At 70.7% G+C, this 57,553-nt stretch carries 48 protein-coding genes and 2 pseudogenes (1 of these 50 cut by a window edge); 19 read left to right on the top strand and 31 right to left on the bottom strand.

What is annotated here, in order from left to right; all coding sequences use genetic code 11:
- On the bottom strand, positions 1-377 hold a 377-nt coding region (locus AOK09_RS03425), incomplete at its 3' end, for an SDR family NAD(P)-dependent oxidoreductase (RefSeq protein WP_157875784.1).
- A gap of 136 nt (positions 378-513) precedes the next feature.
- Between AOK09_RS03425 and AOK09_RS43545 the strand changes: the two genes are divergently transcribed.
- Complete coding sequence (locus tag AOK09_RS43545) at positions 514-783, top strand: helix-turn-helix domain-containing protein (RefSeq protein ID WP_407675339.1); 270 nt, start codon at positions 514-516, stop codon at positions 781-783.
- Between the two features lie 464 nt (positions 784-1,247).
- Here AOK09_RS43545 and AOK09_RS03430 read toward each other — a convergent pair whose 3' ends face one another.
- Entirely contained in the window at positions 1,248-2,042 is a 795-nt protein-coding gene (locus tag AOK09_RS03430) for an SDR family oxidoreductase (protein ID WP_055585594.1), read from the bottom strand.
- Positions 2,043-2,145: 103 nt separating this feature from the next.
- Between AOK09_RS03430 and AOK09_RS03435 the strand changes: the two genes are divergently transcribed.
- The gene (locus AOK09_RS03435) at positions 2,146-2,754 is read left to right on the top strand and encodes a TetR/AcrR family transcriptional regulator (RefSeq protein WP_055585595.1); all 609 of its coding nucleotides are present in this window, start codon (positions 2,146-2,148) and stop codon (positions 2,752-2,754) included.
- 132 nt (positions 2,755-2,886) lie between these two features.
- Here AOK09_RS03435 and AOK09_RS03440 read toward each other — a convergent pair whose 3' ends face one another.
- From AOK09_RS03440 to AOK09_RS03475, 8 genes are all read right to left on the bottom strand, one after another.
- Positions 2,887-4,065 (bottom strand): MFS transporter, encoded by a 1,179-nt coding sequence (locus AOK09_RS03440; RefSeq protein ID WP_217698374.1) that lies wholly within the window; start codon positions 4,063-4,065, stop codon positions 2,887-2,889.
- 454 nt (positions 4,066-4,519) lie between these two features.
- A complete protein-coding gene (locus tag AOK09_RS03445) occupies positions 4,520-5,836 on the bottom strand; it encodes an SGNH/GDSL hydrolase family protein (protein WP_245687097.1) in 1,317 nt (438 codons plus the stop codon).
- Positions 5,833-8,247: a glycosyl hydrolase family 95 catalytic domain-containing protein gene (locus tag AOK09_RS03450; protein WP_055585597.1), complete on the bottom strand. Its 2,415-nt coding sequence runs from the start codon at positions 8,245-8,247 to the stop codon at positions 5,833-5,835. Before AOK09_RS03450 ends, AOK09_RS03445 begins: the two co-directional genes overlap by 4 nt.
- 160 nt (positions 8,248-8,407) lie before the next feature.
- Positions 8,408-10,273: an alpha-galactosidase D gene (locus tag AOK09_RS03455; protein ID WP_055585598.1), complete on the bottom strand. Its 1,866-nt coding sequence runs from the start codon at positions 10,271-10,273 to the stop codon at positions 8,408-8,410.
- A gap of 115 nt (positions 10,274-10,388) precedes the next feature.
- Complete coding sequence (locus AOK09_RS03460; protein WP_055585599.1) at positions 10,389-11,312, bottom strand: carbohydrate ABC transporter permease; 924 nt, start codon at positions 11,310-11,312, stop codon at positions 10,389-10,391.
- Positions 11,309-12,238: a carbohydrate ABC transporter permease gene (locus AOK09_RS03465; RefSeq protein ID WP_055585600.1), complete on the bottom strand. Its 930-nt coding sequence runs from the start codon at positions 12,236-12,238 to the stop codon at positions 11,309-11,311. Before AOK09_RS03465 ends, AOK09_RS03460 begins: the two co-directional genes overlap by 4 nt.
- A gap of 20 nt (positions 12,239-12,258) precedes the next feature.
- Positions 12,259-13,572, bottom strand: coding sequence for an ABC transporter substrate-binding protein (locus AOK09_RS03470; RefSeq protein WP_055585601.1), 1,314 nt, complete (start codon positions 13,570-13,572; stop codon positions 12,259-12,261).
- 8 nt (positions 13,573-13,580) lie between these two features.
- Positions 13,581-14,756 carry an ROK family transcriptional regulator gene (locus tag AOK09_RS03475; RefSeq protein WP_055585602.1) on the bottom strand — a complete coding sequence of 392 codons (1,176 nt, stop codon included), beginning with the start codon at positions 14,754-14,756 and terminating at the stop codon, positions 13,581-13,583.
- Positions 14,757-14,937: 181 nt separating this feature from the next.
- Between AOK09_RS03475 and AOK09_RS03480 the strand changes: the two genes are divergently transcribed.
- Entirely contained in the window at positions 14,938-17,109 is a 2,172-nt protein-coding gene (locus tag AOK09_RS03480) for an alpha-galactosidase (protein ID WP_055585603.1), read from the top strand.
- 297 nt (positions 17,110-17,406) lie between these two features.
- On the opposite strand, the gene AOK09_RS43050 is transcribed toward AOK09_RS03480, so the two are convergent.
- A complete protein-coding gene (locus AOK09_RS43050) occupies positions 17,407-17,541 on the bottom strand; it encodes a hypothetical protein (RefSeq protein WP_265736699.1) in 135 nt (44 codons plus the stop codon).
- Positions 17,542-18,503: 962 nt separating this feature from the next.
- Between AOK09_RS43050 and AOK09_RS03490 the strand changes: the two genes are divergently transcribed.
- A complete protein-coding gene (locus AOK09_RS03490; protein WP_055585605.1) occupies positions 18,504-21,269 on the top strand; it encodes a right-handed parallel beta-helix repeat-containing protein in 2,766 nt (921 codons plus the stop codon).
- A gap of 196 nt (positions 21,270-21,465) precedes the next feature.
- On the opposite strand, the gene AOK09_RS39900 is transcribed toward AOK09_RS03490, so the two are convergent.
- The gene (locus AOK09_RS39900; RefSeq protein ID WP_157875785.1) at positions 21,466-21,813 is read right to left on the bottom strand and encodes a hypothetical protein; all 348 of its coding nucleotides are present in this window, start codon (positions 21,811-21,813) and stop codon (positions 21,466-21,468) included.
- A gap of 581 nt (positions 21,814-22,394) precedes the next feature.
- On the opposite strand from AOK09_RS39900, the gene AOK09_RS03500 reads away from it, so the two are divergent.
- Positions 22,395-25,925 carry a S8 family serine peptidase gene (locus tag AOK09_RS03500; RefSeq protein ID WP_245687098.1) on the top strand — a complete coding sequence of 1,177 codons (3,531 nt, stop codon included), beginning with the start codon at positions 22,395-22,397 and terminating at the stop codon, positions 25,923-25,925.
- A gap of 444 nt (positions 25,926-26,369) precedes the next feature.
- On the opposite strand, the gene AOK09_RS03505 is transcribed toward AOK09_RS03500, so the two are convergent.
- The gene (locus AOK09_RS03505) at positions 26,370-26,696 is read right to left on the bottom strand and encodes a YrdB family protein (protein WP_055585607.1); all 327 of its coding nucleotides are present in this window, start codon (positions 26,694-26,696) and stop codon (positions 26,370-26,372) included.
- Between the two features lie 5 nt (positions 26,697-26,701).
- Positions 26,702-27,052 carry a hypothetical protein gene (locus AOK09_RS03510; protein ID WP_055585608.1) on the bottom strand — a complete coding sequence of 117 codons (351 nt, stop codon included), beginning with the start codon at positions 27,050-27,052 and terminating at the stop codon, positions 26,702-26,704.
- Positions 27,053-27,111: 59 nt separating this feature from the next.
- Between AOK09_RS03510 and AOK09_RS03515 the strand changes: the two genes are divergently transcribed.
- Positions 27,112-27,558, top strand: a complete 447-nt coding sequence (locus AOK09_RS03515) for a MarR family winged helix-turn-helix transcriptional regulator (protein WP_055585609.1) — start codon at positions 27,112-27,114, stop codon at positions 27,556-27,558.
- A 340-nt stretch (positions 27,559-27,898) separates the two neighbouring features.
- Here the strand turns inward: AOK09_RS03515 and AOK09_RS43380 are convergent.
- Together AOK09_RS43380 and AOK09_RS03520 are read right to left on the bottom strand one after the other, a co-directional pair.
- A pseudogene (locus tag AOK09_RS43380) lies at positions 27,899-28,138 on the bottom strand (helix-turn-helix domain-containing protein); the annotation flags it as partial.
- 192 nt (positions 28,139-28,330) lie between these two features.
- Complete coding sequence (locus tag AOK09_RS03520) at positions 28,331-30,586, bottom strand: ATP-binding protein (RefSeq protein WP_055585610.1); 2,256 nt, start codon at positions 30,584-30,586, stop codon at positions 28,331-28,333.
- Positions 30,587-31,050: 464 nt separating this feature from the next.
- On the opposite strand from AOK09_RS03520, the gene AOK09_RS03525 reads away from it, so the two are divergent.
- Positions 31,051-31,806, top strand: coding sequence for a hypothetical protein (locus tag AOK09_RS03525; protein ID WP_055585611.1), 756 nt, complete (start codon positions 31,051-31,053; stop codon positions 31,804-31,806).
- Positions 31,807-31,848: 42 nt separating this feature from the next.
- On the opposite strand, the gene AOK09_RS03530 is transcribed toward AOK09_RS03525, so the two are convergent.
- From AOK09_RS03530 to AOK09_RS03555, 6 genes are all read right to left on the bottom strand, one after another.
- Complete coding sequence (locus AOK09_RS03530) at positions 31,849-32,286, bottom strand: nucleotide triphosphate diphosphatase NUDT15 (RefSeq protein WP_055585612.1); 438 nt, start codon at positions 32,284-32,286, stop codon at positions 31,849-31,851.
- Positions 32,287-32,446: 160 nt separating this feature from the next.
- On the bottom strand, positions 32,447-33,025 hold the full coding sequence (locus tag AOK09_RS03535; protein ID WP_055585613.1) for a TetR/AcrR family transcriptional regulator: 579 nt from the start codon (positions 33,023-33,025) through the stop codon (positions 32,447-32,449).
- A gap of 119 nt (positions 33,026-33,144) precedes the next feature.
- Entirely contained in the window at positions 33,145-33,939 is a 795-nt protein-coding gene (locus AOK09_RS03540) for an alpha/beta fold hydrolase (RefSeq protein ID WP_055585614.1), read from the bottom strand.
- A 169-nt stretch (positions 33,940-34,108) separates the two neighbouring features.
- Complete coding sequence (locus tag AOK09_RS03545) at positions 34,109-34,987, bottom strand: SDR family NAD(P)-dependent oxidoreductase (RefSeq protein WP_055585615.1); 879 nt, start codon at positions 34,985-34,987, stop codon at positions 34,109-34,111.
- Positions 34,988-35,985: 998 nt separating this feature from the next.
- Positions 35,986-36,750 (bottom strand): SDR family NAD(P)-dependent oxidoreductase, encoded by a 765-nt coding sequence (locus AOK09_RS03550; protein WP_055585616.1) that lies wholly within the window; start codon positions 36,748-36,750, stop codon positions 35,986-35,988.
- Positions 36,747-37,169 carry a VOC family protein gene (locus tag AOK09_RS03555; protein WP_055585617.1) on the bottom strand — a complete coding sequence of 141 codons (423 nt, stop codon included), beginning with the start codon at positions 37,167-37,169 and terminating at the stop codon, positions 36,747-36,749. Before AOK09_RS03555 ends, AOK09_RS03550 begins: the two co-directional genes overlap by 4 nt.
- A 69-nt stretch (positions 37,170-37,238) precedes the next feature.
- On the opposite strand from AOK09_RS03555, the gene AOK09_RS03560 reads away from it, so the two are divergent.
- Entirely contained in the window at positions 37,239-37,928 is a 690-nt protein-coding gene (locus AOK09_RS03560; RefSeq protein ID WP_055585618.1) for a GntR family transcriptional regulator, read from the top strand.
- A gap of 524 nt (positions 37,929-38,452) precedes the next feature.
- Here the strand turns inward: AOK09_RS03560 and AOK09_RS03565 are convergent.
- Complete coding sequence (locus tag AOK09_RS03565; protein WP_055585619.1) at positions 38,453-38,863, bottom strand: hypothetical protein; 411 nt, start codon at positions 38,861-38,863, stop codon at positions 38,453-38,455.
- Between the two features lie 20 nt (positions 38,864-38,883).
- Between AOK09_RS03565 and AOK09_RS37235 the strand changes: the two genes are divergently transcribed.
- On the top strand, positions 38,884-39,027 hold the full coding sequence (locus AOK09_RS37235; protein ID WP_245687099.1) for a hypothetical protein: 144 nt from the start codon (positions 38,884-38,886) through the stop codon (positions 39,025-39,027).
- A gap of 308 nt (positions 39,028-39,335) precedes the next feature.
- Here AOK09_RS37235 and AOK09_RS03570 read toward each other — a convergent pair whose 3' ends face one another.
- Complete coding sequence (locus AOK09_RS03570) at positions 39,336-40,037, bottom strand: response regulator (RefSeq protein ID WP_055585620.1); 702 nt, start codon at positions 40,035-40,037, stop codon at positions 39,336-39,338.
- Between the two features lie 273 nt (positions 40,038-40,310).
- Between AOK09_RS03570 and AOK09_RS03575 the strand changes: the two genes are divergently transcribed.
- The 3 genes from AOK09_RS03575 to AOK09_RS03585 are packed head-to-tail and all read left to right on the top strand — an operon-like array spanning position 40,311 to position 42,984.
- Positions 40,311-41,159 carry a universal stress protein gene (locus AOK09_RS03575; RefSeq protein WP_063795821.1) on the top strand — a complete coding sequence of 283 codons (849 nt, stop codon included), beginning with the start codon at positions 40,311-40,313 and terminating at the stop codon, positions 41,157-41,159.
- A 41-nt stretch (positions 41,160-41,200) separates the two neighbouring features.
- Complete coding sequence (locus tag AOK09_RS03580) at positions 41,201-42,166, top strand: ABC transporter ATP-binding protein (protein WP_055585621.1); 966 nt, start codon at positions 41,201-41,203, stop codon at positions 42,164-42,166.
- The gene (locus AOK09_RS03585; protein ID WP_157875786.1) at positions 42,163-42,984 is read left to right on the top strand and encodes an ABC transporter permease subunit; all 822 of its coding nucleotides are present in this window, start codon (positions 42,163-42,165) and stop codon (positions 42,982-42,984) included. The genes AOK09_RS03580 and AOK09_RS03585 overlap by 4 nt, the downstream gene beginning before the upstream one ends.
- Positions 42,985-44,347: 1,363 nt before the next feature.
- Here AOK09_RS03585 and AOK09_RS39905 read toward each other — a convergent pair.
- Positions 44,348-45,343, bottom strand: a complete 996-nt coding sequence (locus AOK09_RS39905) for an MIP/aquaporin family protein (protein ID WP_055585623.1) — start codon at positions 45,341-45,343, stop codon at positions 44,348-44,350.
- A gap of 481 nt (positions 45,344-45,824) precedes the next feature.
- Here AOK09_RS39905 and AOK09_RS03595 point away from each other — a divergent pair, with 481 nt between their 5' ends.
- A complete protein-coding gene (locus AOK09_RS03595; protein WP_055585624.1) occupies positions 45,825-47,558 on the top strand; it encodes a sensor histidine kinase in 1,734 nt (577 codons plus the stop codon).
- 335 nt (positions 47,559-47,893) lie between these two features.
- Here AOK09_RS03595 and AOK09_RS03600 read toward each other — a convergent pair whose 3' ends face one another.
- Entirely contained in the window at positions 47,894-48,298 is a 405-nt protein-coding gene (locus AOK09_RS03600; RefSeq protein ID WP_079062703.1) for a pyridoxamine 5'-phosphate oxidase family protein, read from the bottom strand.
- 413 nt (positions 48,299-48,711) lie between these two features.
- On the opposite strand from AOK09_RS03600, the gene AOK09_RS03605 reads away from it, so the two are divergent.
- Positions 48,712-49,914, top strand: a complete 1,203-nt coding sequence (locus tag AOK09_RS03605) for a globin domain-containing protein (RefSeq protein WP_055585626.1) — start codon at positions 48,712-48,714, stop codon at positions 49,912-49,914.
- Here AOK09_RS03605 and AOK09_RS43550 read toward each other — a convergent pair.
- Positions 49,863-50,366 (bottom strand): CoA transferase, encoded by a 504-nt coding sequence (locus AOK09_RS43550; RefSeq protein ID WP_079062704.1) that lies wholly within the window; start codon positions 50,364-50,366, stop codon positions 49,863-49,865. The two genes, AOK09_RS03605 and AOK09_RS43550, sit on opposite strands and share 52 nt — an antisense overlap.
- Before the next feature lie 111 nt (positions 50,367-50,477).
- The gene (locus AOK09_RS03610) at positions 50,478-51,416 is read right to left on the bottom strand and encodes an RNA polymerase sigma-70 factor (protein WP_055585627.1); all 939 of its coding nucleotides are present in this window, start codon (positions 51,414-51,416) and stop codon (positions 50,478-50,480) included.
- A gap of 177 nt (positions 51,417-51,593) precedes the next feature.
- On the opposite strand from AOK09_RS03610, the gene AOK09_RS03615 reads away from it, so the two are divergent.
- Positions 51,594-52,076 carry a carboxymuconolactone decarboxylase family protein gene (locus AOK09_RS03615; protein WP_055585628.1) on the top strand — a complete coding sequence of 161 codons (483 nt, stop codon included), beginning with the start codon at positions 51,594-51,596 and terminating at the stop codon, positions 52,074-52,076.
- Positions 52,077-52,279: 203 nt separating this feature from the next.
- Entirely contained in the window at positions 52,280-53,167 is an 888-nt protein-coding gene (locus AOK09_RS03620; RefSeq protein ID WP_107101224.1) for a TIGR03619 family F420-dependent LLM class oxidoreductase, read from the top strand.
- Between the two features lie 545 nt (positions 53,168-53,712).
- Here the strand turns inward: AOK09_RS03620 and AOK09_RS03625 are convergent.
- Entirely contained in the window at positions 53,713-54,927 is a 1,215-nt protein-coding gene (locus AOK09_RS03625) for a hypothetical protein (RefSeq protein WP_157875788.1), read from the bottom strand.
- A 233-nt stretch (positions 54,928-55,160) separates the two neighbouring features.
- On the opposite strand from AOK09_RS03625, the gene AOK09_RS43055 reads away from it, so the two are divergent.
- Positions 55,161-55,286 carry a hypothetical protein gene (locus AOK09_RS43055; RefSeq protein WP_265736701.1) on the top strand — a complete coding sequence of 42 codons (126 nt, stop codon included), beginning with the start codon at positions 55,161-55,163 and terminating at the stop codon, positions 55,284-55,286.
- Positions 55,287-55,445: 159 nt separating this feature from the next.
- Here AOK09_RS43055 and AOK09_RS03630 read toward each other — a convergent pair whose 3' ends face one another.
- Together AOK09_RS03630 and AOK09_RS03635 are read right to left on the bottom strand one after the other, a co-directional pair.
- Positions 55,446-56,183 carry a hypothetical protein gene (locus AOK09_RS03630; RefSeq protein ID WP_157875789.1) on the bottom strand — a complete coding sequence of 246 codons (738 nt, stop codon included), beginning with the start codon at positions 56,181-56,183 and terminating at the stop codon, positions 55,446-55,448.
- A gap of 88 nt (positions 56,184-56,271) precedes the next feature.
- On the bottom strand, positions 56,272-56,658 hold the full coding sequence (locus AOK09_RS03635) for a hypothetical protein (RefSeq protein ID WP_055585631.1): 387 nt from the start codon (positions 56,656-56,658) through the stop codon (positions 56,272-56,274).
- Between the two features lie 36 nt (positions 56,659-56,694).
- Between AOK09_RS03635 and AOK09_RS37255 the strand changes: the two are divergent.
- A pseudogene (locus AOK09_RS37255) lies at positions 56,695-56,859 on the top strand (IS630 family transposase); the annotation flags it as partial.
- A gap of 162 nt (positions 56,860-57,021) precedes the next feature.
- Positions 57,022-57,553 carry the 5' portion of a serine hydrolase domain-containing protein gene (locus AOK09_RS03640; protein ID WP_055585632.1) on the top strand. The gene runs 575 nt beyond the window's last position, so only the first 532 of its 1,107 coding nucleotides appear in the window; its start codon is at positions 57,022-57,024; its stop codon lies off the right edge, out of view.

Below are 57,553 nucleotides of genomic sequence, written 5' to 3' on the forward strand. Positions count from 1 at the left end.
GGGTGCGGGGAGCGGCGCAGGGCGGGCAGGAAGGCGTTGGTCACGGCCACCACCGCGAACACGTTGGTTTCGTACGTGCGGCGGAACTCCTCGACGTCCGTGTGGGCCGGCGGGGCCGGGGACAGGGAGATTCCGGCGTTGTTGACCAGGACGTCCAGGCGCTCGACCTGGGCGGCGGCCTCGGCGACGCTGTCCGGATCCGTCACGTCGAGGGTCAGCGGACGGGCGCCGGCGCCGATCTCCTCAACGGTCCGCCGCCCGCGACCGGCGTCCCGGGCGCCCACGTACACGGTGAGGCCCTCGGCCGCGAGCAGCCGGGCGATGTGCTTGCCGATGCCCTTGTTGGCACCGGTGACCAGAGCTGTGGGTGCGTTCATGACGACCACGGTCGCCCGGCGGCAGGTGCCTCGCCAGGGTCAACCTGTACCAGGCAGCGGAGGCGGGGGCGGGATGCCACGGCAGGAGCCGGCCCACCACCTTCGGGAGCGCCGGGCATGCCTGCGTCCGCACGAGATGGGCCTGAAGGAGACGGGCACCGCTCGCCGCACACAGGGCCTCCGCCGCGACGAGGTGGCGGAACTCGCCCACATGCCGGTCGACTACCGCACGCAACTGGATCCGGGCCGAGGGCCGCGGCCCTCGGCCCGGATCCTGGACGCGCTGGCGCGGGTGCTGCGGCGCACACCGGCGGAGCGCAGCCATCTGTTCCGGCTGGCGGGATCGAGCCCTCGCCCGGCACCGGCGCCATGCGGTAGGTCCGCCCCCACGTGGCCCGGATGCTGAAACGGCTGCCGGAGACCGGCGACCTCGGGAGCGGCACGGCGAACCTGGCCCGGCGCCGCTTCCTGAGCCAGGGCGAGTGCATGCCACCTCCGCCGCCGAGGAGTCCGGGGGCACGGTGGTGGCACAGGCTGGGTCACCACCGTCACAGGGCTCGGGCGCCCGGCCCAGCTCACCGCGCTCGGCAATGGTCTCGTCTCCCCCACCAAGCCGAACCTCGCACCGCCGCGACGGACGCGAACTGTACGGCGAGCCGGACGACGTCAAGCCGCCGCTTCCCGGTGAGATGCATCCCGCCCCGCGGGGCACCGCCGTATCCCTGACGACTTCGCCCGGCTCGTGTTCGGCGACGGCCGCCCCTTCGCTGCGGGTCCCCGCTGACGGGCCCGGCCCGTCGCGGAGCCGCGCTGCCCGGTCCGGCGGCGGGGACGGAGCCGGTACCGGGCGGGTCCGGGCGCCGCAGAGGGTCAGACCAGGCTCTCACCGCCGTCGACGGTGAGGAGCTGGCCGGTGACGTAGTTGTTGGCCATGAGGAACAGGGCTGCGGCGGCGGCTTCCTCGGCGGTGCCGACGCGGCCCAGCGGAGCGGTCGATCCCGCCGCAGCGACCGCGCTGTCCGAGTCCAGCCCCGGCACCGAGCGCAGGAGCGGGGTGTCGATCCGGCCGAAACGGACGGCGTTGACGCGCAACCGCGCGGGTGCCAGCTCCACGGCGAGGGCCTTGGTGAGCGTCTCCACCGCGCCCACCGCCGATATCAGGGCGGACAAGCCCGGGACGGGACGGCTCGTGAGGATGCCCGAGGTGAGCGTGAGCGAGCCGCCGGCGGGAAGCCGGTTCGCCACCACGCGCGCGGCGCTGAACGCCCCCTGGACGCGGGCGTCGATGGCCGCCCTGACCTCGTCGGCCGTCAGGTCGGTCACCAGGCCGGCCCCGCCCATGCCGCCCGCGGTGACGAGCACGTGGTCGACGTGGCCCGCCCTGTCGAACGCCTCGATGAGGGTCCGTTCGTCACCGCCGTCGCCCGCGACACCCAGCACGGCGTTGTCGGGGTCCTCGGCCCTTCCCGCCTCGCTCACCCGCGCGACGGCGGTCTTCAGCCGGCCGGGGTCGCGCCCGACCAGCACCACGCGGGCGCCGACCGAACGCAGCAGCGCGCCCGCCGCCAGCCCGATGCCCGAGGTGCCGCCGACGAGGACGGCGGTCGTGCCGGACAGGGCACTCGTCAGCGGCGAACGGACGGGAATGGACGTCGCAGTGCTCATGGGAGAGCCTCTCAGTCGACTAAACCATCTGGTTGTTTTACTGACGGAAGCGATACTGCGCCGGCGGAGGGCGCGGAGTCAACCGGATGGTTTAATTGACGCCATGGCCTATGACGCGGAGGACACCAGACGGCGGATCTTCGCCGCCGCCAGCGCCGAGTTCGCCGACCACGGCCTCGCCGGGGCGAGGGTGGACCGGATCGCGACGGCCGCGCGGGCCAACAAACAGGCCATCTACCTGTACTTCGGCTGCAAGGAACGCCTCTTCGCCGCCGTCCTGCGGGCGAAGCTGGAGGAGCTCTGCGGCACCGTCAGCATCGATCCGGACGCGGTGGCCGAGTCGGTGGGCCGGATCTTCGACTGGTACCAGGACCACCCCGAGCTGATCAGGCTTCTGCTCTGGGACTCGCTGGAGGTCTGCGACGATCCCGACAACGAGAGGGAGCGCCGCGATGCCTTCCGCGGGAACGTCAGGCAGTTGGCGGGCACGGACCCGGCCGCCCCGCCGGACACCGGGCGCGTCCGCGCCGCCCAGGACCTGCTCTTCACCCTCATGGGACTCATCGCCTGGAACTTCGCGGTGCCCAGGATGTGCCGCATGGTCCTGGACGAGGAGAGCGAGGAGGCCGCCCTCGCCCGCCGCCGCAGGACGGTGATCGAAACCGCCCGCACCCTCGCCGCGCAGCATCTGCACAGCGGGCTCACGCGGTAGCGCCCGGGCGCGGCCCCCGCGACCGAGGGGGCGGACCCGGCCGAGCGGAAGATCCTCGGCCACGGGACCTTCCAGATCGTCGAGGCCCACAACGCCACCTGCGCGGTGCGCGCCGCGGCCGGGACCCTCGCGCTATCGGCCTCCTGTGCCTGGCTCGCCCTGGCGGTGTCGAAGTTCCGAGGTCCAGTAGGCGAGCGCGACCACCGGGAGTGCGGCGCCCAGGAGGGTGAGGCCGGTCCAGCCGGCAGCGTGGAAGACGATGGATCCGAGCTGCGATCCTGCCGCGCCGCCGACGAAGAACATGGCGATGAAGGCGCTGTTCAGACGGGCGCGGGCGGTGGCGTCGAGCTGGTAGACGGTGTGCTGGCCGAGGATGAGCGTGGTCTGTACGGCCATGTCGATCAGGATGGCGGCCAGAGCGATCAGCACGACGCTGTGCCCGCCCAGACCCGCGATCGCGAAGGCCAGGGCAGCGACCACGAAGGCGGCCGCGGTCATGGGACGTACCAGTCCCCGGTCGGCCCAGTGGCCCGCGAACGGCGCGACGGCCGCCCCCGCCGCACCGACGAGGGCGAAGAGACCGACCCCGACCTGGGAGTAGTGGAAGCCGGGGCCGGTCAGAACGAACGAGACCGTGGTCCAGAAGGCGCTGAACGCACCGAACATCGCCGCCTGGTACAGGCTGCGGCGCAGCAGCGCGGGGTGCGTGCGCACCAGCGCGGCGGTGGAGCGCAGGACGTGGTGGTACGGCATGGACGTGGTGGGAGCGTGCTTCGGCAGGGCGGCGCGCAGTGCCACTGCGAGTACGGCCATCAGCGCGGCCGAGCCGAGGAAGACGGTGCGCCAGCCGGCGAGGTCGGAGACCAGGCTGCTCAGGGTGCGGGACAGCAGGATTCCGGTGAGCAGACCGCTCATCACCCGGCCGACGATGCGGCCGCGGGCGTGGTCGGGGGCGAGGCTCGCGGCGAAGGGCACCAGGACCTGCGCGACGACCGAGGTGGCGCCGCTGATCAGGGAGGCGATCAGCAGCATGGGGAAACTGGTGGCGAGCCCGGCCGCGACGAGGGCGAGCGTCGTGACCGTGAGCAGGGCGCTGATCAGATTGCGCTTCTCCAGCCGGTCGCCGAGGGGGACCAGGAAGAGCATGCCGATCACATAGCCGGTCTGGGTCAGTGTGATCAGGGTTCCGGCGGTGGCGGTGCCGGTGTGGAACACGTCGCTCAGCGAGGACAGCAGGGGTTGTGCGTAGTAGAGGTTGGCGACGGTCATGCCGGACGCGACGGCCATGAGCGCGACCAGCCAGCCGGGCACTCCCGGAGCGGCCTTGGAGGGAGCGCGCAGGGACAGCGGAAGTTCGGGTGTGGCGGACACAGGCACCTTTCTTCGTCGGGGACCAGAGCACTGATCCGTTGCGGGCACCTTCTTGTTCGCGGCGACGGATCGGAGTGTCGGTCGTCCCCATCAAAGCGGGGCAGGTCCGCCCGGCGTGCACCGGGAGTGCGCCGGCCTTGTCCTGACAGCGCACCACCGCCTTCCGCCTCCGAAGCGGCCCGGGCTTCGGCGGATCGGTGGCGGCAGGCCTCCCCGGAGCGCAGGCGAATCAATGGCCCGCAGGCGGCGACCGCAGGTCGCCGGGCGCGGCGGCCTGCCGGCCGGCCGGCTCGGCCTGTGCACTCGGGTGGTACCCCGCGCCTTCACCTGGACCGTCGGCTCCGCCGCACGGCGGCGTCCGTCCTCGGGGGTGAGGGCGCGGGGTCGGCCCGGCTCAGCGGTGGCACTCCAGAGCGGACAGGTCGACGGCGTCGGCCATGGCCTGCATGCCCTTGTCGTTGGGGTGGAGGTGGTCGCCGCCGTCGAAGAACGGCAGTATCTCCTGGTGGTCGTACGGATTGCGGGTGAGCGCGTCGAAGTCCGTCACGGCGTCGAACTCGCCGCTGTTCCTGATCCAGTCGTTGACGCCCTGGCGTACGGCTTCGCCGGCGGTGTCGTACTCCGACCAGCCCTTGTACGGCATGACGGTCGCGCCGACGACGCACTTGCCCGCCGCGTGCGCCCGGTCGATGATCTGCCGGTAGCCGGCGACCAGGTCGTCCACCGTGACGCCGGTGTGGGCCTTGAGGTCGTTGATGCCCTCGAGCAGGAACACCGTGCCGACCCCGGGCTGGGAGAGCACATCGCGCTGGAGTCTGTTCAGGGCGGCCTGCCCGTTGCCGTCCGCGAGGACCTTGTTGCCCGAGATCCCCTCGTTCGCCACACCCTTCACCGTGACACCGGATGCGGCCTGGAGCCGCCGGGAGAGATAGTCGGGCCAGCGGCGGTTCTGGTCCGTGGTCGATGCCCATCCGTCGGTGATGGAGTCGCCGAGTGCCACCACCGAGCCCACCGCCGTGGAGGTGTCCACGCTCACGGCGTCCAGCCAGTACCAGGAGCCCATCGGATCCGTCCAGTTGACCGCGCCCTCCTCGGCGGCGTGGTCGCCCGCGGCAGCGTAGGAGGTCTGCATGGCCATGCCGTGGCCGGTCGTCGGTCCCTGGGCTCCCGTCACATACAGGCTGACGACGAGATTGCTCTGGGCGGCGAGCGTCCCGGGCAGGGGGTCGCTGAGCACGGTCGCACCGGCCGGAACGGTGACCGACGGCTGCCCGCCGAACGACAGCCGGCGGTTGGTGCCGTGGACCAGCTCCGCGCCTTGCTGCTGCAGCCCGGCGTAGGCGCTGGCGAAGGTCACCGGGTGGTCCCCGAAGGCATTGGTCAGGCGGATGCGCATGTCGGTGCCGCCGACGCTGGTGCGGACGATCAGCCGGTAGCTGCGGTCGGCGGGTCCGGCGCCCTGCCTGTCGGCGCTGGCCCCCCAGGTGACCACGGAGTGCCGTCCCCGACCTGCCGCGTCCGCCGCCGCCTCTGTCCCGATCTGCTGCTGCGCCTGCGCTGTCGGTGCGGCGGACTGCCGTGCCTGCGCCGCCGACGGGGCGGTCAGCGGGAGGCAGAGGGCCGTGACCAGCGCGGAGACGGCACCCAGCACGCGGCGCCGGGACATGGGCCGTACGCGCCGTTCGCGGGGGTACACCGTGCGGGCGCTCATCCGAAGCTCCTCAACGTGACGGACTCACCGGGCTGGAGGCTGATCTGCTGCGAGGCTCCGCCGGCGACGACGGTCGTGGTGCGGCCGCCCACGCTCGTCAGCGTCGCCCGGGTGACCTTGCCGTTCTTCCAGCTGAGGGCGGCGACGAAGCCGCCGCGGACGCCCACCCCGGAGACCGAGCCGGAGGCCGCCCAGGCGGTGGGCAGCGCGGGCAGCAGCTCGACGTGGCCCGGCCGCGAGTAGACCAGCATCTCGATGACCGCGGACGGGGTGCCAAAGTTCGCGTCGATCTGGAAGATGCCACGGCCCTGCTCGACCTGGTAGATGTCGAAAAGGTTCATCGCACTGCCGTTGCTGCCGTCCACCGAGGGCTTCAAGTTGTGCACGACGAGCTGGTAGGCCTTCTCCGCGTCCTTCAGTCGTGCCCAGCACAGGCTGCGCCAGGCGTTGGCCCAGCCGAAGCTGTCCATGCCGCGCGCGGTGAGGAGGGCCGTCGCGCCGTCGAGGATGTCCTTGGGGGTGGAGGCGTCAGGACGGATCCGGTCGCCGGGGAAGAGGCCGAACAGCGGGGAGAGGTGCCGGTGAGTGGTCTCACCGAGGTTGTCCGGGGACATCCACTCCTCCAGCCAGCCGGTCGTGGGGCTGACCACGGGCAGGTACAGACGTTCACGCAGACCGTCGACGGTCCTGCTGTGGTCGGCGTCCCTGCCGAGCACCCGGGTCGCGGTCCGGTAGTTGCCGAAGAGGCTCCACACCAGTTCCTGGGCGTAGGTGATGCCCTTGGCGTCGAGCGGTCCCTGCTCGGGTGACCAGTCGCTGTCGGCGATCAGCACCTCGCGCGGGGCGCCGGAGGCGTCGGTGACGGTGGTCGTGATGAGGCGGGCCTCCCAGAACTGCACGGCGCCCTTGATGAGGGGGTAGACCTTCTCGAGGTAGGCGCGGTCCTGGGTGTACTCGTAGTGCTCGAACAGGTTGTGGCAGAGCCAGGCGTTGCCGGCCGGATGCCACCACCAGCCGCCTCCGCCGTAGGGGTTGGTGGAGATGGCCACGGTCCAGCCGGCGATTCTGCCGCTGGAGTTGCGGTATCTGTTGGTGGGGCTGTTGAACAGCCGCCGGGTGGCGTCCGTCCAGGACGGGAGCTGCGCGAGGCAGTAGTCCGCGAAGGCGTCGAAGCACTCGGACAGGCCCGCCCGGTCGGCCATCCAGTAGTTCATCTGGATGTTGATGTCGGTGTGGTAGTCGCCCATCCAGTCCGGGTCGTTGCCGTCCAGCCAGGGGCCCTGGAGGCCCATCGGCAGGCTGCCCCGCGATCCGGAGATCATCAGGTAGCGGCCGAACTGCAGGTAGGCGGCCTCGAGCTCCGGGTCGGGGACGTCGTCCCGGTAGCGTGCCTGCACCCTTTCCCAGGTGTCCAGTTCGCGCTGTGCGGCGGAGGACGTGCCGAGGTCGAGTTCCAGCTGTGCGAACAGCGGGCGGAAGTCGGCCACATGGGTGTGCAGCAGGGTGCTCGCGGAGTGGCCGGCGGCGTTGCGGACCTTGGTGACGGCGAGGTGCTGCGGATCCACGGACGGGCTGCGGAAGCCGGTGGCCGGGTCGGGCGCGTAGTCGGTGCCGCCGCTGACGACGACGGTGAGGTCTCTGCAGCCGCTGAAGGAGATCGACCCGCCGTCGACGGTGACCTTTCCGGTGCTGCTGGAGGCGGTGACGGCGGCGCCGTACTTCAGACCGTTGGCGAAGGAGCCGCCGAACGACGCACAGCGCCCCGCGCTGACGGTGGTGGACTCGCCGTGGGTACCGGCGAGGGAGACGGTGCCGGTGTAGGCGCCACCGCCCTGCTGGGTGAAGTGGAGGACGATGACGTCATCGGGCCGGCTGGCGAAGATCTGCCGCCGGTAGGTGACGCCGGAGATGTCGTACGAGGCGCTGACCAGGCCCTGGGCCAGGTCGAGGGAGCGCCGGTAGTTGTTGACGGAGCCCAGGTCGTGGTCGGGGATGTCGACGGTGAGCTCGGCAAGCAGGGTCAGGGAGCCGAAGTCGTCGCGCCCGTAGGGGAACTGGCCGTCGCTCTGCAGCGTGTCGTTGGGACCTCCGGTCCACAGGGTGGCGTCGGTGATGGTCAGGAGTTCACTGGCGGGGTCGTTGCCCGTGAGTGCCCCGAGGCGTCCGTTGCCGACCGGAAGCCCCTGCTCGATCATCGAGCCGGAGGAGCCGGGAGCCTGCCACCACAGCAGGTTCTTCGCAGCGTCGGCCGCGGTGAGCATGGGCGACTCGGTGGGGCGCAGCGGCGCCGCCGAGGCGGTGAAGGCGGGCAGACCACCGAGGGCGGTGGCCGCGCCGACCGCGGCGGCGAGCGTGAGGAAGCCTCTGCGGCCTGGTCGGTTGTCGCGCGATTCGGTGTCCTGGATGTCCACGGGGTGCACTCCCTGTCCGGGGGAACGGCTCATGCGGGACCGGCGGGTGAGGACCGCCGGGCTTTTCGTGGGGTACTGGGCGATGGTGGGGCGGGGGACGCCGGGAGGTGGGTCCCCCGCCTGCGGGGCCCTGTCGTGGGACCGGGCCCCGCAGGGTCCGTCAGTTGGTCTGCGGGACGCTGATCCGGTCGATGTCGGGTGCGTATCCGCTGCCGCTGTCGAAGGTGATGGTGTTGGAGCCGGCCTTCAGGGCGAGCTGGACGCTGACGGTGTCGACCGTGCCCCAGTCACCGGTGGAGGGGAACGGCAGGCTGGTGCCGTTGCCGGTGTTGGAGAACACGGTCACCGAACGGGGGTCGCCGCTGACGTAGGCGACCTTGACGGTGTAGATCCCGTCCTTCTGCACCGTGATGTGGTTGAACTGGAGCTTGCCGCCGAGGTAGAGGTTGCCGACCTTGTTGCCACCGGAGCAGGCGTCGCATCCGGCGACGGAGGCGTTGCCGCTGAGCGTGTTGGCCGCGGACTCCGCCTCGTAGCTCGTGGTCGCCAGGGTCGTGCCGCCGGGCCTGACGGTGAACAGCCGGGAGCCGTGGGCGGGCAGCGCCTCGGTGATCCTGTTCTTGTACGTCCCGAGGTTCTGCTTGTTCCACAGGTCGCGTACGGAGGCGTTGCCGGCGAATCCGAAGGACGCCCAGTCGGCGCTGACGGAGGCCGGCGAGTCGCCGAGGTTGAACAGCGCGACGGTGTAGCTGCCGTCGGCGTTCCTGGTGCCCCAGACCTGCTGGTCGCCCATCGGGGTGACCGGCCGGGCCACGGGCGAGTCGCTCTGGTCGACTGCGATGACTTCCTGGTTGGTCAGCAGGGAGACGCCGTAGCCGTCGAGCCGGGTGAGGTCGTCACCGGTGTACAGGGGCGACTTGTTGATCGCCCACAGGGTCATGTAGCTCTGCCGCTCGGCCTTGGTGAGGCCGTCCATCGCCCCGTTGCCGACGTCGAGGGAGTCAAGGTCGTTCCAGCCGCCGGGGCCTGCCTTGTGGCTCCATGCCGGGGCGTCGTTCCATCGGTCGTTGACCGAGTTCTCCCAGGTGACGAGGGTGTTGCAGTAGCACTCCACGTCGGTCTCGATGCGCCAGCCGTTGGAGTACTGCTTCCAGTCGGCGGCGTGGCCGATGTCGAGGGACCAGGAGATCTCCAGGTGGATGGGGCGCCCGGTGGCGGCGATGGCCTGGTGCCAGGCGGCGACGTCGGCCACGTTGTCGTAGTTGTCCCCCGACTTGAACGAGCCGGGGCCGACACCGTCCAGCTTGAGGAAGTCGTAGCCCCAGTCGGCGAACATCTGCGCCTGTGAGTCGACGTACTTCTGTGCGCAGGGGTTGTCGAAGTCCAGCTTGTAGGAGCTGTCCCAGCCGTTGGTGGTGCGCAGGTCCGGGTAGACGATGTCGGCGGTGGTGCAGCCGGGGGCGTTCCAGACCGGCACCTTGCCGTCGCCGTAGGCCTCCTTCTCCAGGCCCACGGGCAGGTAGATGCCGGCCTTGAGGCCCTTGGCGTGGATGTGGTCGGCGACCGGCTTCATGCCGTCGGGGAAGCGCAGCGGGTCGGGCGCCTGGCGGCCGTACTGGTCGTACTCGGGCTTCCAGGTGTTGTCGCGCCACCAGCCGGCGTCGATGTTGACGTAGTCGTAGCCGTATTTCTTGAGCTTGGTGGCGAGGGCGTCCGTCTGCTTCAGGACGTTCGCCTGCGTGAGGTAGCTGTAGTCGCCGTCGGGGTTCAGGCCCGGGTACTTGGAGGACTGCATGCTCCAGCTGGACCAGCCCATGTAGGGCTTGGCTGCTGTGCCGGAGGTGGCGTCCGCGGTGGGTGCGGCGGCGGTCGCAGCCGTCTTTCCGGCGGCTTCCGCCTGGGTGGCGGCGGCAGGGACGGCCGTTGCCAGAGCGGCCGTCACGGCCAGGACCAGCGTGGCTCGTGCTGTCCGGGACAGGGACCCGGCGGGGACTGCGGGCAGGGCTGGGTACGAGGATGACCGCATGGGGTCGGACCTCCTGTTGTGGGGTCACGGGGATCGTGCGGTGGAACCGTGCAGGGGGACGGGCCTTCAGGACGCCGGAGGCCCGTCGGTCGCAGTGACGGGCGGGACGGTCGGCTCAGCCCTTGCCCGAGCCGATGGTGAGCCCGCTGATGAACTGGCGCTGCAGCGCGAAGTACACCAGCAGCGTGGGGATCGCGGTCATGAGGGCACCGGCCGCGATGAGGTTGGGGTTGGTGAAGTACTGGCCCTGGAGGTTGGCCAGCGCGGAGGTGACCGGACGTTTGTCACCCGTCTCGATCAGCGCGAGGGACCAGAAGAAGTCGTTGTAGATCCAGATGGACTCCAGCGTCGCGAGCGCTGCGAACGCCGGGCGGCACAGCGGCAGCACGATCTGGAGGAACTGGCGCCACGCCGGGGCACCGTCGACAACGGCGGCTTCGAAGATCTCTTTCGGGATCGTCCTCATGTAGTTGCTGAGCACGAACGTGCAGAAGCCGCACTGGTAGGCGATGTGGATGAAGATGATGCCCCAGAGCGAGTTGTAGACGAGCAGGGAGTCGCTCATCCACGACGGCAGCGGGATCAGCAGGTACAGCCGGAACAGCGGCGTGATCAGCACCTGCGCGGGGAGCAGGTTCCCCGCGGTGAAGAGCATCAGCAGCACGACGTTCCAGCGGAAGTCGAACCGCGAGACGAAGAAGGCCACGGCCGCCGCGAACAGCAGGGTGCCGAGCACCGCCGGAATGGTGATGAGCACCGAGTTCCAGAAGAAGTGCGGCATCCCGGACTGACTCCAGGCGTCCGAGAAGTTCTGCAGACCGATGCTGTGCGGCCAGGAGAGATACCCGTGCTGTGTGGTGTCCGCGTAGGGCCGCAGGGAGGTGTAGACGGCCCACAGCAGCGGGACGAGCCACAGCAGCGCGATCCCGCCCAGCATGATGTGCCGTCCGGTCTGCCGCCTGGGCCCGCGGGGGGCGCTTGCGGTACGTGTCAGCGCGGGCCGTGACCGGTGGGCCGGCGGCGTGGCGGTCACGGTCACTGGTCCTCCTTGCGGAAGGTCTGGACGAGGAAGGCCCCGATCGCGGCCAGCGAGACGAGGAGCAGGAGGACTGCGAGCGCGGACCCGTACCCGATGTGGCTGGACTCACCGATGATGTTGTCGGTGATGAGCAGGGACAGGAGTTCCATGCCGGGCTTGCTGCCGGTGCCGCCGCCCAGCACATAGACGATGTCGAAGGCGCGGAGGGACTCCATGACGGTGACGACCAGGACGATGATGTTGACCGGCTTCAGCGCCGGCAGCACCACTCTCATGAAGGTCTGGCGCCCGTTGGCGCCGTCGAGTGCGGCCGCCTCCTTCAGGGCGGGGTCGACGCCCTTGAGCCCCGCCAGGTAGAGGATCATGATGTAGCCGGTGTGCCGCCAGCCGGAGGCGACCAGTACGGCCCACAGGTTGAGGTGGGGATCGCCGAGCCAGTCGATGTGACGGCCGAGCGCGCCGTCCAGAAGTCCGGTGTCGGGGTTGTAGATGATCTCCCAGATGAATCCGACGACCGCCAGGGAGAGCACCATCGGCATGAAGATCGCGGTCTGGTAGACCCGGCTGAAACGGATCTTGCGGTCCAGCTGGTAGGCGAGAAAGACGCCGAACGGGGTGGGCAGGAGCGCCGTGAACAGCAGCCAGACGACGTTGTGCCGGACAGCCGGCCAGAACGGCGGGTAGTTGGTGAGGATCTGGTGGTAGTTGTCCAGCCCGGCCCAGTGGATGTCGGACAGAGTGAGGCCGTCCCAGCCGGTGAAGGACAGGCCGATGGAGGACAGCGCCGGCAGCCACACGAAGACCAGCAGGGCCAGCAGCGGGATTCCGACGGCAACCGTCAGGAAGAGGCGGTCACCAGGACCGAGCCGGCGAGGACGGGGGTGTGCGCGGGACGACGACCGGCGCGAGGGTCGCACGGAGGACATGGTGAGCCTCTCCGGTGGGGTCAGGCCGTGAAGAAGCGCGAGCGCTGCGACTCGATCTTCCTCAGCAGGGCCGAGCCGTCGTCGGGGTGGTTGAGCCACTCGGTGAAGCCCGGCTCGACCACGGTGGAGATGAATCCCGGGTCGCTGTCGCGGTCACCGAACTGGGTGATGTGCTTGGCACCGGCGATGAGTTCGGCGGACTTCTTCTGCAGGGCGTTGTACGCGCTCGTGTCGGCACCTGAGTTGACGGCGACGTTGCTGGGGTCGACGCCCATGTACAGGCCCTCGGCCTTCGCGCCGCCGAGGAACTCCAGGAGCTTGGTGGCGCCGTCGTGGTTCTTCGGTCTGCGGCTGAGCATGAAGCCGTCGGTGGGCGCCTCGACCGTGTCCTGGCCGTACGTCGGGTCGATCTCCGGGAAGGGGAAGAAGTCGATGTCGGCGCGCAGGGACTCGTCGGTGACCTGCTGGCCGAGGAAGAGGCCGATGACCGCCATGCCGGACTTCTTGTCGAGCAGGGACTGCGCCGCGTCCTGCCAGGAGCGGCCGCCGCCGCCCGTCTGGTAGTAGGGGGCGAGTTCCCGCCACAGGTCGATGGTCCGGACGACGCGCTTGTCCGTCCAGGCGGCCTGGCCCCGCATCAGGGACATGTGGAAGTCGTAACCGTTGGCGCGGAGGTTGAGGTAGTCGAAGGCGCCGAGGATGCTCCAGCTGTCGCCCCCGCCGTAGCCGGAGGCAATCGGGGAGAGTCCGTCCTTCTGCATCTGCCTGGCGAGCGCGGTGAACTGGCTCCAGTTCGCGGGGATCTGGTAGCCGTGCTGCTGGAAGACGCTCTTGCGGTAGAAGACGGCCCACGGGTAGTTGTAGAGCGGGACGAAGTAGTACTTCCCGTCCTCGCCTCTGGACAGCTGCCTGGTCGCGTCGCTGAAGCCGGCGCCTATCGTGTCCCAGACCTCGTCCAGGGGACTGGCCAGGCCCTTCTTGGCGAAGTACTGCATGCGGTAGCCGGCGAACCAGGTGAAGACGTCGTCCGGGGTGCCCTGCAGATAGGTCGAGATGCTCTTCTGGAAGGTGTCGTGGTCGACGGTGTTCGTCCTGACCGTGAGCTTGCTGTCCTTCTGGAAGGCGTCCGTCACCGCGGCGTAGGCCTTCTTGGGTGTGGCGTCCGCACCGTTCGAACCGAAGGTCACCGTCTTGGGGTCGGATCCGGCTCCGCCGCCGCAGGCGGTGAGGGCCGGCACCGCCAGGGCTGCCGCCCCGGCGCCGAGCAGTCCCTGGAGCACCGTTCTGCGGTTGGGCCCCACAGGGGTCCGGAAGCTGCGGCTCTGCAGCGTCATTGCGTCTCCTAGTGCGTGTCTGATCCGATGAAGGACTGGATCGCGGTGGCTGCGGCCCCACGCGCCCACTCCTCGAAGGGCAGCGGACGTGTCGTCACGTCGCACTGCACGGCGGTGCCGAAGGCGGAGGCAGCGAACGCGTCCCGGATGCCCTCGGCGAAAAGGTCGTAGGCGGCCAGGCCCTCGCCGGAAATGACCACTCGTTCGGGACCGAGCAGGTTGACCACCGAGCCGATGGCCCTCCCGATGGCCTCGCCCGCCCGTGCGTAGACCTCCCGGACCCTCGGGTCCCCGGTGCGGGCCAGTTCCAGCGCCTCGGCCACGGTGGCCACGGGCAGGCCCGTGGCGCTGCGGACCTCGCGCAGGATCGCGGGGTCGGCCGCGATGGCCTCGACGCAGCCGTTGTTGCCGCAGTGGCAGGGCGGCCCGAGCGGGTCGATGGACAGATGCCCGATCTCTCCGGCCACGCCGTGCGCACCCGACACCACCCGTCCGTGCACCACGAGGCCGCAGCCGATGCCGGCGCCCACGGTCACCAGGGCGAAGTCGGACAGGCCGACTCCGGCCCCGAACCACTGCTCGGCGACGGTGAGCGCCCGCACGTCGTTGTCGACGGTGACCGGCAGACCGGTCGCCGTCTCGACGATCCCGGCGAGCGGCACGTCCCGCCACTCCAGGAAGGGCGAGTAGCGGACCACTCCGGCTGCCCGGTCGACATCACCCGAGACTGCGATGCCGAGCCCCCGCACCTGCACACCGAAGCCGTCGGCCTCGGTGAGGAGCTCGTGCACCAGCGCGGTGACGGAGGGGAGCACCGCCCCCGGCTCACGGCCTGCGAGCCGTACGTGCCGGGCCACCCGGATACGGCAGCACAGGTCGGCCAGCACGGCGATGATCTCGTCCCCGGTCACCTTGATCCCGATGAACAGCGCCCGGCCGGCGTCCACCCGCACCAGGTTCGCCGGACGCCCCACAGCGGGTCGCGCCCCTTCGTCCGCGCCCTCGACCAGGTAGCCGAGCTGCATCAGCGGCCGCACCGCCTTGGTGACGGCGGCAGAGGACAGCCCGGTGCGTCGCGCTATCTCGATCCGGGTGAGCGGACCGTGGGAGAGCACGGTGGTGAAGACCAGGGAAGCGGCCGGCGTGGTTGCCGGGACCACCTCGTGGGGGGAGGTCGAGCGCATGGCCGGAAACCTAGGGTGATTCTTTTCCTCTGTCAATGAAAGAATCAGATCCCCTTGGAAGAGCCACTCCGGCAAGAGTCAGACCTGCAAAAGATGGCTGTGTGCAGGGAGTTGACACATGATCTAAGGCGAGGTTGGCTGCTCGCTGCTCCTGTGCGGCGCTATCCGAACGTGAGGATCCATGGCTGCGATCTCCTTCGACCCCGCCTCCGGGGTCTGGCTGCTCTCCACCGCGCACACGTCGTACGCGCTGCGGATCGACGACACGGGAGCGCCCTGCCACCTCGCATGGGGACCCCGGCTGAGCCTCGCGGCGGCCGCGGAGCTGATACCTCCCCCGGCCGCTCCCATCAGCAGCTTCGAGGGCCGGCCCCCGGCCGGCGAGGAGCTGCCCGTCGACGGAGGTGCCCGGTACGGAGCCCCCTCCCTGCGCGTGCGCTTCGCCGACGGCACCCGAGCCTTCGAATGGGAGCCCGTCGGCCACCACATCGGCGAACCCGCCCCCGGAGCGGCCGAACTGGCCCTGGAGTTCCGCGACCGCCACTACCCGCTGACGGTCACCCTGCACTACCGGGTCCATGACGACACCGACGTCATCGAACGCTGGACCGTCCTGCGCAACACCGGGCAGCAGCCGCTCTCCCTGCTGCGTGCGGACTCGGCCGCCTGGACGCTGCCGCCGCGCGACGGCTACCGGATCAGTCATGTGACAGGCCAGTGGTCGTCGGAGAGCCGGCTGCACCGGGAGCCGGTACCGCACGGCGAGACGGTGCTCACCAGCCGGCGCGGCATCACCAGCCACCATGCGAACCCATGGGTGATGCTGGACGCCGGAGACGCCACCGAGGACCGCGGCGAGGTGTGGAGCGCGGCCCTGGCCTGGAGCGGCAGCTGGCACATCACCGTGCAGCGCACGCCCGACGGACGTACGGCCTTCACCAGCGGCGCCGGGCACGACGGTGCGTCACTGCCGCTCGGTCCCAGCGAGGAGCATGTGACCCCGCGCTGCGCGGCCCTGTTCACCGACGGCGGTTTCGGCGCGGCGAGCCGCGCATGGCACGCCTACATCACGGCCCATGTGCTACCGCACCCCGACGAGTTGCGCCCCGTGCTGTTCAACTCCTGGGAGGCCACCGGCTTCGATGTCAACGAGGCCGGGCAGAGGGCTCTCGCGGCCAGGGCCGCGGAGCTCGGGGCCGAGCTCTATGTCGTCGACGACGGCTGGTTCGGCGCCCGCGGAGACGACACGGCCGGGCTCGGCGACTGGTCACCCTCTCCTGACCGGTTCCCCCGAGGACTGGGCCCCCTGGTCGAGGAGGTACACCGGCTCGGGATGCGGTTCGGCCTGTGGGTGGAGCCCGAAATGGTCAACCCGGACAGCGACCTCTACCGCGCGCACCCCGACTGGGTCCTTCACTTCCCGCACCGCACCCGCACCGAGCTGCGCAACCAACTGGTGCTCAACTTCGCGCGTGACGACGTCGCCGCCTGGGCGTACGGATGGCTCACCCGGCTGGTCGCCGACAACGGCATCGACTTCCTCAAGTGGGACATGAACCGCGCCCTCAGCGAAGCAGGCTGGCCCGACCGCACGGAAGGCCAGGACCTGCTCTGGACGCGGTACGTGCACAATCTCTACCACGTCATCGACCGGCTCCGCGCGGACCACCCGCAGCTGCGGATCGAGACGTGCAGCGGCGGCGGCGGCCGCGTCGACCTGGGCATCCTCTCCCGCACGGACCAGGCGTGGCCGTCCGACAACACCGACGCCGCAGACCGGGTCGGCATCCAGTACGGCTTCAGCCAGCTCTACCCGGCACGGACGATGGCCGCCTGGGTGACGGACGTCCCCAACCAGCTCACCGGACGCTCGGTGCCGCTGCGCTACCGCTTCCACGTGGCGATGGCGGGGGTTCTGGCGGTGGGTGGCGACCTCACCCGCTGGACGGCGGAGGAGCTCACCCAGGGCGCCGAGCTGGTGGCCGAGTACAAGAGGGTCCGCCACATCGTGCAGCAGGGTGTCCAGCACCGGCTCCGCGGTCCCGTCGACGACGCACCCTCCGCAGTGCAGTACACGACGGCGGACCGCCGGGAGGCCTTCGTGCTGGTGTGGCGGCGGGCTCCGCGCCACGGCACGCCGAGCCCCGCCCTCAGGCTGGCCGGCCTGGATCCCACCGCACGCTACCGCGACGTCCGGACCGGCGCCGTGCACCACGCGTCGGTGCTCACCGGGTACGGAATCACCCCGGACCTGCCGCGCGGCGACTGGTCGAGCGCCTCCCTGCACCTGGTGAGGGTGGATGACGAGGGGCCGTCGCCTGAGCATCGAGCGATGCCGGGCCGTGCCGAATGAGCTGTCCCGTCAGCGCACCCCCGTCCCGAGGTGAGCCGGCCTGCAGCACCATCTGCCTTCGCCGTCTCCGCAGGTCATGCTGAAACGCTCAGTCAGCCGTCGCTGCCCGTGCCCGGAGCGCGTCAGCCTCCTCCGGTTGGCCCGGACAGCCAGGATCCGCGCCCGGTACCCCCTCGCGTACCCATGGCCCAGGGCCTCGGCTCGCAGGAGAGCCTCCCTGGCCCGCTCCTGGTCGCTGCGGTCCCGGAAGGCCACGCCCAGCGACCCCCATCGGAAACACCTCGTCCTGCAAGAGGATCACGGCGCCCGGCGCTCGACACCGGCCCCGTCGCCACGGTCGAGCGCCTGCCTGACGAGTCCCAGCATGGCGTCCGGATCACCGAGCGCCGCGGCCTTCTCCCAGACCACCGGCGCCCGGTTCGCGTGCAGCATGCCCAGGTTGTAGCCGGCGACCACGTTCCCGGCTGCCCACGCTCGGCCCCACCAGTGCAGCGCGCCGGCCCGGTCACCCTTCAGGTGCAGGGCTGCCGCAGGTTCCCCGTCGCCACGTCGTCGCCCAGCTCGGCCGCAACCGCAAACCCGGCCGGCTCCCTCGCCTACCCCGCCCCTTGAGTTCCGTCCCCTTCCTCCCCGGTCCCGACCGCTGGCAGCTGGACCTCGATGGGGCGCTTGCAGCAGCCGGCCGGTCCGGGGACGGGGCAGGTCGGCGTCGACAACCGCGGGCCGGGGGACAGCGAGGCCCAGGGAGTCCCGTCGCCTGAGGTGTCCTGGGGTGGTCGTGGCAGCATGGGCGCCTGGTGGGGGAACAGGGGATGCGCATGACCGGCATGGCGTGGGGGTCCCCGGGAGGACCCGACTGGTCCCCCACGTGGGGCCCATGGACGCGCGGCTTGCCCGCGAGACCGACACCGGGTCCGTGCTGATCTCCTGAGCCTGGCTCAGCGCTCCGGGGTCCTGGCCTAGCAGCTGGATGTGATCGCCGGCCCCCCGGCGTCGGGCGCGCCCGGGATGTGTGCGTCTGTCGTGGTGTCAGACAGCAAGATTCATCGGATGGTTCGGCGATGTTTCGAGTCTTGACTCGGATCTATCCCCAGATTACCGTGACGCTTCGCGTGATAGGTCGGATGAATTGTGGGACGAGCACCCTGCTCTGAAGGAGACTCACCGTGTGGCTGCGTAAACGAAGGCATTCCGCCCTGCTGCTGGCGGGGACGGCGGTGACAGCTCTTCTCGCGACAGGTCTCGTCTCTGCGGACCTCGCGGCGGCCGACTCTGCGGCGTCCGTCTACGCAGCACCCGACGGCTCCGGCAGTCACTGCTCGTCCGCGGCGCCCTGCTCGATCACCACGGCTCAGCAGGCTGTGCGTCACGCTCGAGCCGGGCACAAGGGCGCCGTGCAGGTGATCCTGGGCGACGGTACCTATCAGCTGGCGGCGCCCCTTGACTTCGACGCGGCAGACTCGGGCAGCCCCGGGCAGCCGATCGTGTGGACGGCGGCGCCCGGCGCCCACCCGATACTCTCCGGAGCAACCCGCATCCGCGGCTGGACCACGTCCTCCCCGGCAGGCGTCTGGTCGGCGAACGTTCCGGCCACCAGCGCGAGCCGTCAGCTCTACGTCGACGGCACGGAGGCGCCCGTCGCGCAGGCCACGCCGTCCCAACTGCACTTCGCCGGGGGCTGGAAGGGCTCGGCCACGGGATACGACCTCAGGGACGACCCGGCCGGGCTCGCCTTCTTCGCGGCGATGACGCCGGCCCAGTTGCAGCAAGTCGAGTTCGACTACCCGGGCGGGAACGGGCAGTGGACCGACTCCAAGTGCCGCGTGCGGTCGTTGTCCGGCACTTCGCTGACCATGAACGAGCCGTGCTGGAAGAACGTCACCGCCCGCTCCGACTACTCCCAGGCCAGCGGCACGCTGCCCGCGATGGGTAGCTCGCAGATGCCGGCCTCGATCCAGAACGCGAGGAGCCTGCTGCATCCCGGCCAGTGGTTCCTCGACCAGTCGGCCCACACCCTGTACCTCGCCCCGCTGAACGGGGCCGAGCCGGACAGTCTCGACGTCGAACTGCCCCGCCTGGAGACGCTCCTCCAGGGCGCGGGCAGCTTGGCCCGTCCCGTCCACGATCTGACGTTCTCCGGGCTCACCTTCTCCTACGCCACGTGGAACGCACCCTCCGAACCCGCGGGCTTCGCCGATGTGCAGAGCAACCTGCACATGACGGGGGCGAACAACCAGGGCATGTGCTCGTATTCGAACCCGGCCGGCACCTGCCCGTGGGGCCTGCTGACCGAGCCCCACGCCAACGTCTCCTTCACTGCCGCCAACCACATCACGCTGACCGGCAACCGGTTCGCGGAACTCGGCGGCGCGGGCCTGAGCATCGCCTACGGCTCCTCGCACAACCTCGTCCAGGGCAACGAGTTCACCGACATCGCCTCGACCTCGATCCTGCTCGGTTGCACCGCCGACCCCACGCCGGTCAACCCCGACCCGGTCCACTTCCCGGACTACCTGACCAAGAACCCCGACACACCTGAGACGATCAAGGACAACTGCACCCCGGATCCCTCTGCTGTGGCCGGTGACAGCATCGGAGAGAACGAGATCGCCACCGACAACGTGATCTCGGACAACGTCATCCACCGAGTGGGCAGCGACTACCCCTCGGCCAGCGGCATCACGCTGCTTTACACCCGGCACACACAGGTCACCCGGAACGAGCTCTATGACCTGCCCTACACCGGCATCACCGCCGGTGTCATCCAGGGGCACGTCGACTCGGCGGACCATCCGTCGAACTCGCTCAACATCAACGCCGACAACACCATCAGCTACAACCTCATCCACGACTACCTCACCGTGCTCGGCGACGGGGGTGGTGTGTACATGGAGGGGCACCAGGCCCCCTACCAGTACAAGGCCGACGGCAAGACGATCGACTTCGACGCCACGATGGCGCACGGCCTGCAGGTGATCGGCAACGTCACCTACAACCAGGGGCCCGGCTTCGCGTCCTTCTACGACGACGCCGGTTCCGAATGGATCCACTACGTCGGCAACGTGCAGTTCCACAACAACGGCGCCAACGCCCAGGGAGGCTGCGCGGCGACCGGGCACTTCCTCGTCGAGGGCAACTACTTCTCCGCGTCCGCCGGTCAGTACATCTGCGCCGACGCGGTCGACAGCCATGTCGGCAGCAACACCTCCATCCCGGCCTCCCCGGGACCGAACGACATCCAGCTGACGGCACTGCAGAGCGCCGGCCCCGACACGTCGGGGCGAGGCTTCGCCGACGCGACCGCCATCGAGACCGACTACGTCTCGCCGCCGCAGGCGACGTTCTCCAACGGCACCACGACCATGCGGGTGCTGATCGGTGGCGCGGGTTTCGCGCCGGGGACCCCGGTCTACTTCTCCGGCCATGCCTCCCCCAAGGTGCAGGTGCTCTCATCCGGATTCCTGATCGCGACGATCCCGCCCGGCTCGGACACGTCGCAGGTGTCGGTCGGCGGTCTCGTCGCCGCGCCCACGATCTCGGCTCCGGCGTCAGGCACGACCGGCGTGGCCGGCACGTTCACCGTTCGCGGGTCCGGGGCCACGGGTGACACGGTCACCGTGACCGAAGGCGGCGCCCCCCTGTGCCGGGTGACGGTCACGGGCTCCGCGTGGTCGTGCACCGTGACGGAGGCCGACGGCCAGCACACACTCGTCGCCGTGCAGTCGAACTCGCGTGGCGTCTCCTCGCCACCGGCCACCACCGTCTTCGTGGTCGGCAAGGCTCCCGCCGCCGTCCGGCTCAACGACACGGACCCCGACCTCCAGTACTCCGGATTCAGCCACCAGAGCGGCCGCGGGTTCGGCGACTACCAGGACGACATCCACTACGCGTCGGACAACGGCTCGACGGTCACCTACACGTTCGTCGGTACCGGTATCAAGGTGTACGGCGAACAGAGCACCGACCAAGGCCATTTCTCTGCGGTGCTGGACGCGGGCACGCCGGTCGGCGTCGACACCGTACCCAGTGACGGCCAGCGTCATTCGAATGTCGCCGTATGGTCCAAGACCGGCCTGCCTCCCGGTCTGCACACACTCGTACTGACCAAGGTCGACGGCACCTACATGACCTTCGACGGACTCGAGGTCGACAACGGCTGACCCGGAACCGGCCCGTTCCCACTTCCAGGGTTCCCCCTGCCGGGCCGGCTGAAGGGCGCACCTGCGAGCCCCTGACGACGCGGGGCCTGACCGCATCCCGGTCGGGCCCCACGTCTGCACCGTGACGGGCGCCCGGGCGCGCCGGGCTCTCCCCGACGCCGCGGCCCGGGCTCCTCCGGGGGTCGGGTGTGTACGGTCAACGATGTAACTCCTGATCACGGAACCAGCACCCGATGAACGATGTGACGTCTCGTCCGAGGCGGTTGAGGAAGTCCAGCCGGTCGAGCTGAAGCCGGACGCGCTGGACGACATGATCAGGCCCGTCGACTCCGGCAGCCATGCAGCCGACGTGCAACTGGCGATCGAGCAGGTCACCCTGCTGAGCCCAGGCGAGCCCACCGCCACCGTGCGCTGCATGCTCGGGCCGGTTCGGCTCGGCGCCCGATTCGACCGCATCCGGGGCTCGGCAGAGGCCATCGACCTGGAACTGACACGGATCCTCGTCTACCGGGGCCGTCCTGTCGATCAGCTCGATCCCGTCCACACCGGGCTTGTGACCCTCCGAGGCACGGGAGTCCAGCTTCTGACCTCAGCTGCCCCACGCTCCGGCTGGCAGGCCATCCAAGGGGCCAATCCGCAGCCCTGACCGGCCATTCACAGAAACTGACAATTACTCAGCATACGGCGCCGTAAAGGCGCAGCCGTTCACTCCCCGGATGTGCGCGGAAGTCGGCACGTCTCGCCGGCCCCGATTGGGCTGAGGGCACGTCAACTACCCATGTTTCGTGTGTGTTTCGTGAGCATTGAGGGTTTGTTCGAGATCTTGAGTGTGTGATCGAATCCGCCCATCACACATCGTAAGGAGGAAGAGTGTTCTATTCCACGGCTCGAACAACGAGCTGGGCGGCCCTGTGCACCACGGCTGCCGTAGTCGTCACTCTCCTGACCCCCGCCACAGCGGGGGCCATCGTGTCGACCGGGCGGTCGGAGGGCCCGTCTGCCCGTTCCGGTGGTCCGGCGAAGACGGTAACCCTCGTCACCGGCGACAAGGTCATCGTCACGCCTGGCGCGGAGGGCGGGCCCGACACGCTGAGCGTCGAGCGCCGTCCCGGTGCTGCCGGTTCGGTGCGCATCGTCAACGAGGGAGGCGACACCTACGTCTACCCGGACGAAACGCTCGCCTACCTGGCAGCGGACCGTCTCGACAAGCGCCTCTTCAACGTCACCGGCCTCATAGCGCAGGGCTACGACGACGCGCACGCCCCTAAGCTCCCCCTGATCCTCACCGGCCTGGGCACCGCGGCCCAGCGCCGTGGCGGCGCGCCGCTGCCGGGGGCGGGAACCGGACGCGCACTGCCGTCCGTCGGCGGTGAGGCCGTCGCGGCCGACCGTTCGAAGGCGGCGGACGTCTGGACCGCGCTCACCGCGGGCAGCACCGCGCCGTCCGCGCCGGACGCGGGCGGGTCCCGGAAGGCCGCCGCCGAGCCGTCGTTCACCGGCGGCATAGCCAAGATCTGGCTGGACGGCAAGACGAAGGCGGCACTCGCCGACACCACCGCCCAGATAGGCGCCCCCCAGGTCTGGGAGTCGGGCGACACCGGCGCCGGAGTCAAGGTTGCGGTGCTCGACACCGGCGCCGACACGGCACATCCGGATCTCAAGGACCGCATCGTCGACTCCCGCAGTTTCGTCCCCGACCAGGACGTGCAGGACCGCCAGGGCCACGGTACCCACGTCGCCTCCACCGTCGCCGGGACCGGCGCCGCGTCGGGTGGCAAGGAGAAGGGCGTGGCCCCCGGGGCCGACCTGGTGATCGGCAAGGTGCTCGGCGACCAGGGCGAGGGTCAGGAGTCCTGGGTCATCAGCGGCATGGAGTGGGCCGCACGCACGGAGCACGCCCGGGTCATCAACATGAGCCTCGGCAACGACGCGCCCAGTGACGGAAACGACCCGTTGAGCCAGAGCGTCAACGCTCTGAGCGGCGAGACGGGGGCGCTGTTCGTCGTCGCCGCCGGCAACACCGGCCTGAAAGGCCCGTCCTACCTCATCGGCTCCCCCGCCGCCGCCGACGCCGCACTGACCGTGGGGGCGGTCGACTCCTCAGACCGGCTGGCGCCCTTCTCCAGCGTCGGCCCGCGGGTCGGCGACGAGGGCGTCAAGCCCGACATCACGGCCCCGGGCGTGGGCGTCCTCGCGGCCCGGTCGCAGTACATCAGCCAGGGCGAGGGCTACTACCTCCCGATGGACGGCACCTCGATGGCGTCCCCGCACGTCGCCGGTGCCGCGGTCCTGCTCGCGCAGAAGCATCCCGACTGGACAGCAAGCCAGTTGAAGGACGCCCTGATGAGCACCAGCAAGCCCACGCCGTACCTCACCGCGTACCAGGGCGGCGCCGGGCGCGTCGACGCGGCGGCCGCCTTCCGCTCCAAGGTCACCGCGACCGGCTCGGTCTTCCGCTTCCTGCCGTGGCCGAGCGAGACCAGCGGCTCCGTCAAGCAGGAGATCACGTACACCAACTCCGGGGACGAGCCGGTGACGCTGCAGCTCGCGGTGGAGCCGGACGCGTCGGGCGACCGGACGCTCTCGCTGTCCGCCGGCCAGGTCACCGTGCCTGCCCACGGCAGCACCGGTGTGGAGGTCGGCACAAATCTGTCCAGCCTCGCCGGGGGCAACCACACCGCCCAGGTCGTCGCCCGCGACGCCCACGGCGCGGTCGTCGCCCACACGGTCGCCGGTGTGGGCCTGGAGCCCGAGAGGTACAACCTCGACATCACCATGAAGGACCGCTCGGGCGAGCCGATGGGCGGCTGGATCCACCTCAAGGGCGCCCTCAGCCGGTCCACGACCGCGTACGAGATCCCCGAGAGCGGCGAACTCACGCTGCGTCTGCCGCCGGACACCTACTCAGTGGTGTCCTACGCGGACGTCCAGGGCACCCACGGACCGGACTCCCGGGGCATCGCGCTGCTGAGCGCTCCCGAGGTCGACCTGACCGCGGACCGGAAGATCGCCCTGGACGCCTCCAAGGCACACCAGGTGACGGCCGACACACCGAAGGCCACCACGCTGGTCGACACCCGGCTGGACTACATCCGGTCCTTCACCTCAGCGGACCCCGGCCCGGCCGACTACACCGCCGTCCGCGAAAACATCGTGGTCGGGAAGAACTACGACAGCGTCTGGGCCCAGCCGACCGCCAAGGTGCGCCACGGCGGTTTCGTGTTCACCACCCGCCTGCGGGCGCAGGAGACGCCGCTCGAGCTCTCCTACGACGGCGAGCGGATCGACGACGCACTGGCGCAGCAGGGAAGCGCCGTCCTCCCCGACGGCAAGGCGAACCTGGACGCGGTGTTCGCCGGGACCGGTTCACCCCAGGACTTCGCGAAGGCCTCCGTCCGCGGCAAGGTCGCAGTGGTGCGCCACAGCGACGAGGTCGAGCCCCTGGCCCAGGCGCAGGCCGCGAAGGAGGCGGGCGCGGCGCTGCTGCTCGTGGTGAACGACGGAGTGGGACGGCTGTCCACTTGGTACGGGCAGCCGGACTACTCCACCATCGTCGACGTGCCCGTGGTGTCGGTCAACAAGGACGAAGGTGAGGCGCTGATCGAGCGGATCACCACCAAGGGCAACGGCCACGGCACGACGCGGCTGAAGGTGACGGCCCACCCGTCGCCCTCCTACCTCTACGACCTGGTCAAGTACCACAAGGGCGCCGTGCCCGAGGACGTGGCCTACCACGCGGACAAGGAGCGGCTGGCCCGCATCGACCTCGACTTCGCCCAGCCGAAGGGCAGGACAGCCCAGGAACGGCGCACGGACTTCCCGGCGTACGAGTGGAGCACGGGGTACTCGTTCGCTCTGGAGCCGGTGGCCCCCGGAGGGCGAACGGACTGGGTGACGGCGGGGGACGACGTCCGCTGGCAGCAGAGCGCATCGGTCGACGGCTGGGTGGGCTCGGTCAACGAGCCCACGTCCTACCAGCCGGACAGTACCCAACAGGAGCGGTGGCTCGGCCCGGTGCTGCGGCCGCGCATGTCCGACAGCGCCTCCGAGATGCGTGACGAGACCGGGCTCTCGCTCTACGTCCCGGGCTGGAGCGACTCCGGCGCTGCGCACTCGGGCTCCTCGGCGAGCGAGAAAATGACCGCGCACACGTCGCTGCTCCAGGGCGGAACCACCCTGGTGACGACCGACAGTGCCTACGTCAGCGCCTTCGACCTGCCGGCCGAGTCGCTGCCCTACCGGCTCGTCGTCGACGCGGCCGGCGACCAGGTGGTGAGCCCGTACTCCTCGAAGACCCACACGGAGTGGGACTTCGTTTCGGGCAAGGCGCAGGTGGGGACCGTGCCGCTGGTGCAACTCGACTACGGCACCGAACTCGACGCCGAAGGCAGGTCGCGCCGCGCGGGGGAGATCTCCGTCACCCCCTCGGTGCTCGGCACCTCCGAGCCCGACCCGGTGTCCTCGGTCCGGCTTGAGGTCTCCTACGACGACGGGGCGTCCTGGCAGCAATCGGACCTGACCCGACGTCAGGGCACCTGGAGCGCCACTCTGCGCGCCCCCTCCTCTGCCGAGTTCGTGTCGCTGCGCACCAGCGCCACGGCACGCACCGGGGGTTCGGTCTCGCAGACCGTCATCCGGGCCTTCGGCCTGAAGTGACGCCCTGAGGGCCGGTGCCGCCGCGTGCGCGCGGCACCGGCCCTCGGGAGCATCCGCCCGCACTCCCCCAGGCATGACCGGGCCTATGTCCGGGCGGTGCCACACGGCGGTGCATCCATGGCCGGCGCGGGAGCAGCGGTGAGCAAACCAGGGCTCCTCGCTGGGCAACCTCGCTCCGCCCTGGCCGCCGTCTTCACCAACCGGATCACCGACGACCCACGGACGTCGAGCGCGGTGCGGCAGCAGACCGGCGTGGCCGCGGAGGCGAGCGTCAGCTTCGTGAGCACCAGCCGGGTACGCGTAGCGGCCGAGCAGACCGGCGTCCCAGGGTCGGAGGCCGGCGCCTCGGTGGAGCACTATGCCGAGGGCCGGCTCGGCAGTCTCAGAGCTGCCGTCCTCGCCACCGGTGGCATCACCCTGGCCGGCCTTGCCTTCACCTGTCGGCTAGGCGCAGACGAGCTCCGGCACCGCGGACAGCAGCCACACGCCGGTGAAGGACAGGGCCGCGCGCCACCCCTTCACCGCGGCCCACGCCCCGGCCCCGGCGCCGAACCAGCAGAGCTCAAGGGCTGCCCGCGCCGCCCCGTGCAGGGGGTGCGCGGCGGAGGGGGCGCCAAACATCCCCCACAGGGCGGCGAACAGCGCCACCAGGGTCATGGCCAGTAGGAGGCGCACTGCCAGGGGCGCCCGCCGGGTGAAGCCCCACCAGCCGGCGGCCACGTAGACACCGATCTCCGCCAGGAACGCCAGGACACCGCTCACGGCGCTCACCGCGCTCATCGGGCGAGCCACGCCGCGGAGGCGAGGTGCAGGACGGCGAAAGCGCCGGCGCCGAGTGCCATTCCCCGGTTCCGCTGCCGTGCGCCGATCGCCGAGTCCCCGATCTGGGCCAGGCCTGCGACCACCAGCATCGGCCAGGCGGCCGCGCGGGCACCGGTCAGCAGGACTCCGGCGGTCGCCAGTCCCAGCGGGACCGCCCGTGCCGCGTACGCCCGGGCGTACAGGGCGGTACCGGCGGTGACGGGCTCGGAGTGGGCGAGGGCGATCCCGGGGCGAAGGGCCCCGGCGACGCTCGACCCGGCGCTGATGAGTGCGGCGATCACGTTGGCGGCGAGCAGGACGGTCATTCCGTTCCCCCTAGAATCATTCGAACTGTGAATGATTCTGAAAAGCTATCATTCCCTTCATGAGTGATGTCAAGGGCGCGGCCGATCTCCGCGCCACCGTCGTGTTCAACCTGGGCACCCTCGGCGCCCTCGCCGCCGACCGCTTCGCCGCACGGGTCGAGGCGCTCGGCCTCAAGCCCAAGCACGCGGGCCTGCTCGCCGCGCTGGACGCGGGCCAGGCGGCGTCCCAGCAGGAGCTGGCCCGACGGCTCGGCGTCGCGCCGAGCCTGATCGTCGCCCTGGCAGACCAGCTCCAGGGCCTGGGCGCGCTGGAGCGGGTCCGCGACCCGGAGGACCGGCGGCGGCAGGTGCTCGGCCTCACCGCGGAGGGCCGTCGGCTCCTCTCCGCCTGCGTCGCCGCCGCCCAGGCCGCGGACGAGGAGCTGACCTCGGGGCTCGGCGACACTCAGCGCGCTGCGCTCGCGCGCGGGCTTCGCCTCCTCGGCGAGCAGCACCGGCCTGCCTAGTGCCGGGGCTGGAAAGGCTCACCGTGTCGCGGCGCCCGGCTCTAGCTCGTCCAAGGCAGGCGGATCGCTTCGATCTCAAGGTCTGCGAGCAGCGCCTCGATGAGCGGGCGGGAGCCGCAGACCTTGGTGCCCCAGAGGTCGTAGTCAGTGCTGACATCAACGACGGCAGACGGCAGGGGCCGAGGCCCGACATCACCAGAGCGTTCGCTACGGTCGAAGCAGGCGTCTCGCACGTCGTGTTGACCGTGGCTCGAACTTGTCTGCGATCTGGACAGCGTGCCGTGGCGTCGGGTGGCTGTTCTTGCGGCCTCGGCCGATCACGGTCTTGCACGCTCCGCTACGCGAACTGCCCGTCGCTCAGCCGCGGCAGCGAGGCGGGACCGCTTGAGCCCAAAGCCCCCGTTCCACCTTCGGCCCAGGACCGGCGCCAGCGTTGCACGGACCGGACACTCACCCGCAGCTCTCTGAAGATCACTGTGCTCGCCTCACCGCGCTCGAACCGCTCGGCCGCCTCCAGCCGTAACCGTTCCCGGAACTCCCGGCGCTCAGCGGTCAGCCCGCCCCCTTGTGGATACCGCATCCAACGGTGGTACCGCGGAAAGCAGGCCGCGGTCAGCCCGTTACGACATCATGAGTGCAACCTCAGTAGGTGGCCCTGGGACTGGGTGGGCGGTTGATGGTGGCCCTGGGTGGCTTGCACGGGGTCTGGTGCGCCCGTGGCAGCAGCCCGCGGGCTTCCAACATCCGGGGCCTATCGCGGCGGGCGGCGTGTTCATCCGACGGAGAGGGAGTCCAGGAGGCTTTGTGCGGTCTTCAGGTTGTTGCTGTCTGCCGCGTCGCCAAAGGCGAGGGCTTGGCGGAGGCAGGAGCGGGCCTCTTGGGGCTCGCCCAGTTCGATCAGGACCTTGCCCAGTTCTGTGAGCGCTTCGGCCTCCACGTCGGGAATCCCGATCTGCTGCAGGAGGAGCAGGCCGCTGCGAAAGTGGTCGGCAGCCTCCTGCCACCGCCCGACAGCGGCGTGGTCGCGACCGAGCCCGCTGATCGTCTTGGCGCGGTAGATGTCGGCGGCGGACCCGCTCACCGGGCAGTCGGGCGCGTCCAGGAAGGCGATGATGCGCTCGTGCTGAGCCAGGGCTTCCTCAACGCGGCCGAGGTCGCGCAGGCATACCCTGTGGACGATCATGGCTTGGAGCCAGCCGTCGTGATCACCGGCGGATTCGAACAGGTCGACGGCGGCGCGGGCCTTGTCGAAGCCTTCCTGCATCTCGCCGAGCCGGCCGTGTGGCCATGCCGCGTAGAACAGTGCCCAGGCCTGCTGAGCGACGTCCTGGGCGCGGCGGGCGCACTCCAACGCCTCGTCGGCCCGTTCGACGGCCTCCCGGTATCGGTGCTCGAAAGCCAGCACACCGGAGTACTGGTTGAGGTGGAAGGCCTGCAGGCGGAGGTCGTCGAGCGCGGCAGCGGCTTGGCTTGAGAGGCGGTAGATCTCGCTCCAGTGCCCCCAGTGGATACACAGGCCGCAGAACCATTCCATGGCCTGAGCAGTCTCCGTCACCCGGGTGTGCTCACCGCAAGCGGCGGCGCTGCGCAGCGCGGCGTACCAGGCGGGGGATTCGCTCTCGAGCCAGGTGCGGGCCTGGTCGGCGTTGTCCAGGGGTACCAGGCTGTGCCAGCCGGACGGTGGTGCGCCGTGGTCGGGGCCGAACCAGCGGCCGGCGACGGTGGCGGTGTCCAGCAGCCAGGTCCGCAGCCGGCCCTCGGCCGCTTTCCGCTCGCCGGGCTCCTCCTCCTTCGACAGCCGGTCGCGGGCGAACAGCCGCAGCAGGTCGTGCAGTTGGTAGCGGCCGGTGTAGGTGGCCTGCAGCAGCCCGGTCTCCACCAGTTCCTCCAGCACGTCCTCGGCGTCGAAGACGTCGGTGGTGGTCATGGCGGCGCCGTAGGCGGCAGTGAAGTCGGGCCCGGGGATCAGGCTCAGCAGCCGTAGCATCCGGGCTGCCTGATCGGTCAGCTGCCGGTAGGACAGCTCGAACGCCGCCTCTACCCGCACGTCCCCGGCACTGAGCGCGCGGAGTCTGCGTTCCTCGTCGGCAAGGCGGCGGACCAGGCGGTCGACGCTCCACCCCGACCGGACGGTGAGCCAGTTCGCTGCCACACGCAGTGCCAGGGGCAGGCATCCGCACAGCTCCGCCACCCGCGCGACGGCCTCGGCTTCCGTATCGGCCCGCTCCTCGCCGAGGATCCGGCGCAGCAGCTCCACCGCTTCCGACTGCGCCATCTGCGACAGCATCAGCCGGTCGACGTTCTCCAGCCCCGCCAGGGGCCGGCGGCTGGTGATCAGCACCATGCTGCGCCCGCCGGCGGGCAGCAGCGCACGGACCTGGCCCTCGTCGCGGGCGTTGTCCAGGACCACCAGGCACCGCCGCTCACCCAGCAGCGCCCGCAGCAGCCCCGCGTGCCCCCGCGGGTCTTCTTGCGCCAGCTGCCGGTCCGATACCCCGAGGGCATTGAGCAGCTTCAGCAGCGCCTCGGCCGGGTCGACGGGGCCGTCGACGCCGTGGAGGTCCACCACGAAGCATCCGTCGGGGAACTCCTCAGTCAGATCTGCCGCCGCCTTCAGCGCCAACGTCGTCTTCCCGCACCCCGGGGGACCCGAGACGACCACCACCGACGCCCTCGCGTCGGTGCTGGTTCGTTCCGCGGCCTCCCGCAGCCGCGCCAGCTCCAGACCGCGGCCCGTGAAGTCCCCCACGGAGCGCGGCGGCACCGCTGTCCCCGCCCCCGGCGCCGCACGCGTCGGCCGGCCGGCCCGAGCAGAGGCCAGCAGCGCCTCCCGCTCCCCGTCCGCCAGTCCCAACCCGTCCGCGAGCGCCGCCACTGTGCGCCGCTGCGGAACCCGGCTGCGCCCGCGTTCCATGTCGCCGATCGCTCGGACGCTCACGCCCGATGCCTCGGCCAGCCCCTCGATGGTCAGACGGCTGCGCTGCCGCAGACCGCGCAGGACGACACCGAAGGGCTGCTTTTCGAACACGCCATCTCTCTCTTCTGGACCGCCGCAAGAGTACGGCGTAGCCTGCCCAGGCACCGCCCACGGGGCAGTGGCAACCGCCCCGGAACGCCCGGACCCCCTCCGGAGGTGAGGGAAGACATGCCTGGCTGCCTGCCGCCACCGGCTCCACAGGTAGCACGTGTGTGCGACTTCCCTAGGGGCTGGTTCTTAGAATGTGGCCAGGCCGGAGGGTGGGTTCTCAGGCCGGGGTGCCAGCTTCCGGGAAGAGTGGGAGCCAAGACCCACCACGACCGCAGACGGGAAGCCGGAGACTGGCGCGCGGCAGCGCGAGGAAACCTGTTCCACAAGATGATCGGTCGACTGCACCACTGCCTCTGGTTTGGGGTGTGGGCGGGCCGGCTCCGGCGGAGGGGGCTGGTCGTATGAATCCTCTGCTGCCTTACAGTGAGCGGCCTCGATCAGCGTTACGCCAGGGAAGGCCTCTCATGACCCGCACCGCCCGCCCGATACTCCGCACCGCCGCGCTCGCCTCCGGCGTCGCGCTCGGCGTCGCCGGCTGTACCAGCGGCGTCAGCCACGCGGACGGCACCTCGACGTCGACCCCCGCCGGCGCCTCGGCCCCCGTGTCGGCCGCGGCCGCCCAACCCGCGGCGCCGCTGACCTCGGCCCAGCTGAAGGGTGCGGCGCTGTCCGCCGCGGACATCCCGCCCGGTTTCACCGTGACCACCGCCACCGAGGACGAGGCGTTCTTCGCGAGCGCGGCGGACACCGCGAAGCCCGCCTCCTGCCAGCCGATCCAGGACATGGGCGCCGACGACGGCGCCATCAAGCCGACGGCGACGGCCGACAACAGCTACCTGCAGCCCGCCAACGCGGCCGACCTGCTGTTCGGACGCATCGCCGCCTACCGGGCGGGCGACGCCGAGAAGGCCCTGGCCGACCTACGGACGGCTCTGAAGTCCTGCACCTCGTACCGGAGCACGTCCCCGTCCGACGGGACCGTGACTGCTGTGACGACCCACGTCCTGCCGGCTCCGTCCCTCGGCGACGGCGCGATCGCCTTCGACCTGACCGGTACCAGCAACGGCAAGATGGCGGCCATTCGGGTGACCGAGATCCGCGTCGGGTCGTCCCTGGTCCTCTTCGCCGGGGTCAGGGTGAGCGGCGCCGGAGCGGCCAACATTCCAACTCCGCTGATGGCCAAGCAGGTCGACGCGCTCAAGGCCGCCGTCTCAGACTGACGTGGCAGGCATCGGCAGGCACAGGGTGGCGCCGGCGCCCGGCTACCCGCTCACGTAGTAGCTGAACGCCCCTGTCGGGGCGGGGAGTTCGGGTCGCCAGGCGGAGAGGACCAGGGCGGACGGAAAGAACTGCGGCTGCGGCAGGGCGTCCAGCGGAAAACGCTCCCACCCGGCGTAGGAGTGCGGCTCGGTGACGAGTGCGTCGGCGTCGGACGGCGGGGCCAGGACCGCGGCAGTGAGCCGGGGGCGGCCGAGCTCATGGTCCAGCATTACGGCGAGCACCCGGAACTTCTCGGCAGGCAGCCGGATCCCGGTCTCCTCCTCCAACTCGCGAGCGGCGGCCTGCTCGAAGGACTCGCCCGGCTGATCCACCTTCCCTCCCGGCAGACTCCAGGTCGGGCTCTCGCCGGCGGTGATCCGACGGCCGAGCAGCACCCGGCCGTCGCTGCTGGGCACGATCACCCCTGCGCCGATCAACATGCACAACCTCCGATCGTGAGATGGCACAACCTGTTCAGCCACTCCCCCGGCAGCTCATGGTCCCGCTCCCCTCCCAGGGGCGGTCGCTTTGTGGGTCGCGGCGCGAGGCCGTGTGGCGGTGGAGGCGCGTCAACTCGCCTCACCGGGTTTCGTTGGTGGTTCACGGGGCCGGTGGGGTCCGCATGCCTTCGAGCAGCATGGCGAGGTAGCGGTGTGCGGCGGCGATGCGGTCGGCGGGGGCGCCTCCGTGGACGTTCACGGCGTGGGCGATGCCGCACATGAGCGGTACCAGGTCGCCGGCGGCGACGTCGGAACGGACCGCCCCGGCGTCGCGGGCCCGGTCGAGGAGTGCGGTGCCGGTCGACGCGAGCGATGCCTTGAGCTCCGTGGTGCGCGGCAGGGCGTCCGAGGCCGCGGCGGCGACCGGGGCCAGGGCGGCGTCGGTCACCTGTGCTTCGACGACGCAGGACAGGAAACCCTCCAGCGCCCGCCTGGGGTCGGCGTCGGTCAGTGCCTGGTGGCCGTGGGCGGTCAGGGCTTCCAGGCAAGGGGTGGCGACGGTCTCCAGGAGTGCCTCGGGGGTGGCGAAGTGCCGGTAGACGGTGGCGACGCCTACGCCTGCCCGGTGTGCGACGTCGTTGAGCTGCAGAGCGGTGCCCTGGTCGACCAGGTCGCGGGCGACGGCGACGATCCGGTCCCAGTTGCGGGCGGCGTCTCTGCGCAGCTGTGGCGTCGTCATGGTTGGCAGTCCAGGTCGCTCGTCCGATGGCTGAGGTTCAGCTTTCGATCATATGCGTGCCGTCGCGAGAGGTGCTGTGTCCGGGGGTGGGCGGCCCCGGGTCCCGCCCACCCCGCACGTCAGGGCCGGTCGTGCTTGCCGCGGAGGAAGCCGGTGATGCTCTCAAGCCACTGGTTCGGCTGCTCCAGGAAGGGCAGGTGGCCGGTGGCGAGCTCGGTGGTCTGCGCGCCGGGGATGGCTGCGGCCAGCTCCTGCTGGAGGCCGGCCGGGATGAGGGCGTCGCCGGTGGTCACCACGACGAGGGTCGGGACGGTGATCGCGGCGAGGTCCGCGCGGACATCGGTGCGGCGGACCAGGTCGACCTGGGCGCCGGTGCCGGCCGGGAGGGCCGGGGCGGTCTGGTGGGCGGCCGCACGCACCTGGGCCGGGGAGAGGGAGTTCAGGAGCGGGGCGCTCAGGGCCAGGTAGGTCAGGTACTGGGCGAGCAGGAGGTGCTGTCCGGACTCGTACAGCTGGTGCCAGATGGCGACGGTCAGGTCGGTGCGGGTGTCCAGGCGGGCGAAGGTCGCGCTGAGCACGAGTGCCGTGACACGCTCCGGGTGGCGGACGGCGGCGCGGATCGCGACCGGGCCGCCGAGCGAGTAGCCGCTGAGGGCGAACGTGTCGAGTCCTTCGGCGTCCGCCGCGGCGACCAGTTGGTCCGCCAGGTCGTCCAGCTCCAGGGCGGTGGGCGAAGTGGGAGACTGCCCGGAGCCCGGGTAGTCGACCCCGACGACGGTGTGCTCGGCGGCGAGTTCTTCGATGATCGGCCCGTAGTTGGCCTCGACGCTGCCGCCGGCGCCGTGGGCGAGGAGGAGGCCGGGGCCGGAACCGCGGACGGTTCGGGCAAGGACGTTCGGGGCTGTGACGGACATGGTCGGTTTCCTCACGTGACGAATCCTGCGGACGGATGTCGGTGGGCGGACGCGGCGGACTGCGTTTCGGGGACGTTCGCCGGCTGCGTGGCGAGCCGGTGAACCGGTCCCGGCTCCGGTCGGCGCCGGCGTTCGCCGGCGGGTGATGGTCAGGCCCTGGCGGAGGCCGTCAGGGGGCATGGGCTTGGCTGAGCCGGTGCACGGCCTGGGCGAGGCGGTGGTCGGTCGCGGCACGGAACGGGGCGACCGGCCGGGCCTGGGGGCCGATGACGACGCCGGTCCGGCCGGTCAGCACCTCGTCGGTGGCGGCGACGATGGAGGGCCGGGCCGCCACGGAGGCCGGACCGGACGTAGAGCGCTCGAACCTGCGCCGGACGAGCGGCCACAACAGCCTCAGGGCAGGGGAAACGATCTTCGGGTCGGCCAGGGTTCCGTTGGTCATATCGGTCGCCGCGCCTCCGGGGTCGGCGGCGAAGACCGAGACGCCCGTGCCGTCCAGCCGAACGGCCAGGTCCAGGGTGTAGGCCAGATTGGCGAGCTTGGCGCGTCCGTACCAGTGGAATCCGTAGTAGCCGCCGGACGGCTCGACGGCCTCGAACCCTCGCCTGGCGACTGCGACCGCACCCGAGGTCACGTTCACGATCCTGCTCGGCGCACCGGCCGTCAGCGTGGGCAGCAGCAGTTCCGTCAGCAGGTACGGCGAGAGGTGGTTGATGACGAACGACGCCTCGACGCCGCCCAGGTCCTGCCGCTGCGGGAACATCGCCCCGACGTTGTTGACCAGCACCGTGAGGGGTTCCCCGGAGGCGGCGTGGTCGGCGGCGATCGTCTCGGCGAGCGCTCGCACCTGGTCGAGCGAGGAGAGGTCGGCGGCCAGGAACCGGACGGGGTGTGCGGGGTTCGTCGCCCGGATCCGCTCGACCGCCCTGCTTCCCCGTTCGGCGTCCCGTCCCACCACGGTGACCGCGAAACCCGCGGCTGCCAGCCCCAGTGCCGTCTCCAGGCCGATGCCGCCCGTTCCGGCCGTGACCACGGCTGTCTTCGTCATGAGATCCTCCGCCAGACAGGCAATCGGATGATGTATCCGCTTAGTCGAGACGATAGCACAGATGCGGATGACCTATCCGGTTAGCTTGCCGCCCGACGGGGAGCGAGAGGCGGGGACAGGGTCACCCAACGCGGTCCGGATGCGGGCGGAGTAGGCAAAGCGATCTCGTTCACGGCGTCGCCCCGGCCTCGTCAAGTGCATGCTGAGGATCAACGACTCGAGGTACTTGTGAGGCGCCGCTCGCGGAACCCGGTACGGAGCACGCGGGTGCGGCATGGGCCTGCCTCTCTGAGAAGCCAGCCGGCTTCGAGGTCACCATCGACGACTCCCCTACCCCCGGGGACCGTCTCGATGAACGCGCCAGGGCGAACCGGCACTTGGCGCCCCCACTCCGACACGACTGCCTGACTGACACGTGTCAGAGGGTGCGTGCTGAGCCACTCGCTCAGCGCAATATGCGCGGCAACAGTCAGCGCGGGCCGACTTTCCGGGCCTGGCGACGCGGGTCGCCGAGAGCGATGCCAACGACTGTCAGCGCCTCGGCGGGGCCGATGAACCAGCGTGCGCGGTCGGCGAGCGGTCTTTCGAGGTGGACATGCAAGCCACGATCTCCCACCCGACGGCGTAGGCCTGGTTCGAGCAGAGGTCCGTCGATGCCGAAGGTGCCGCGAGCCGGTAAAGCACCGTACGCCGTCGGGGTGCCGCCGCGGTGTGTCCTCGGTGTGCCCGGTCAGGACAAGAGGCGCGTCGCCGATCTCGGTGCGCCCAAGGGCGTGACGCCTACGCCGGGCCCCGTCCTGAGGGTCGGGTAGCCGTCCTCGTCGCTGCGCCCATGGAGCCACCGAGGACGACGACGAGGTCAGCGTCGGGCAGCGGCCGGGGGCCGATCCGGTCGATGCCGACGTCGAGGTAGCACGCACCTTGCGCTTGCGGTCCCACCCGAGCGGCTCAAGCAGTCCGAGATCCCGAAGGCAGCTGACGCAAGGCGAGGACGATGCTCATCGCAAGTAGGACGCACCGTTGAGATCGAGGATCGCCCCCGAGGACCAGGCCGCCTGAGGGGAGCTCAGGTACAGCACGGCGGCCGCGACCTCTTCCGGGGTGCCGACCCGTCCGAAGGGGCTCTGCGCGGCGAGGGCAGCGCCCTCGGGGCCTTCGAGCTTGGGCTGCTGGCGCTCGGTGCCCACGAACCCCGGGGCGACGGAGGTGACGGCGATGCGGTGCGGTGCCAGTGCGAGGGCCATCGATTGCCCGAAGGCGTGAAGGGCCGCCTTCGCCGCGCCGTACGCGGGGTAGTCGGGCTCACCGCGGAAGGCTCCACGCGACCCCACGTTGACGATGCTCCCGGGCGCTCCCCGCTCGATCAGGTGGCCGGCGACGCCGAAGGTGACGTTGGCTGCGCCCAGCAGGTCCACGTCGATCATGCGCCGCCAGATCCGCTGCCAGTCCGCATAGGAGACCTCGCCGATCCGGTGAACGTTCTCCGGGCCCGGAGCCACGGCGGCATTGTTGACCAGCACATCGATGCCACCGAGGCCGGCCACGGCAGCGGTCACCACGGCGCGAGCGGCCTCAGGATCACCCAGGTCGCCGTCGACCAGCACATGACCCGCACCGGGCAGGGCCCGCAGCGTCTCCTCGGCCGAGGGGCGGGAGGAGGCGAAGTGCACCGCGACCTGATCGCCGTGATCGGCGAATGCGTGCGCGATCGCCCGGCCGATGCCGCGCGAGGCCCCGGTGACCAGTACTTTCCTCCGGCTCATCGGGCGAACACCTGCGACTCGTCGCGGAAGGACTTGAACTCCAGCGCATTGCCGGCGGGATCGCGGAAGAACATCGTCCACTGCTCCCCCGGCTGCCCGGGGAACCGCACGTAGGGCTCGACCAGGAACGACACGCCGCCGGCACGGACCCGCCCGGCGAGCTTGTGGAACGCCTCCGCAGCCAGCAGCAGCCCGAAGTGCGGAATCGGGACGTCGTGGTCGTCGACCTCACTGTTCCCGGCCGGAAGGACCGGGTCAGGGACCAGGTGCGTCACCAACTGGTGGCCGTACAGATTCCAGTCGACCCAGTGATCGCTGGAGCGGCCTTCGGGGAGGCCCAGCAGCGTGCCGTAGAAGGCGCGTGCCGCGGACAGGTCGTCGACGGGAACGGCCAGATGAACCGCCGGTCGGATGCTCACGGAGAACTCCTCGCGCTCGATGACGAGCCCGATGTTGCGCGACCGATGTCCGAATGTCAACATTCAGACATGGAGTCGTCAGTTCTGCGCAAGGCGGACCGCCGCGGGCTCGCCGCCGAAGCGGCGGACCGCATCCGCGACGCCATCTTCGCCGGCGCGTTCGCGCCGGGCTCACCGCTGCGGGAGGTCGATCTCGCCGCCGACCTCGGCGTCAGCCGCGGCTCGGTCCGCGAAGGACTGGGACTGCTGGAACGCGAGGGACTCATCCGGACGGCATGGCACCGCGGCACCCGGGTCATCGACATCGCCCCGGTGGACATCGAGGAGGTCTACTCTCTGCGTGCCGCGCTGGACCGACTCGCCTCCCTCACCGCTCACCGCAACGCGGGCGACCAGCAGCTCGCCGACCTGGACCGGCTCGTGACCGATATGGAGGCAGCCCTCGACCGGGGCGCGGGAGGCGCCGAACTCGTGGCCCTGGACATGGCGTTCCACAGTGCCGTGTACACCGCTGCGGGCAACACCAGGCTGACGACCGCATGGCACGCCATCCGTTCCCAGGTTCACCTCTTCCAGCTGCGGCGCGTCGAGCTCGCCCTCGACCACTACCGCAAGCGGGTCGTGGCGGAACACCGGCAACTTGCCGAGCTGATCCGCGACGGCGAACCCGCGACGCTCGCCCAAGCCGCCGAAAGCCACGTGCACAGCGCCCGCCGCGGGCTGCTGGCTGATCTCCCCCTGCCCGAAGGCGAGTTGTAGCCGGCCACCGGAGCGTCGGCGACCCCTGCGGCGGCAAGGCGAAGAACCCGTGACCTTCGCCGGATCCTCTCGACGGCCGGTGGGCTCCGTTCCGGAAGGGCCTGCGCCGGGGCAGCGCGTCAAGCCACCGCCTACCGGGGGCGCTGCAGGTCCGGACGCTGACCTGTGTCAGCGCCCGCAGTACTGGTCCGCCGAAGAGCAGCTCGACGTGATCGCCGCTCTGCAGCCGGAAGCCCTCCCAGCAGTGGGGGTTCTTCGAGACGGTGCCCGCGGCCGCCCGGCAGCGCGGGCCGGCCTGACTGGCGCACAGCCGCAAGGTGGAGACCGGCCTGCTTCCCTCGGCCGACAGCCCCGAGTCCGCCCTGCCGATCCCTGCCTCGCGGAGGATCAGGAAGGACGGAGCCCGCGCTCTCCGGACCCGTGGAACCCGGCGGTTCCGTGGCGAGATGCGGCGGCCTGCTCGCAACCCGTACCGGGGGAACGGTTGGACCGCTCAGCGATCGCGCCCCGCCGACGAATCCGGGTCAGCAAAGGGCCGTGGATGCCTGCACGTCGGCGAGTGTCCGTCGCGCGATCTCGCTGAAGTCGTCGTCACCGGTCGTCCGGCTCCAGTGGTCGAAGGCGATCGTCGAGGCGAGCGCGCCGAGTTCCGATGCCACGCGAGCGGTCAGGTCGGGCACGCCCCGCCGTTTGAGCGCCTCGGCCATGGACGCGATGAGGGCCAGGTTCTTCAGCGCTTCGCGTTCTCGCAGTTCGGGGTGGGCGGCGATCACCGCCTGCCTGCGGGCAATGAATTCACGGCGGGCGGGTGTGAAGACCTTCCGGCCGAGCGCGTCCAGCGCGTGAGCGACCGCCTCCAGCGGGGCGGCGGTTTCCGGCGCTGCCGCGATCGCCTCGACGAGCAGGCCGTTCGTCGTGTCGCCGCCGAAGAGCACTTCCCTCTTGTCTGACGGTGATGGCGATGCTGCGCGACCACATCCTCAAGGAACAGGACGGCGTCTTCCCGGCCGCGCTCGCCAACCTCGACACCGAGGAGTGGGAAGCGGTCGAGAAGGTGCGGGCAGAGGCAGGCACTGCCCTGTCCCGGCCTTCTGCCTGATCGTTCACTCACGGCTCATGGTGGCGGACCAGCTGCTTCGCGCGGCTGGTCCGCAGGTCATCTCCCGGCCGGCCCGGCCTGACCTCATGGCACCTTGACGGCCCGGCTCCGCGAGTCCCGGAGTAGCCGTTCCAGCACACCGGTGATCCCACAGCCATTGGCCTGCGTGATCCCTGGGTGTACGTCGGTCGTGGAGCCGTGTGCGGCCATAGGCGCTGGGGCGGCGTCACGCCCGCGCTGGGCACCGCGGGCCGGCTCCCGGCTGCCCGGGTGCGGCTGTTCGCCGGCCCCCGTCCATCGCTGCCGGGTCAGGGTCGTGAGGTACCAGGCTGGGTGCCGCCCAAGGTCTGGGTGGCGATGACAGCGGCCTGAACGCGGCGCTCCACGCCCAGCTTGGCCAGCAGACGGGAGATGTGGTTCTTGATGGTCTTCTCCGCCAGGTACAGCCGCTTGCCGATCTCCCGGTTGGTCAGGCCCTCGCCGATCAGGCCGAGGATCTCCCGCTCGCGGTCGGTGAGGCCGGCCAGCATGTCCGGCTGCTGCTCCTTGGCGTTCTCGCCGCGCAGCCGAGCCATCAGGCGGGTGGTGGCGCCCGGGTCCAGCGTGGACTGGCCGGAGGCGACCGTGCGCACCGCCGTGACCAGGTCGGTGCCAGTGATCTGCTTCAGGACGTAACCGGCGGCACCGGCCATGATCGCGTCGAGCAGGGCCTCCTCGTCGTCGAACGAGGTCAGCATCAGGCAGGCCAGATCCGGCATCCGCGAGCGCAGCTCGCGGCAGACGCTGACCCCGTCCCCGTCCGGCAGTCGCATGTCGAGCACCGCGACCTGGGGCCGCAGGGCCGGCACCCTGGCCAGCGCCTGCTCCGCGGTGCCGGCCTCGCCCACCACGGTCAGGTCCGGTTCCGTCTCGAGGAGATCGCGCACGCCGCGCCGTACGACCTCGTGGTCGTCCAGCAGGAACACCCGCACCGGAACCTGCCCGCCGATTCCGGCCGTGCCCTCTGTCATCCCGTCCTCCGTCAGCGTGGACCGTGTCCCCGGCGCGGCCGTTGCGGCTTCGCCGTTCGGCCGCCCGCGCCATCACATCACACCTCCGGCTCCCCGGGTCCGGGTGCACCGGGCAGCAGCATCCCGAAGGCCGGGTGGACCCGCAGGGCAGGGACGGTCGGCCCTGTGCGGGGCCGCAGCGTGTGCGGTGCACTGGTCCGGCCCGCCGCCCGCACGGCGGCGGACGCTGGGGCGTACCGGCCCCCGGAGACAGGACAGAGGGAGCGCAGACAGGTGCAGAGTGTCGTGGCGGCGGTCGACGGATCGCAGTCGAGCCGGCGGGCCCTGGAGTGGGCGGCGGACGAGGCGGAGCGGCGCGGGTCGGCGTTGAAGCTGGTGTATGCGTCGCTGTGGGAGCGCTACGAGTGCGACGAGGAGGAGAAGGAGGAGAACGACGACTTCGCGCGAGGCCGCGATGCGGCGCGCCGGATGTTGGCCGGGGAGGCGGCCCGCGCGCGGCGGAGGTGCCCGGGGTTGGAGGTCACCACCGAGGTGATCCCCGGGGAGACCGTGCCGGCGCTCCTGCACGCAGGCCGGGAGGCGGGGCTGCTGGTCCTCGGCTCCCGCGGCCACGGCGGTTTCCAGAACCTGCTGCTGGGGTCGGTGAGCCTGGGGGTGGCTGCCCGGGCGGACTTCCCCGTCGTGGTCGTCCACGCCACCGAGCCTGCCCCCGCACGCGGCAAGGTCGTCCTGGGAAGCGGCACGCACCAGCCAGGGCCGGCCGCTGACTTCGCGCGAGAGCAGGCCGCCCGACGTAAGGCGGAACTGGAGGTCGTCCACGCCTGGGAGCCGCAGGTGGACATGTCCGGCTTCTCCGTGACGCTGGACACCGGTTCCGCCCAGGAGCAGGCCCGGTCGCTGGTCGCGGTGGTCACCGCAGCGCTGGAGCAGCCGGGCCCCGACGTGAAGGTGCACGGGCAGGTGCCGGCGGGCAGCGCAGCGGCTGCGCTGGTCCGCGCCTCGGCCGACGCCGACCTGCTCGTCGTCGGCTCCCGCAAGCGGCACGGCCACCTCGGCCCGGTCACCCATGCCGTCCTGCACCACGCCGCCTGCCCGGTGGCCCTCATTCCCACCAGCGCCTGACACAGCGCAACCACCCGCCCTCTGCCCCGGGAGGCAGCCGAATGCACCCCGCCGCGCCGGCCATCGAGCTACGCGCCTTCACCAAGACCTACGGCCGCGCCACCGGCGTCGACCGCCTCACCGTCACCGTGGAAACCGGCGAGGTCTTCGGCTTCCTCGGCCCCAACGGTGCGGGCAAGACCACCACCCTGCGTACCCTGACCGGGCTGCTGCGCCCCACCAGCGGCCAGGTGCGTGTCCTGGGCCTCGACCCGGTCGCGGACCACCGCCGCCTCGCGCCGCGCCTGGGCTACCTGCCCGGCGAACTGCGCCTGTACCCGGAGCTGACCGGCAGTCAGACCCTGGGCCTGCTCGGCGACCTGCAGGGCGTACCCACCCCGCGCCGCGCCGAGCTGTGCGAGCGCCTGGCCCTGTCGGCGGCCGACCTGGCCCGACCGGTACGGGAGTACTCCCGGGGCATGAAGCAGAAGATCGGCCTGGTCCAGGCCCTGCAGCACGATCCGGAGCTGGTGGTCCTCGACGAGCCCTCCGAAGGGCTCGACCCCCTGGTGCAGGAGACGTTCTTCGCCCTGTTGAAGGAGACTGCGGCGGCCGGGCGCACCGTCCTGCTCTCCAGCCACGTGCTGCCCGAGGTCCAGCGTGCCTGCGGCCGCGTGGCCATCGTCCGGTCCGGGCGGCTGGTCACAGTACAGACCGTGGCGGCGCTGCGCGAGGCGCGGGCCCGCCGGGTGCGTCTGGTGCTGGAGGACGGGCACGGCCCGCGGCCGCTGGGCGCCGCCGAAGCCTGGTCCCCGGCGTGGAACCGCGGCGAGGTGCGGCTGCTCATCCCACCGGAGGACTTGGTGTCCGCGCTGCGGGAGCTGCTCGCGGCCCTGCCGGTCACGGACCTCACGGTGGAGGAGGCGGGCTTGGAGGAGGCCTTCCTCGACCTGTACCGGGCCGGGGAAGCCGGCCCGGGGACGACGAACCGGACGATGCCCGGAACGAAGACGGAGGCCCAGCTGTGAGAAGCCGTTTCCCGTTGTTCTGGCTGGCGCTGCACCGTCGGCGCCGCATGCTGGCCTACCTGGCGGCCGGAATGGTGCTGTTCGAAACGCTCATGGTGGTGGTCTCACGGGCCGTCCCGCCCGCCCAGCTGCTCGGCGGCGAGGTCAACGCCGCCCCGGGTGCGTTCCAGGCGTTCTCCGGCTCCACCGGCGATGTCAGCCTGGCCAGTTACCCGGGCCTGCTCGGCGCGGGGCTGGTGCACCCGCTGTGGATCGCCCTGCAGCTGACCGCCATCGGCTCGCTGGCCGCGGCCGCGGTCGCCGCCGACCTGGAGTCCGGCACCATCGAGCTGCTGATCACCCGTCCCATCAGCCGAGCCCGGCTGCTGGCCGAACGCGGCGCCGCGATCGTTGCCGCAAGCGTGCTGCTCAACGCCGCTGCGACGGTGACCCTGGCCGTCGGCATCGCCGCCTCCCCGACGCTGCACCGGGCCGTCTCCCTTAGTGGGGTGGTCGCCGCCGGACTGCTTGGCTGCTGCCTCACCCTCTGCCTGACCGGCCCAGCCTTGGCGGTCTCGGCCGCGGGCCGCCGGCGGGCCCAGGTGCTCGGGGCGACCATCGCCTTCGGCGCGGTCGGCTTCGCCCTCAACTTCATCGCCATGGCCTGGAGCAAGGCCAGGCCGCTGCGCTACCTCAGCCCCTTCCACTACTACACCCCGGGCGACGCCCTCGCCCACGCCCACCTCCCCTGGGCCTCCGCCGCCGTCCTGCTCGCCGTCGGCATGGCCGGCGTCGTGGCGGCGTTCCCTCTGCTCAACCACCGCGACCTGGCGCCCTGACGCCCTCCGCTGCGCTGTCCGTGCCGGGCGTGAGATGAAGCCGTACCCGGCGTCCTCTCGCGCCCGGGCGACGAGGTGGATGCACACGGGCCAAGCGCACAGGAAACGTCGTCGCACGGGGCGTGGGCAGCCGTGCCGGCACCGGCGTCGACGCCGGCAGGCACTGAGGCGGCGCCGGACGAGCGCAGACAAGATCGCGCGGGACGGCGTACAGGTGGCCGGCAGCGCCCGGGTCGGGAGGGGGCGGTGAGCAGCCTGCACGGTGCACTGCCCGCTGCAGCGCCCGGGTCCGCCGTTTCGGCAAGGCCACCACGCGCGGCGACTCCGTCGCCCTCCGCGACGCGGGGAGCGGCAGGGTGGGGCAGGCCGGCACGGCCGCTTGAGCAGCCGCGGGTGATCGGCGGTCTGCCGGTCGAAGCCAGCTCCTCCCTGACTGCGGCTGCTCAAGCGGCCGGCCGCTGCATCGGGGCGGCGTAAGCGCGGCCTCCCGCGGCGGCCCTCACCGGGTGCTGCGCAGCGGGGTCGGGGTGGCATCGGCATCCTGCGGCCGGCCTGCCGGTAGGCACAGGTGCACTGAGCGAGCAGGACCTCGCGGTGGCCGTGCACCAGCACCTGCCCGGACCGCTCCAAGAGCCTCCCCCGTAGGCGATCACGGCGACGCGTTCGCAGTCCACGGCCCCGCCTTCCCGGCGCGCGCTTGGGGCCTCGTCACCGCGAGACCCTCCGCCTGTGCCGGCCCCTGCAGTTCCTGCACCAAGCCGGCCGCATCCACGAGCCTTTGCAGTGCTGGATCAGGTCGTGGACGACCGGGAGCGCCTGCTGGGAGTCCCCACCGCGACACGGGGAACGCCCTGGTGATACTGGCCCTCTGCGACGGATGGGCCGGCCGCACAGCGAGGGCATCGCCCTGCTGGAAGGTCATCACCGACCGCTGGCGGCTGCTGCCCACCGCAGAGACGGAGACGGCGCAGTCGGCAGCCCTGCCGTGTCAGTAAGGGTCTTCAGCGTTGCTGCTCCGGGGTGAGGACTGCCTGGATCGTCAGCGTGAGCTGATCCGGGCTGCATGGGGTCTTGTCACTCCGGAGCTCCTTGGTGAAGGGCGGGCGGAGCACAGGCCGCCGCTGCCCGGACCCGACCCGACCCGACCCGACCCGACCCGCGACATGTTCCGCCCAAGGTATGCGTGACGAAACCGTCGCTCCGCAGGTGTGCAGAGGTCGGTATCCGTGTGGGCAGTGCGGTCGCGGTCGGCGGCCGACGCGGTAGAGGGTGTGGGACCTTCTCCGCCCGTGAGGCGTCAGCAGGTGCCTCGACGGTGGACGAGAGCTGTGGCAGGCCCGTGCGGTCAGTGGTGTCCGGCCGTTCAGTTGTCCGAAGTCGCGGGCTGTGTCCGGCGGTTCGCCGTTCGGCGGGGAAGGTCGAGGGCAAGGACGCCCTGGGCAGCGACAGCAGCTTGTGGGGCCGGGGCGCCACGCAGGATCCAGGCGAGGGGTACGGCCAGCAGTGCCCCGGCCACCGGGCCGACCAGGTAGATCCACACCTGGCCGAGGTGCCCGTCGACCAGCGCGGGGGCGAGGCTACGGGCGGGATTCATCGAGGCTCCGCTCAGCGGTCCGGCCCACAGGCCGGCCAGCGCTACGTAGCCACCGACGGCGATGGCCGCGTTGTGGCCGACATTGCGTGCGCCGCTGACGGTTCCGAGGACCACGGTGACCAGGCCCAGCGTCAGGATCGTCTCGGTGATCAGGGCCGTGACGCTTCCCACGGACGTGTCTGGTGCGCTGATGCCCAGGTGGGCGGTACGGCCGAAGAGCGCGCGCAGCACCGCGGCGGCGGCCAGCGCGCCGGTGAGCTGGGCGAGTACGTACCCGGGCACTCGCGGCCAGGGAAAGTCGCGGCGCGCGGCGAAGGCGAGGGTCACCGCCGGATTCAGGTGGGCGCCGGAGGTCTCGCCAAGGGTGTAGATCAAGGCGAGGACCATGATGCCCGGCGCGATGACCTGCGCACTGCGTCCGACATGCCCCCCGGAGAGGGCATCGGCCACCGGGGCGCCGGCAGCGACCAGTACCAGGAAGAACGTGCCCACGCCCTCACCTGCGAGCCTGCGCCATCCGCGGTGGCTGCTTCCGGCGGCCGACTGCGGCGGCCACGGCGGGGTCTTGGCGATCACCGTGCGCTCTTCTCGCGTCGCTTCTGTCGAGCTACCGGATGCTGTGGGGCAGCCGGTCGGTTGGGGCTGCTCGGCGTCCGCGCACCTGGCGGCCTCGGGCTGTGCGGCGGGGTCGATGAGGAAGGTGAACTCCTCGGCGGTGACACTGGGTTCTTTCCGGCGGCTGTGGTTGCGCAGATTGAACGCCACGGTGGGGGCTCCAGACTCAAGGTCAGGGCCGCGCGGGTCCCTGACCGGACGGCGGCAGCGGGGCGCGGCTTGGGGGATCACCGAAACGTTGTCACCAGCCCAGGAAGCTGCGCGGCTTGCGAAGGTCCTCTGGCGTGGGGACCTTCGGCTCCTTCTTCGCGACTGCCTGGCACCGGGATGGAGCCCCTCGGGTGCTGGAGGCAGCGACGTCGGTACCCACCGTCCCCTGCTGATCGAGATCTCCCGCCAGCCGGAGACCGACCAGTTTCCGGTGTCCGCCTGGATGCCGCTGTGCGCGTTCGGCAGCACCCCAGCACTGATCGCCCACCTGACGCCCGACCGCGACAAGTACCGGTGACCGTCGGGGGTGAGGCCTCCCCCACCCACGGATCCAGCGATCAGCACACCTGCTCGACTCCCTTCAGGGCACCGTGGGGCATACTTCCAGCGCAGGAGATCCAGTTCCCGTGGGAGGGGCAGCATGGGCGGTCAGGACGGCAGCGATCCGCGGAGCCCGCACGCCGCGGCACCGCAGCTGCGCCTGGACGAACTGCTGGACGAACTGCAGAAGCACGTCCAGCTGGTGCGCGGCACCCGCGACCGGGTGCAGACCCTGCTGGACGCGGTCCTTGCGATCGGCTCGGACCTGGATCTCGACGTCGTCCTGCGCCGGATCGTGGCCTCAGCCGTCGACCTGGTCGACGCCCGTTACGGAGCGCTCGGCATCCTGGGCGAGGAGGACTCCATCCGGCAGTTCATCACCGTCGGTATGGACGAGGAGACCATCGCCCGCATCGGCCACTACCCACAGGGCCACGGCATCCTCGGCCTGCTGATCCGCGAACCCGCCCCACTCCGGCTGGCCGACCTGACCCAGCACGCGGACTCCGTCGGCTTCCCGCCCGGACACCCCCCGATGCACACGTTCCTCGGCGCCCCCGTACGGATCCGCGACCATGTCTTCGGCAACCTCTACCTGACCGACAAGCGCGACGGTCAGCAGTTCGACGCGGACGACGAAGCGGTGCTGCGCACCCTCGCCGCCGCGGCCGGCGTGGCCATCGACAACGCCCGGCTGTACCAGGACGCCCGGCGCCGCCAGCGGTGGCTCGCGGCCAGCGCCGACCTCAACAGCTCCCTGTTGTCCGGCACCGACCCTGGGCAGGTGTTGTACACCTTGGCCGAAACCGTCCGGGAGATGGCGGAGGCCGACCTCGTCACCCTCGCGGTGCCCGTCCACGGCACCAAGGACCTGGTGGTCGAGGCTGCCGCCGGCCCGCACGCCGACACCGTCCACGGCCTGGCCCTGCCCGCGGGCACGCTGGCGGCCAAGGTCTACCGCACCGGTGAGCCCGTCACCAGCGACGGTCTGTCCGCCGACCCCCGCTCCGAAGGCGGCAGCGCCTCCCTGGTCGAGCTGGGCCCCGCCTTCTTCGTCCCCCTCGGCGCAGGCGACGCCATCCGCGGCGTACTCCAGGTCGCCCGCACCCCCGCCGGGCAGCCGTTCAGCGACACGATCCTGGAGGTCATCTCCGGCTTCGCCGGCCAGGCCGCCCTCGCCCTCCAGATCGCCGAACACCGCCGGGAGGCCGAGCAGGTGCTGGTCCTCAACGACCGCGACCGCATCGCCCGCGACCTGCACGACCTGGCCATCCAGCGACTCTTCGCCTCCGGTCTGAGCCTGCAGGCCACCCTCGGCCGGCTGGCCGACCGGCCGGAGACCGCCGAACGCATCCAGCGCGTCGTGGAGGACCTGGACGAGACCATCAGAACCATTCGCTCCACCATCTACTCCCTGCACCAGCGCGACCGGGGCGAAGGCGCGGGGCTGCGCGCCCGCCTGCTCGCGGAGATCGACCGCGCCACCGAGCCCCTGGGCTTCACCCCTGCCCTGCGGATGACCGGACTGCTCGACACCCTCGTCCCGCGCGACATGGCCGAGCACCTCCTGGCCGCGTTGCGCGAGGCCCTGTCCAACGCCGCCCGCCACGCCCACGCCACAGCGGTCGAAGTCGCCGCCGAGGTCGGTGCCACGGCGGTACGCCTGCGGGTGACCGACAACGGCGGCGGCATCGACCCGGCCACCAGCCGACGCAGCGGTCTGGCCAACCTCCGCGCCCGTGCGGAGCAACTCGGCGGTACCTTCACCGTCGCACCCCGCGAGCCGGCCGGAACCGTCCTGGAGTGGTCCGCACCGTTGCCGACCGGAAACTGACCGCAGCACGCGGCCCACCCGATGCGGTTCCGCTCGACGAGTGCACCGGAGTAGGTGCCGGCACGCGACGTCCCGGGAGGCGGACCTCGGGGACCGACGAAGAACCGCGGCATCCCATGCACGGGCAGCGCGGGTCCTCTTCCACCACGTGATCGGGCAGCTCCGGCAGTGCCTCCACGGCGGCGAGCTGTTCGACCAGCGCAGCCGGAACCCGTACACCACCTCTGCCCGGCGCCACGGCGCGCGTGGTCCGCCTCCCGGCACTGGATCAGCACATCCCGCGCAGCCGCCGGTGAGGCACAGCCGACGGTACCGTCTTCGGCCCAGCCCGGACATCAGCCGATCCGGTACCCCGTGACCAGGTCCGCGCTGATCCGCACCACGTGCTCCATCTCCCGGCCGATCCACGCGGGCAGCGCCTCGCGGTAGCGGCGCTGCTCGGCAGGATCGGTCACCAGGGTGGCAACACCGGTGACGACGACGCTCCAGCCGCGCCGCCGCACCGGATCGAGCATGTCCGCCTCGTACGCCACCACGGCACCGTCCTGGGCCGGCCCCAGGAGCGCAGCCCCGCGATGCGTACGGATGACCACGTGCTCGCCGTCGACGAGGTGGTTGACCGGCCGGATGGCAGGCAGGGCATGGTGGCTGAAGACGACTCGCCCGTAGGAGGCGCTGCCCAGCAGGCTCAACGCCTCGTCACGGGACAACTCCTCCCCGCGCGCCGATCCTTCATCCATGCCCCGGGCACGACTCATGCCCCGCTGCGTGTGTGACAGGCGGCTGGGTCCGGAACGCCCGGATTCGGTCAGGTCAGACTGGTTGGGCATAGGACCAGTGAACTCACATGAGTCACACGGTCCGGAAGGGCTGAAGGTCCCTGATCGCAGCCGGATGCCCGGGACCGGCGCAGTCCACCGGTCGGCTTCCCGGCTATGCCGTCGCATCTGCAACGGCCAGTCGGACGGGACGTTCGGAGACCGTTCCTGACTGCGCCTCGGGTCCCCCGACCCGGTCGGCAGGGACCTTCGGCCTTGACTCGGGCAAGTTCCCGCTTGGCGCCGTCCAAGGGGGATCGGCATCTGATAGACCGGTCTCGGCCTTCAGAACCGTGGCCACTCCCCCATCTCCTCTTCGCTTCCCAGGAGTTCGCATGCTCTCGTCCGAATCGGCTGCTGTGATCCGCGCCACCCTCCCGGCGGTGGGTGCCGCCCTCGACGACATCACTACGCGCTTCTACGCGACGATGTTCGCCGACCGGCCGGATCTGCTGGACGGGATGTTCAACCGCGGCAACCAGGCCAGCGGCGCGCAGCGGCAGGCCCTGGCCGGCTCCGTCGCTGCCTTCGCCGGCGCCCTGCTCGCCGACCCCGACAGCTCCCCCCAGGCGCTGCTGGACCGCATCGCGCACAAGCACGCCTCGGTGGGCGTGACCGAGGACCAGTACACGATCGTTCACAAGTACCTCTTCGCCGCAATCGCCGAGGTGCTCGGAGACGCCGTCACCCCGCAGGTCGCAGCCGCCTGGGACGAGGCGTACTGGCTCATGGCCGGCGCGCTCATCGCCCGCGAGGCCCGTCTGTACCAGGCAAGCGAAGTGGAGCCCGGCAACACCTGGCGGCAGTGGACCGTCGTCGAACGCCGCCAGGAGACCCCGGACACTGTCTCGTTCCTGCTGCGCCCCGCCGACGGCGCACCCGCACCGCGGGCCCGCGCCGGCCAGTACGTGAGCGTGCGCGTGCGCATGGCCGATGGCGTGCACCAACTGCGCCAGTACAGCCTGTCCTCCGCGCCGGGCGCAGACCTGCGCCGCATCACGGTCAAGCGGGTCCTCGGCGACGGAACCCCGGACGGGGAGGTTTCGGCCCTGCTGCAGGACACGGTCCAGCAGGGCGACAAGCTGGCCCTGTCGGCTCCGTTCGGCGATGTGGTCCTCGACGCCGGCGCCCACCCGCTGCTGCTGGTCTCGGCCGGGATCGGCTGCACCCCGATGGTGGGCATGCTGGAGCACCTGGCGGCCACCGGCTCCGACCGACCCGTCCTGGTGCTGCATGCCGACCGTTCACCCGCCGACCACGCACTGCGCGATCGCACCCGTGAGCTGCTCCAGCAGCTGCCCACCGCCCGTGCGGTCTTCTGGTACGAGCGCCCCGGCGGCAAGGAACCGGATGCCAGGGCAGGCGTGATGGAGCTGGCCGAGGTGGACGTGCCGGCGGCTGCCCAGGTGTTCCTGTGCGGGCCGCTGCCCTTCATGCGGGCCGTCCGCGGCGAGTTGCTGCGCGCAGGCATACCCGCTCGCCGCATTCAGTACGAGGTCTTCGGCCCCGACCTGTGGCTGGCGGACACTACGGCCTGAGCCCGTTCCTCGGCGGCCGTCGTACCCGACCCGCGCCGGTCCCGCGGCCTCGCTCCCGGTGAAGCCAGGAGGTTCTGGGGCAACCCGGGAACAGGGTCCGCAGTCCTCCTTGGAGTTGATGACGACACCGACCTCGCCCAGCTCGCCGTGGGCCGGCGAACTGGCGGAGTCGTCGCCCACGGCGTGGGCAGGTCGAAGCCACCGGCCTGAATCACGTCGTCGTAGGCGGGCTCGTCGCCCTTCTCCGACCCGCTGGCGAAGGCTTGTGCGGTGCACACGATCGCCGCTGGATCGGCCTGGTGGACCTCGTCCCAGTCCAGGGCGGGGCGGCGCCGCGATCCGGGCCGCAGGTTCACGACGATCACATCGCACGTGGCGACGAGCTCCGCCCACCACTCGCGGTCCGCCGTTTCGCTGCCGTCGAGCACGGCACTGCGCTTGTTACGTCCCACTTCAGAGTGACAGCCCGCTCAGCCCGGCGCCGACCACGTCGATCACCAGATCCCTCATTGACCACGTGGTATTTCGGGCCGGTGGGCTTCCCGCTCCCCGGGGGTACGGGTTCAGCGGCGCAGGGAGGTCTCCTGCTCCAGGCGTGACAACTTCTCGGGGTTGCGGACGAAGTACAGCCCGGTGATCAGGCCGTCCTCGGTCCGCGCCACCAGGACGCCCTCGACCTGGCCGCCCATCCGCATGATCAGTGCCGGGTGGCCATTGATCTGCGCCGACTGCACCGCTGCGGTGCCCACGATCCTGCCCAGCCCCGCCGTCAACAGGGCTGCGACCAGATCGGCGCCGACGACGGGTTCCAGCGCGGCCTGGACGACTCCGCCTCCATCGCTCAGGAAGACGACGTCCGGGGCGAGTTGATCGAGCAGTCTCTGCAGGTCGCCGGTTTCGACTGCGCGTCGGAACGCCAGCAGAGCTGCGCGGTTCTCGGCCTGGGAAACAGCCGTGCGTGGGCGCCGCGCAGCGACGTGGTTGCGGGCCCGGTGTGCGATCTGCCGGACCGTGACCGGGGTCTTGTCGACGGCCTCGGCGATCTCGTCGTAGTCCAGGCCGAACACCTCCCGCAGCACGAACACCGCGCGCTCGGTGGGCGTCAACGCCTCCATCACCAACAGCATCGCCATCGAGACGCACTCGGCCAGTTCGATGTCCTCGGCCACATCGGGCGCGGTGAGCAGTGGCTCGGGCAGCCAGGGGCCGACGTAGGTCTCCTTGCGTCGACGAAGCGATCGCAGCCTCATCAGCGCCTGCCGGGTGGTGACTCGGATCAGATACGCGCGCGGTTCGCGCACGACGCCTTGATCGACATCCATCCACCGCATCCAGGTCTCCTGCAGGACGTCCTCGGCGTCAGCGGCCGAGCCGAGCATCTCGTAGGCGACGGTGAACAAGAGGTTCCGGTGCGCGACGAAGGTCTCGGTGGCGTGATCCACCCGGTTGCCTCCGGTGGTCGGTTCGGTCGGCGGCATGGACCCGTCACTGCGCCCGCTCATCACTGGCTCCCACCCGTTCTTGATCTTCCGCGTGCCGCACACAGGATGCCGGTCCCGCTGCCTTCGTGACATTCGATTTCAGTGACATAGGTCACACAATCGTCGGTGTCACGCCGCTCGGGCCACCGGCATCTCCTGTTCGACCTCCGCCTCACCACGACGAACAAGGAGCACACCATGACCGCTCGTTTGAGCCTGTTCGGCAACCCGGACGCGCCGGCGGCCAAGGCCGCCGGCCACTTCGGCACCGCGAGCAAGACGATCCTCCAGGACTCGACTCTGCCCGCTGCGCTCCAGAAGCTGGTGCTGCTGCGGGCCAGCCAGATCAACGGCGACGGCTACGCAACCGACGTGTGGAGTAAGAACGCCGCCGCCGCTGGAGAGAGCGCCACCCGCCTCAGCCTGGTCGCCGCCTGGCGCGAGTCCACGGTGTTCACCGACACCGAACGCGCTGCCCTGCAACTCACCGAGCAGGGCACCCGCATCGCCGACGCGGCCGGCGGCGTCAGCGACGAGGCCTGGACGGACGCCACCAAGCACTACACGCACGACCAGCTGGCCGATCTGGTGATGCTCATCGCCCTGATCAACGCAACCAACCGCATGAGCGTCATCGTCCGGCAGCCCGGCGGCGACTACGAGCCCGGCCGCCTCGGCTAGGGCTGTGACCGCGATGGTTCACCGGGTGTGTGCTCGCTTCCGGAGACCCGAGGCGGCAGCTCCAACGACTGATCGCGGCGGTTGGGGGGAGTCAGCGGCGGCTCGGCGGATGAAGCGAGGACGGACGGGAGTTGGGTGTGGTGGCAGGCCGGACACGGCAACGGTCCTGCCATCAGCGGACCGTCACGGAAAGGCCTCCTCCCATGCCTCTTTTGCGTCTCGGTGTCTCCGTTCAGCCGCGCTGGCCGATCGACGACGGAACCTCTGTGCTTCGTGCGGCGGGGCATGCCGAAGACCTGGGCTTCGACCATGTAGCGGTCGGGAACCGCCTCCTGGACAGCGGGTTCGGTCTCGACACCGACCCCCTCGTCCTGCTGTCGGCCATCGCCGGCGCAACGACGCGCCTGCGGCTGCTGACATCGGTGCTCGTCGCGCCCTACTATCCGGCTCTGGTGCTCGCGAACCAGGTGGCCACCCTGGATGTCGTGTCCGCAGGCCGGCTGATCCTCGGCATCGGCGTCGGCTGGAACCCGGACGAGTTCGATGCCGTTGGCGTACCCCTTCGCGAACGCGGCGCACGCACCGACGATCACCTCGGTGCCGTCAAGGCCTTATGGGCACGGCGGCCCGCTGACTTCGACGGGCCGTTCACACGACTGCGCGCGGCACACCTGGGGGTGCCTCCAGTCACTCCTGGCGGCCCGCCCGTGTGGGTCGGAGGCCATAGTGATGCCGCCCTGCGTCGTGCACTGCGGTTCGGCGACGGCTGGTATGGCACCGGCGTCGACGCCGCCGGAGTCGCTGAGGTGCGACGCCGCCTGCGCGAGCTCGCTGCCGACACGCAGGATGCCGACCGTCTGACATTCGCTTCGGCCGCATTCCTCACTCCTCCCGGGATTCCCGCGGTCGTCCCGGCTCCGGGACAACCGCTCGGCGGCGCTTCGCCCACCGCAACGAGCGTGGCCGACGCCCTCGGACGGCTCGCTGAGGCGGGGCTCACCGTCTGCACCCTCTGGCTGCCCGTTGCCGCTGAACACCTCGAAATGGCGATGGAGTGGATCGCGGCCGAGGTGATGTCGCAGCTCCGATGATGCCTGACTCGGAGGTTTCGCGGGTTCGGCCACTCCGCGGCAGCGAGAGGGCGTCCGCCCCAGCGGATGCCCCCCTCTGGGCAGCCTGGGCGGACCCTTTGAGAACCCGGAAATCTGTGCTTCCTACAATCCATCCGCGCCGAGGTCCGCGCCCTCGAGGGCAACATGGCTGCGCTCACCAACCCGATCCCCCTGACCCGGGCGTAGGACGCGCCGAACAGCTCACCGGCCGCTGCCGCCGGGAGCGAGCAGGCTGGTGACCTGGGAGATCGCCGCTGCCGAGGGTTTGAGTGGCGGCGGACGTCCTCCGGCTTCGTGTGCCAGGACTTGGCCGTCAGCATCAGCTCGGAGGCGCCCCGCTCGCCGAGGTGAGTCAGACCGGAGTGCCGGTACTCGTGCAACCTGACACACCGACCGCTGCGCCCCCGAGCCCGGGCGGCTCGGGGACGCAGCGGGTCTTCCGGCATGCGACGGGCCCCGCCCAGGAGGGGCGGGGCTCCGTCACGTCGCTGCAGTCACCGCGGCAGGCAGCGGCCTCAGGTGAGTCACTCGCAGGAGGTGAGCACCACCGGAAGTGCCGGGGTGCTCTCGGTGCCGGGACGCACCCCGCCGACCAGGAGTGTGCCGGTCGCGTCGGCCGTGACCGTGGTCACCCACACGGGTTCCTGGTCCGGGCTGGAGAGCCGCAGGGAGCGCCAGGAACGCCCTTCAAGTGCGAACCCGTACGAGCCGCCGTCGTCGGCGCCGACTACAGCCACCTTGGTCGGTGTTGCCGTGACCGAGGTGAGCCGCCCGGTCGCCGGAAGCGGTACCCGGCTCCAGCTGATGCCGTCGAAGCGCAGGACGAGTCCCTCGATCTCGCCACCCACGTCGCGCTTGAGGGAACCCACGGCCCACACGTCGCCTCCGCGCGCGGTGATGCCGAGCAGCTCCCCCTGGACCCCGCCGTACGACGGAGTGGGCACCTGACGCCAATCGGTGCCGTCGTAGTGCACAACCACCGGCTGCAAGGTGTCGTGGGTCTGGCCCACGGCCCACACGTCGTCCGCAGCGAGGACGGTGACCCCGTTGAGCACCCAGCTCCCGGCGATGCGCGGCAGGTCCCACCGCTGCCACGTGGTGCCGTCCCAGCGTTCCGCGAGCGGTTCGTCGTGGTACGTCACGGTCGACGGGCCGCCGTCGGGATCCGGTGTCAGACTGTCCTCGATCGTCTCCCAGCCGACCGCCCAGGCACTGCCGGAATCGGTCATGTCGACGTCGAGCAGGCCTCCCCCGTGCGCTTGCGCCGAGACGTCGGCCACGGCCACCTGCCACTGCCCGTCGACCAAGTGCTGAGTCATCACACCCCCGAGACCGGCCGCGTAGTCACCGACGACCAGCCCGTCGGAGAGTGATCGGGCGTCGAGCGCGTTCACACGGCTGTCCACCGTCACCGGGGCCAAGGCTGCCTCGCTCCACGCGGCACTGCCCTGGCCACGGGTGAAGAGCGCCGGGCTGGACCGGGTGGTCTTGCCCTCCGAGGTCACACGCGTCGCGCCCGCCCAGACGGTCCCTGCGGCCGGCGAGACCAGGTCGTGCACCGTTGCTCCAGTGGCGGGCAGAACGTCCTCCTGCCAGCAGGAGCCGGAGTCCGAGGCGACTGCTGTCGCCTCGGGTACCTGCTCGGCACCTGCCGGCGCAGCGCTTACCAGGACACAGGAGAAGGCGAGTGCGCCGACGGCGATGAGACCGGCGGCAACGGTACGGCGTTGGTGAACCACTGCAACTCCCCTCGGCCCGGGGCATGCCCGGGATCAGTCCGTCAGGGGATACACGCCGTGGGTCCGTGCCTCCGTTACGAGGCAACAGCCAGAAGCCTCCTCGACCGGCGAGAACGGGAAACTCCCGCGCGAAAGGCGCATGCACTGGTGCTGGCTCACCTGTAGACGAGGAACGTGCAGACCGCGATGAAGAACGCTGGGCCGTCTGCTGGGCCGTCCGAGGTTGGCCCCTGATGCTGGACGCCTTCGACCAGACCGAAGCACGCGACCCGAAGTGCCTGCGGCCCTGGATCGTCCTGGTGCACTGCGCCCGCCATCAGATCGACCTCAATGCCGTCCGATCCCGCCGGGAGGCGTGATCCCGGAGGTCGTAGCGAGGGGGACGTTCGATGAGTTCGGAGTCACCGGCGGCTCGCGGGCAAGCTGCTGAAAGTAGTGGGCGACAATCCCGGCGCCCAGGAGCGTCCGGGCGCGTCGCGCCGCCGGCTCGCTGATTGCGGTACGGCAACGGGCAAGGTTCAATCGAAGTTGAGGCGGCGTTCCCATTCGCTGCTCCACCCCCCGCGCCAGACGGCCAGTCCTGCGTAGGTGAAGATGCAGCCAACGCCAATGCCCCATTCGTCGCCTTCGTAGCGGATGGTGGCATCCGTAAGGGCAGTGCGGAGTCCGTCGAGGGGGATCACGGTGAAGGCGTCGCTGCGTTCGTCGGGGTGGTGCTGCACCTCGATCCAGCCGTTGCGGACGAAGGGCAGCAGCGGGGCGAGTTGCCGGTCCACCCAGGCAAGGTGCTCGACGCTGTCCAGGCCGTTCGGCGGATCGTCCCAGATGCCGAACGGCCCCGTGAGCATGCCGCTCGCCTCGGCCGCGCAGACCAGGACTTCGCGTTCCTCGACACTCAGTTCGTCCCAGGTGGGAAGTGCACTGGTGTCGGCAGTCGGATGTGCGGCGTCGAACCAGTGCTCGCGCACGTGCTGCGGGGCGACGAGACTGAAGCGGCGGTGGGGGCGGATAGTCCACAGCCAGTTGGTCGGATCGGTGAGGACCTCGTGGAGTTCGGGACCTGTCACCAGGACGGGGGCGACGACACTGTGGCTCTCTCCCTCGTGGGCAGTCAGCAGCCCGCGTTCGGCGAGATCGAGGGCCACGCCGGCGAGCTGCGGGACCAGGCCACGTTGCTCGTCCTCGGTGAGGCTGCGCAGGGGTGGAGCCTGAGCGGCGCCTGCCCAGCGCAGTGCGACGCCATAGTTCTGAACCATCCCGGCCAGGGGGTACTCCGAGATGGCACGACGCATGAGCGGTCGCAGCGATCCGCTTGTGGCTCCGCTCGTGACCTGCACAGAACGATCAAACGCCCTCAATGACGGCTTGGATGGCCGCACCACCGAAGTGGACGACGACAGCATCTTCCTGAAGTTCCATCGGTAGATGCGAGCGGTGCTCTTCGACGCCGAGAACAGCCACTCCCTCGGGCAGGAGGACTACAGCGTCCAGCCGTTCGACCAGCTCAGCGACGATGTCGAGAATCCCGCCCCAAGTGAATCGGCTGACCACGATGCTGCCCGGGCTCGCATATACGTCGGCCTGGCCGCCATCGCCGGCCCGGATCCGAGCGAAGCCGTACTCCGGATGACTGGTCACGACGTGGGGCGCCAAGAGCTCGCGCCCCAGTTCGTCGTCCATCGGAGCCGCATCGCCACATGCAAACCGTTGGATGTAGATGCTGTAACTCACGAGAACACCTTGGCATCGAGGAGGTGCTGGAGCGTGGACCGTGTCTTCGCGGTCGACGAGTTCGGGCCGCTCCGCATCCGGCCCACCGCCGGGTCGTGCTGGGCCGAGCAAGACCGGCCCGAGCGGCATCCCGCGACTTACCACCGCACCCACGGGGTGCGCTACTTCCACGGTTGCTCCTCGATCGGCGACGATACAGTCTGACCAACCCGGCGAACCGATGGGATGGCAGCACCAGGACACATCCGTCAGGGGCAGTTCAGGGTCGTGATCAGGGCGATCACCAATGGGCAACGGCGCCTGCCCGCAGCAGAGTTGGCGTTGTCAACAAGTCCCCATCAGCGCCGTAGAGAAGAAGCTTCGATGCGCATCCGCCTTGCCGTCACCACCCTCGCCCTGGCCACCGCTCTCACCGCCAGCGCGGCCCTGCCCACGGCCGCCGCCACCCCTGCTTCCAGCGCCCCGGCGTCCGCGAACCTCACCGTTCAGAACATCCTCGACCACCTGCCCGACGACGTCGTTGCGGGCGCGCTGATCAGGCGGGACGGCGTGGGCGCCACCGCCGGCCCGGTCACCGCTGACGCCTATGCCAGGATCGGCAGTGTCACCAAAGCGTTCACCAACACGGTGGTTCTCCAACTCGTCGCCGAGCACCGGATCGCCCTGGACACACCGGCACGAAGGTACGTCCCCCAAGTGCTGCCCGAGGCGTACAGCCGTGTCACCGTGCGCCAGCTCCTCGACCACACGAGCGGCCTGCCCAAACCCGCCCCGACCCCTGGCCCTGCCGACGGACCCGGATGGCAGCTCAAATCTGTGACCCCCGAGGACTTCTTGCGCGACTCGTTCGCCGCAGCCACCGACGCGCCGCCCGCACCCGGCTCCGAGCAGCAGT

The organism is Peterkaempfera griseoplana, from assembly GCF_001418575.1.
Lineage (GTDB): Bacteria > Actinomycetota > Actinomycetes > Streptomycetales > Streptomycetaceae > Peterkaempfera > Peterkaempfera griseoplana.

Bases quoted from the DNA above. Each gene is read 5' to 3' on its own strand.
- AOK09_RS03535 (WP_055585613.1), bottom strand. From the start codon at position 33,025: ATGACGACGCCACAGCTGCGCAGAGACGCCGCCCGCAACTGGGACCGG.
- AOK09_RS03620 (WP_107101224.1), top strand. From the start codon at position 52,280: ATGCCTCTTTTGCGTCTCGGTGTCTCCGTTCAGCCGCGCTGGCCGATC.
- AOK09_RS37235 (WP_245687099.1), top strand. From the start codon at position 38,884: ATGGCGATGCTGCGCGACCACATCCTCAAGGAACAGGACGGCGTCTTC.
- AOK09_RS03525 (WP_055585611.1), top strand. From the start codon at position 31,051: ATGACCCGCACCGCCCGCCCGATACTCCGCACCGCCGCGCTCGCCTCC.
- AOK09_RS03600 (WP_079062703.1), bottom strand. From the start codon at position 48,298: ATGGATGAAGGATCGGCGCGCGGGGAGGAGTTGTCCCGTGACGAGGCG.
- AOK09_RS03465 (WP_055585600.1), bottom strand. From the start codon at position 12,238: ATGTCCTCCGTGCGACCCTCGCGCCGGTCGTCGTCCCGCGCACACCCC.
- AOK09_RS03630 (WP_157875789.1), bottom strand. From the start codon at position 56,183: ATGGTTCAGAACTATGGCGTCGCACTGCGCTGGGCAGGCGCCGCTCAG.
- AOK09_RS03455 (WP_055585598.1), bottom strand. From the start codon at position 10,273: ATGCGGTCATCCTCGTACCCAGCCCTGCCCGCAGTCCCCGCCGGGTCC.
- AOK09_RS03430 (WP_055585594.1), bottom strand. From the start codon at position 2,042: ATGAGCACTGCGACGTCCATTCCCGTCCGTTCGCCGCTGACGAGTGCC.
- AOK09_RS03545 (WP_055585615.1), bottom strand. From the start codon at position 34,987: ATGACGAAGACAGCCGTGGTCACGGCCGGAACGGGCGGCATCGGCCTG.
- AOK09_RS03530 (WP_055585612.1), bottom strand. From the start codon at position 32,286: ATGTTGATCGGCGCAGGGGTGATCGTGCCCAGCAGCGACGGCCGGGTG.
- AOK09_RS03550 (WP_055585616.1), bottom strand. From the start codon at position 36,750: ATGAGCCGGAGGAAAGTACTGGTCACCGGGGCCTCGCGCGGCATCGGC.
- AOK09_RS03470 (WP_055585601.1), bottom strand. From the start codon at position 13,572: ATGACGCTGCAGAGCCGCAGCTTCCGGACCCCTGTGGGGCCCAACCGC.
- AOK09_RS03580 (WP_055585621.1), top strand. From the start codon at position 41,201: ATGCACCCCGCCGCGCCGGCCATCGAGCTACGCGCCTTCACCAAGACC.
- AOK09_RS03480 (WP_055585603.1), top strand. From the start codon at position 14,938: ATGGCTGCGATCTCCTTCGACCCCGCCTCCGGGGTCTGGCTGCTCTCC.
- AOK09_RS43055 (WP_265736701.1), top strand. From the start codon at position 55,161: ATGCTGGACGCCTTCGACCAGACCGAAGCACGCGACCCGAAGTGCCTG.
- AOK09_RS03540 (WP_055585614.1), bottom strand. From the start codon at position 33,939: ATGTCCGTCACAGCCCCGAACGTCCTTGCCCGAACCGTCCGCGGTTCC.
- AOK09_RS43050 (WP_265736699.1), bottom strand. From the start codon at position 17,541: ATGCTGCACGCGAACCGGGCGCCGGTGGTCTGGGAGAAGGCCGCGGCG.
- AOK09_RS03610 (WP_055585627.1), bottom strand. From the start codon at position 51,416: ATGAGCGGGCGCAGTGACGGGTCCATGCCGCCGACCGAACCGACCACC.
- AOK09_RS03615 (WP_055585628.1), top strand. From the start codon at position 51,594: ATGACCGCTCGTTTGAGCCTGTTCGGCAACCCGGACGCGCCGGCGGCC.
- AOK09_RS43545 (WP_407675339.1), top strand. From the start codon at position 514: ATGGGCCTGAAGGAGACGGGCACCGCTCGCCGCACACAGGGCCTCCGC.
- AOK09_RS03515 (WP_055585609.1), top strand. From the start codon at position 27,112: ATGAGTGATGTCAAGGGCGCGGCCGATCTCCGCGCCACCGTCGTGTTC.
- AOK09_RS03445 (WP_245687097.1), bottom strand. From the start codon at position 5,836: ATGAGCGCCCGCACGGTGTACCCCCGCGAACGGCGCGTACGGCCCATG.
- AOK09_RS03435 (WP_055585595.1), top strand. From the start codon at position 2,146: ATGGCCTATGACGCGGAGGACACCAGACGGCGGATCTTCGCCGCCGCC.
- AOK09_RS03510 (WP_055585608.1), bottom strand. From the start codon at position 27,052: ATGACCGTCCTGCTCGCCGCCAACGTGATCGCCGCACTCATCAGCGCC.
- AOK09_RS03475 (WP_055585602.1), bottom strand. From the start codon at position 14,756: ATGCGCTCGACCTCCCCCCACGAGGTGGTCCCGGCAACCACGCCGGCC.
- AOK09_RS03595 (WP_055585624.1), top strand. From the start codon at position 45,825: ATGGGCGGTCAGGACGGCAGCGATCCGCGGAGCCCGCACGCCGCGGCA.
- AOK09_RS03605 (WP_055585626.1), top strand. From the start codon at position 48,712: ATGCTCTCGTCCGAATCGGCTGCTGTGATCCGCGCCACCCTCCCGGCG.
- AOK09_RS03560 (WP_055585618.1), top strand. From the start codon at position 37,239: ATGGAGTCGTCAGTTCTGCGCAAGGCGGACCGCCGCGGGCTCGCCGCC.
- AOK09_RS03570 (WP_055585620.1), bottom strand. From the start codon at position 40,037: ATGACAGAGGGCACGGCCGGAATCGGCGGGCAGGTTCCGGTGCGGGTG.